This is a genomic window from Leisingera sp., assembly GCF_982940295.1.
The window spans coordinates 107,972-162,931 of record NZ_CEYXRG010000006.1 but is presented as its reverse complement, the minus strand read 5'-3'; the positions used below and the strand labels follow the sequence as shown (position 1 = coordinate 162,931).

At 64.3% G+C, this 54,960-nt stretch carries 54 protein-coding genes and 1 other RNA gene (2 of these 55 only partly in view); 38 read left to right on the top strand and 17 right to left on the bottom strand.

Annotation, left to right across the window (positions count from 1 at the left end; genetic code table 11):
• The 3 genes from rnpB to AC4HIX_RS08055 all read left to right on the top strand — a co-directional run.
• An RNA gene (gene rnpB / locus AC4HIX_RS08065) (RNase P RNA component class A) lies at positions 1 to 66 on the top strand (it extends 369 nt beyond the left edge of the window).
• Between the two features lie 119 nt (positions 67 to 185).
• Positions 186 to 353: a 50S ribosomal protein L33 gene (gene rpmG / locus AC4HIX_RS08060; RefSeq protein WP_008554190.1), complete on the top strand. Its 168-nt coding sequence runs from the start codon at positions 186 to 188 to the stop codon at positions 351 to 353.
• A gap of 211 nt (positions 354 to 564) precedes the next feature.
• Complete coding sequence (locus tag AC4HIX_RS08055; protein WP_490398593.1) at positions 565 to 996, top strand: hypothetical protein; 432 nt, start codon at positions 565 to 567, stop codon at positions 994 to 996.
• A gap of 28 nt (positions 997 to 1,024) precedes the next feature.
• Here the strand turns inward: AC4HIX_RS08055 and AC4HIX_RS08050 are convergent, their stop codons facing one another.
• The 3 genes from AC4HIX_RS08050 to AC4HIX_RS08040 form a co-directional block, all read right to left on the bottom strand.
• Complete coding sequence (locus AC4HIX_RS08050) at positions 1,025 to 1,498, bottom strand: GNAT family N-acetyltransferase (protein WP_490398592.1); 474 nt, start codon at positions 1,496 to 1,498, stop codon at positions 1,025 to 1,027.
• Between the two features lie 85 nt (positions 1,499 to 1,583).
• A complete protein-coding gene (locus AC4HIX_RS08045; RefSeq protein ID WP_027238195.1) occupies positions 1,584 to 2,360 on the bottom strand; it encodes a Bax inhibitor-1/YccA family protein in 777 nt (258 codons plus the stop codon).
• A gap of 196 nt (positions 2,361 to 2,556) precedes the next feature.
• Positions 2,557 to 2,778, bottom strand: coding sequence for a DUF1127 domain-containing protein (locus AC4HIX_RS08040; RefSeq protein WP_490398591.1), 222 nt, complete (start codon positions 2,776 to 2,778; stop codon positions 2,557 to 2,559).
• 125 nt (positions 2,779 to 2,903) lie between these two features.
• Between AC4HIX_RS08040 and AC4HIX_RS08035 the strand changes: the two genes are divergently transcribed.
• Positions 2,904 to 3,785, top strand: a complete 882-nt coding sequence (locus tag AC4HIX_RS08035; protein ID WP_475050966.1) for a LysR family transcriptional regulator — start codon at positions 2,904 to 2,906, stop codon at positions 3,783 to 3,785.
• Between the two features lie 232 nt (positions 3,786 to 4,017).
• Here the strand turns inward: AC4HIX_RS08035 and AC4HIX_RS08030 are convergent, their stop codons facing one another.
• Positions 4,018 to 4,986: an NADPH:quinone oxidoreductase family protein gene (locus AC4HIX_RS08030; RefSeq protein ID WP_490398590.1), complete on the bottom strand. Its 969-nt coding sequence runs from the start codon at positions 4,984 to 4,986 to the stop codon at positions 4,018 to 4,020.
• Positions 4,987 to 5,338: 352 nt separating this feature from the next.
• Here AC4HIX_RS08030 and AC4HIX_RS08025 point away from each other — a divergent pair, with 352 nt between their 5' ends.
• From AC4HIX_RS08025 to AC4HIX_RS08015, 3 genes are all read left to right on the top strand, one after another.
• Positions 5,339 to 5,710 carry a helix-turn-helix domain-containing protein gene (locus AC4HIX_RS08025; protein ID WP_039168241.1) on the top strand — a complete coding sequence of 124 codons (372 nt, stop codon included), beginning with the start codon at positions 5,339 to 5,341 and terminating at the stop codon, positions 5,708 to 5,710.
• A gap of 98 nt (positions 5,711 to 5,808) precedes the next feature.
• On the top strand, positions 5,809 to 6,600 hold the full coding sequence (hisN, locus tag AC4HIX_RS08020) for a histidinol-phosphatase (RefSeq protein WP_490398589.1): 792 nt from the start codon (positions 5,809 to 5,811) through the stop codon (positions 6,598 to 6,600).
• A gap of 118 nt (positions 6,601 to 6,718) precedes the next feature.
• Positions 6,719 to 8,053, top strand: a complete 1,335-nt coding sequence (locus tag AC4HIX_RS08015; RefSeq protein WP_490398588.1) for an 8-oxoguanine deaminase — start codon at positions 6,719 to 6,721, stop codon at positions 8,051 to 8,053.
• Between the two features lie 64 nt (positions 8,054 to 8,117).
• Here AC4HIX_RS08015 and guaD read toward each other — a convergent pair whose 3' ends face one another.
• A complete protein-coding gene (gene guaD, locus AC4HIX_RS08010) occupies positions 8,118 to 9,404 on the bottom strand; it encodes a guanine deaminase (RefSeq protein WP_490398587.1) in 1,287 nt (428 codons plus the stop codon).
• A gap of 145 nt (positions 9,405 to 9,549) precedes the next feature.
• On the opposite strand from guaD, the gene mgtE reads away from it, so the two are divergent.
• From mgtE to AC4HIX_RS07990, 4 genes are all read left to right on the top strand, one after another.
• Positions 9,550 to 10,938: a magnesium transporter gene (gene mgtE / locus AC4HIX_RS08005; protein ID WP_475050975.1), complete on the top strand. Its 1,389-nt coding sequence runs from the start codon at positions 9,550 to 9,552 to the stop codon at positions 10,936 to 10,938.
• 9 nt (positions 10,939 to 10,947) lie between these two features.
• A complete protein-coding gene (locus AC4HIX_RS08000; RefSeq protein WP_490398586.1) occupies positions 10,948 to 11,511 on the top strand; it encodes a 5-formyltetrahydrofolate cyclo-ligase in 564 nt (187 codons plus the stop codon).
• Positions 11,512 to 11,624: 113 nt separating this feature from the next.
• Positions 11,625 to 12,437, top strand: a complete 813-nt coding sequence (locus AC4HIX_RS07995) for a TIGR00282 family metallophosphoesterase (RefSeq protein WP_490398585.1) — start codon at positions 11,625 to 11,627, stop codon at positions 12,435 to 12,437.
• A 212-nt stretch (positions 12,438 to 12,649) separates the two neighbouring features.
• Positions 12,650 to 14,428, top strand: coding sequence for an SLC13 family permease (locus AC4HIX_RS07990; protein ID WP_475050979.1), 1,779 nt, complete (start codon positions 12,650 to 12,652; stop codon positions 14,426 to 14,428).
• Positions 14,429 to 14,715: 287 nt separating this feature from the next.
• Here the strand turns inward: AC4HIX_RS07990 and AC4HIX_RS07985 are convergent, their stop codons facing one another.
• Complete coding sequence (locus AC4HIX_RS07985; RefSeq protein ID WP_490398584.1) at positions 14,716 to 16,491, bottom strand: SLC13 family permease; 1,776 nt, start codon at positions 16,489 to 16,491, stop codon at positions 14,716 to 14,718.
• Positions 16,492 to 16,614: 123 nt separating this feature from the next.
• Between AC4HIX_RS07985 and AC4HIX_RS07980 the strand changes: the two genes are divergently transcribed.
• Positions 16,615 to 17,355 (top strand): YebC/PmpR family DNA-binding transcriptional regulator, encoded by a 741-nt coding sequence (locus tag AC4HIX_RS07980; protein ID WP_475050981.1) that lies wholly within the window; start codon positions 16,615 to 16,617, stop codon positions 17,353 to 17,355.
• A 136-nt stretch (positions 17,356 to 17,491) separates the two neighbouring features.
• Here the strand turns inward: AC4HIX_RS07980 and AC4HIX_RS07975 are convergent, their stop codons facing one another.
• From AC4HIX_RS07975 to AC4HIX_RS07965, 3 genes are all read right to left on the bottom strand, one after another.
• Positions 17,492 to 18,340 (bottom strand): COG3904 family protein, encoded by an 849-nt coding sequence (locus AC4HIX_RS07975; RefSeq protein WP_490398583.1) that lies wholly within the window; start codon positions 18,338 to 18,340, stop codon positions 17,492 to 17,494.
• Between the two features lie 85 nt (positions 18,341 to 18,425).
• Entirely contained in the window at positions 18,426 to 19,118 is a 693-nt protein-coding gene (locus tag AC4HIX_RS07970) for a nitroreductase family protein (protein WP_490398582.1), read from the bottom strand.
• Positions 19,119 to 19,135: 17 nt separating this feature from the next.
• A complete protein-coding gene (locus AC4HIX_RS07965) occupies positions 19,136 to 20,020 on the bottom strand; it encodes a LysR family transcriptional regulator ArgP (protein ID WP_490398581.1) in 885 nt (294 codons plus the stop codon).
• Between the two features lie 90 nt (positions 20,021 to 20,110).
• Between AC4HIX_RS07965 and AC4HIX_RS07960 the strand changes: the two genes are divergently transcribed.
• The 4 genes from AC4HIX_RS07960 to AC4HIX_RS07945 all read left to right on the top strand — a co-directional run bounded on the left by AC4HIX_RS07960 (position 20,111) and on the right by AC4HIX_RS07945 (position 23,815).
• Positions 20,111 to 20,713, top strand: coding sequence for a LysE/ArgO family amino acid transporter (locus AC4HIX_RS07960; protein ID WP_490398580.1), 603 nt, complete (start codon positions 20,111 to 20,113; stop codon positions 20,711 to 20,713).
• A gap of 84 nt (positions 20,714 to 20,797) precedes the next feature.
• Positions 20,798 to 21,730 (top strand): pirin family protein, encoded by a 933-nt coding sequence (locus AC4HIX_RS07955; RefSeq protein WP_490398579.1) that lies wholly within the window; start codon positions 20,798 to 20,800, stop codon positions 21,728 to 21,730.
• 93 nt (positions 21,731 to 21,823) lie between these two features.
• Positions 21,824 to 22,744, top strand: a complete 921-nt coding sequence (locus tag AC4HIX_RS07950; RefSeq protein WP_490398578.1) for a DMT family transporter — start codon at positions 21,824 to 21,826, stop codon at positions 22,742 to 22,744.
• A 66-nt stretch (positions 22,745 to 22,810) separates the two neighbouring features.
• Positions 22,811 to 23,815 carry a DUF1036 domain-containing protein gene (locus tag AC4HIX_RS07945; RefSeq protein ID WP_490398577.1) on the top strand — a complete coding sequence of 335 codons (1,005 nt, stop codon included), beginning with the start codon at positions 22,811 to 22,813 and terminating at the stop codon, positions 23,813 to 23,815.
• Positions 23,816 to 23,825: 10 nt separating this feature from the next.
• On the opposite strand, the gene betI is transcribed toward AC4HIX_RS07945, so the two are convergent.
• Positions 23,826 to 24,401 (bottom strand): choline-binding transcriptional repressor BetI, encoded by a 576-nt coding sequence (gene betI / locus AC4HIX_RS07940; protein WP_490398576.1) that lies wholly within the window; start codon positions 24,399 to 24,401, stop codon positions 23,826 to 23,828.
• Positions 24,402 to 24,560: 159 nt separating this feature from the next.
• Here betI and AC4HIX_RS07935 point away from each other — a divergent pair, with 159 nt between their 5' ends.
• The 5 genes from AC4HIX_RS07935 to AC4HIX_RS07915 all read left to right on the top strand — a co-directional run bounded on the left by AC4HIX_RS07935 (position 24,561) and on the right by AC4HIX_RS07915 (position 31,154).
• Complete coding sequence (locus tag AC4HIX_RS07935) at positions 24,561 to 25,769, top strand: BCCT family transporter (protein WP_490398575.1); 1,209 nt, start codon at positions 24,561 to 24,563, stop codon at positions 25,767 to 25,769.
• A 126-nt stretch (positions 25,770 to 25,895) separates the two neighbouring features.
• Complete coding sequence (gene betC / locus AC4HIX_RS07930; protein WP_490398574.1) at positions 25,896 to 27,404, top strand: choline-sulfatase; 1,509 nt, start codon at positions 25,896 to 25,898, stop codon at positions 27,402 to 27,404.
• Between the two features lie 56 nt (positions 27,405 to 27,460).
• Positions 27,461 to 28,918, top strand: coding sequence for a betaine-aldehyde dehydrogenase (gene betB / locus AC4HIX_RS07925; protein ID WP_490398573.1), 1,458 nt, complete (start codon positions 27,461 to 27,463; stop codon positions 28,916 to 28,918).
• Between the two features lie 166 nt (positions 28,919 to 29,084).
• The gene (gene betA, locus AC4HIX_RS07920; RefSeq protein ID WP_490398572.1) at positions 29,085 to 30,740 is read left to right on the top strand and encodes a choline dehydrogenase; all 1,656 of its coding nucleotides are present in this window, start codon (positions 29,085 to 29,087) and stop codon (positions 30,738 to 30,740) included.
• A 174-nt stretch (positions 30,741 to 30,914) separates the two neighbouring features.
• Positions 30,915 to 31,154: an HP1242/YdcH family protein gene (locus tag AC4HIX_RS07915; protein WP_475051005.1), complete on the top strand. Its 240-nt coding sequence runs from the start codon at positions 30,915 to 30,917 to the stop codon at positions 31,152 to 31,154.
• 87 nt (positions 31,155 to 31,241) lie between these two features.
• Here the strand turns inward: AC4HIX_RS07915 and AC4HIX_RS07910 are convergent, their stop codons facing one another.
• Entirely contained in the window at positions 31,242 to 31,721 is a 480-nt protein-coding gene (locus AC4HIX_RS07910) for a DUF1579 domain-containing protein (protein ID WP_490398571.1), read from the bottom strand.
• A gap of 549 nt (positions 31,722 to 32,270) precedes the next feature.
• Between AC4HIX_RS07910 and AC4HIX_RS07905 the strand changes: the two genes are divergently transcribed.
• Positions 32,271 to 32,531, top strand: coding sequence for a hypothetical protein (locus tag AC4HIX_RS07905; RefSeq protein WP_490398570.1), 261 nt, complete (start codon positions 32,271 to 32,273; stop codon positions 32,529 to 32,531).
• Positions 32,532 to 32,609: 78 nt separating this feature from the next.
• Here the strand turns inward: AC4HIX_RS07905 and AC4HIX_RS07900 are convergent, their stop codons facing one another.
• The 3 genes from AC4HIX_RS07900 to AC4HIX_RS07890 all read right to left on the bottom strand — a co-directional run bounded on the left by AC4HIX_RS07900 (position 32,610) and on the right by AC4HIX_RS07890 (position 36,157).
• Positions 32,610 to 33,437, bottom strand: a complete 828-nt coding sequence (locus AC4HIX_RS07900) for a patatin-like phospholipase family protein (RefSeq protein WP_490398569.1) — start codon at positions 33,435 to 33,437, stop codon at positions 32,610 to 32,612.
• A 44-nt stretch (positions 33,438 to 33,481) separates the two neighbouring features.
• Positions 33,482 to 34,870 carry a helix-turn-helix domain-containing protein gene (locus tag AC4HIX_RS07895; RefSeq protein WP_490398568.1) on the bottom strand — a complete coding sequence of 463 codons (1,389 nt, stop codon included), beginning with the start codon at positions 34,868 to 34,870 and terminating at the stop codon, positions 33,482 to 33,484.
• A gap of 75 nt (positions 34,871 to 34,945) precedes the next feature.
• Complete coding sequence (locus AC4HIX_RS07890; protein ID WP_490398567.1) at positions 34,946 to 36,157, bottom strand: multidrug effflux MFS transporter; 1,212 nt, start codon at positions 36,155 to 36,157, stop codon at positions 34,946 to 34,948.
• Between the two features lie 181 nt (positions 36,158 to 36,338).
• Here AC4HIX_RS07890 and AC4HIX_RS07885 point away from each other — a divergent pair, with 181 nt between their 5' ends.
• The 8 genes from AC4HIX_RS07885 (at position 36,339) to AC4HIX_RS07850 (ending at position 44,176) form a co-directional block, all read left to right on the top strand.
• Positions 36,339 to 39,113, top strand: a complete 2,775-nt coding sequence (locus tag AC4HIX_RS07885; RefSeq protein WP_490398566.1) for a hypothetical protein — start codon at positions 36,339 to 36,341, stop codon at positions 39,111 to 39,113.
• Positions 39,110 to 39,490 carry a hypothetical protein gene (locus AC4HIX_RS07880; protein WP_475051016.1) on the top strand — a complete coding sequence of 127 codons (381 nt, stop codon included), beginning with the start codon at positions 39,110 to 39,112 and terminating at the stop codon, positions 39,488 to 39,490. Before AC4HIX_RS07885 ends, AC4HIX_RS07880 begins: the two co-directional genes overlap by 4 nt.
• Positions 39,491 to 39,499: 9 nt before the next feature.
• A complete protein-coding gene (locus tag AC4HIX_RS07875; RefSeq protein ID WP_490398565.1) occupies positions 39,500 to 40,708 on the top strand; it encodes a hypothetical protein in 1,209 nt (402 codons plus the stop codon).
• Between the two features lie 167 nt (positions 40,709 to 40,875).
• Complete coding sequence (locus AC4HIX_RS07870; protein WP_475051019.1) at positions 40,876 to 42,408, top strand: acyl-CoA carboxylase subunit beta; 1,533 nt, start codon at positions 40,876 to 40,878, stop codon at positions 42,406 to 42,408.
• Positions 42,409 to 42,487: 79 nt separating this feature from the next.
• Positions 42,488 to 42,916 carry a hypothetical protein gene (locus AC4HIX_RS07865; protein WP_490398564.1) on the top strand — a complete coding sequence of 143 codons (429 nt, stop codon included), beginning with the start codon at positions 42,488 to 42,490 and terminating at the stop codon, positions 42,914 to 42,916.
• Positions 42,913 to 43,407 carry a DUF6497 family protein gene (locus AC4HIX_RS07860; protein WP_475051023.1) on the top strand — a complete coding sequence of 165 codons (495 nt, stop codon included), beginning with the start codon at positions 42,913 to 42,915 and terminating at the stop codon, positions 43,405 to 43,407. The genes AC4HIX_RS07865 and AC4HIX_RS07860 overlap by 4 nt, the downstream gene beginning before the upstream one ends.
• Before the next feature lie 214 nt (positions 43,408 to 43,621).
• Entirely contained in the window at positions 43,622 to 43,762 is a 141-nt protein-coding gene (locus tag AC4HIX_RS07855; protein WP_008556504.1) for a hypothetical protein, read from the top strand.
• A gap of 69 nt (positions 43,763 to 43,831) precedes the next feature.
• Positions 43,832 to 44,176, top strand: a complete 345-nt coding sequence (locus AC4HIX_RS07850; RefSeq protein ID WP_475051025.1) for a hypothetical protein — start codon at positions 43,832 to 43,834, stop codon at positions 44,174 to 44,176.
• Positions 44,177 to 44,262: 86 nt separating this feature from the next.
• Here the strand turns inward: AC4HIX_RS07850 and AC4HIX_RS07845 are convergent, their stop codons facing one another.
• Positions 44,263 to 45,405 carry a DcaP family trimeric outer membrane transporter gene (locus AC4HIX_RS07845; RefSeq protein ID WP_490398563.1) on the bottom strand — a complete coding sequence of 381 codons (1,143 nt, stop codon included), beginning with the start codon at positions 45,403 to 45,405 and terminating at the stop codon, positions 44,263 to 44,265.
• Between the two features lie 677 nt (positions 45,406 to 46,082).
• Here AC4HIX_RS07845 and AC4HIX_RS07840 point away from each other — a divergent pair.
• From AC4HIX_RS07840 to AC4HIX_RS07830, 3 genes are all read left to right on the top strand, one after another.
• A complete protein-coding gene (locus tag AC4HIX_RS07840) occupies positions 46,083 to 46,286 on the top strand; it encodes a hypothetical protein (RefSeq protein WP_008555836.1) in 204 nt (67 codons plus the stop codon).
• 128 nt (positions 46,287 to 46,414) lie between these two features.
• Positions 46,415 to 48,460, top strand: a complete 2,046-nt coding sequence (locus AC4HIX_RS07835; protein WP_490398562.1) for an acetyl-CoA carboxylase biotin carboxylase subunit — start codon at positions 46,415 to 46,417, stop codon at positions 48,458 to 48,460.
• A 147-nt stretch (positions 48,461 to 48,607) separates the two neighbouring features.
• Positions 48,608 to 49,111: a hypothetical protein gene (locus AC4HIX_RS07830; RefSeq protein ID WP_490398561.1), complete on the top strand. Its 504-nt coding sequence runs from the start codon at positions 48,608 to 48,610 to the stop codon at positions 49,109 to 49,111.
• 19 nt (positions 49,112 to 49,130) lie between these two features.
• Here the strand turns inward: AC4HIX_RS07830 and AC4HIX_RS07825 are convergent, their stop codons facing one another.
• Positions 49,131 to 49,565, bottom strand: coding sequence for a DUF4174 domain-containing protein (locus tag AC4HIX_RS07825; RefSeq protein WP_475051032.1), 435 nt, complete (start codon positions 49,563 to 49,565; stop codon positions 49,131 to 49,133).
• 177 nt (positions 49,566 to 49,742) lie between these two features.
• Here AC4HIX_RS07825 and AC4HIX_RS07820 point away from each other — a divergent pair, with 177 nt between their 5' ends.
• The 3 genes from AC4HIX_RS07820 (at position 49,743) to AC4HIX_RS07810 (ending at position 53,552) form a co-directional block, all read left to right on the top strand.
• Entirely contained in the window at positions 49,743 to 50,675 is a 933-nt protein-coding gene (locus AC4HIX_RS07820) for a hypothetical protein (protein WP_490398560.1), read from the top strand.
• Positions 50,641 to 52,770: a methylmalonyl-CoA mutase gene (scpA, locus tag AC4HIX_RS07815; RefSeq protein WP_490398559.1), complete on the top strand. Its 2,130-nt coding sequence runs from the start codon at positions 50,641 to 50,643 to the stop codon at positions 52,768 to 52,770. The genes AC4HIX_RS07820 and scpA overlap by 35 nt, the downstream gene beginning before the upstream one ends.
• Positions 52,771 to 53,063: 293 nt before the next feature.
• The gene (locus AC4HIX_RS07810; protein WP_490398558.1) at positions 53,064 to 53,552 is read left to right on the top strand and encodes an MAPEG family protein; all 489 of its coding nucleotides are present in this window, start codon (positions 53,064 to 53,066) and stop codon (positions 53,550 to 53,552) included.
• On the opposite strand, the gene AC4HIX_RS07805 is transcribed toward AC4HIX_RS07810, so the two are convergent.
• The gene (locus AC4HIX_RS07805; protein WP_490398557.1) at positions 53,549 to 54,145 is read right to left on the bottom strand and encodes a hypothetical protein; all 597 of its coding nucleotides are present in this window, start codon (positions 54,143 to 54,145) and stop codon (positions 53,549 to 53,551) included. The two genes, AC4HIX_RS07810 and AC4HIX_RS07805, sit on opposite strands and share 4 nt — an antisense overlap.
• A 172-nt stretch (positions 54,146 to 54,317) precedes the next feature.
• Between AC4HIX_RS07805 and AC4HIX_RS07800 the strand changes: the two genes are divergently transcribed.
• The gene (locus AC4HIX_RS07800; protein ID WP_490398556.1) at positions 54,318 to 54,926 is read left to right on the top strand and encodes a VOC family protein; all 609 of its coding nucleotides are present in this window, start codon (positions 54,318 to 54,320) and stop codon (positions 54,924 to 54,926) included.
• On the top strand, positions 54,923 to 54,960 hold the start of the coding sequence (locus AC4HIX_RS07795) for a GNAT family N-acetyltransferase (protein ID WP_490398555.1). Its footprint extends 484 nt past the window's final position; 38 of the gene's 522 nt are visible here — the first part of the coding sequence; it begins with the start codon at positions 54,923 to 54,925; the stop codon falls past the right edge of the window. The genes AC4HIX_RS07800 and AC4HIX_RS07795 overlap by 4 nt, the downstream gene beginning before the upstream one ends.

The following is a 54,960-nucleotide window of genomic DNA, read 5'->3' as shown; positions in this document are numbered from 1 at the left end:
ATGGCCGTCGAGCCCGGGATTTCGGTCACGGGGGGACAGGATCCGGCTTACAGGCCTTCTGTGCATAAATCCCTCGGGGAATAGGGGCGAATCCTATTGACTTGGGGGCTGGGGCAGGTAAAAGCCGGGCTTCAGATAGGAATTTACCGAGAGGCCCCTGCCTTTTCGGACGCAGGAGAAGCACCATGGCGAAGCCGACCACCATCAAGATCCGCCTGAACTCGAGCGCGGGCACCGGCCACTTCTATGTCACCAAGAAGAACGCACGCACCATGACCGAAAAAATGGTTGTGCGTAAGTATGACCCGGTTGTGCGCAAGCACGTCGAGTACAAGGAAGGCAAAATCAAGTAAGCCTTGCTTACGGGATGATTTCCGGAAACGGGTCGCGCCAGGCGCGGCCCGTTTTCTTTTGGAAGGGCCCCAGCGGTTTAAGGGCGTTGTCTAGAATTGCCGGAAAATGCCGCCTTGATTGTCCGCACCCGCTTGCCCCTGCGGCATTTTTCCGCCGCAATTGCGCACTAGGCTTGCCTTCGTGGGTAATGAGCAAACGGGTGGATGAGCTGTGAAAACTTTTGTGATTGCCGCGGCGCTGGGAGCGGCCGCGACGCCAGTTTCAAGTTCTTTCGAACCAATGGCGGCACTGCTGCCGCCGCCGGCGGTTGCGGCGCAAAGCTTGCCCCCCGGGCTGGCGGCCGCTGGTCCTGCTGCGGACCCTGCGGCCGCGGGCCGCGCGGTGGTAGACAGGATCGTGCAGATGGAGGGGCGGGAGCTGGCCTTGTGCCTGGTCCGCTCCGGCAGTGCAGGCATGGCTGTGCTAAGCGTTCCGGAGCATAGTGCGGTGCCCAGCCTGCCGGATATTGCCGACGCGGACTTCCGCGGCCTGGTGACGGATGCTTCCGGCTGCCGGCTGGATGGCGAGATCCGCGAAGTGTCGAGCACCCGCGGCACCATCGCCATCTCGGCTGGACTCGACTGCACCGGTACCGGGTCCTGACATCAGGCCTCTGAGCTAGCACCGGGCCTTAGGCGCGCCATTCTGCCAGGGTCAGCACCGGCTCCATTCCCATACCCTGCATCAGCGCCGCTGAGGCGGTATTGAAAGGCGCATAGGTGGCGGCAACAACGGTTGCGCCAGCCTCAAGCGCACGGGCCTTCATTGCCTCGACCAATGCCTTGCCAACGCCCATCCTGCGCCAGGCCTCGGTGACCGAGATGTGGAGCAGCATGGCGCGCGTTTCGGCGGCGCGGAGCGGCAGGGCAGGGCGTTCCTGCAACTCGTAGACCAGATAACCCAGCAGGGTTCCCTGCGGGCTCTCTGCGGCCAGTGCAAAGACGTTGTCCTCACTTAGCCAGTCCTGCAGCCATTCGGCCAGACCGCCGCTGCCCGGCGCCGGAATATGGTGCTCTGGCTGATGGGTGACGTGCAGCGCGTGCAAATCCTGCAGCATCGGCACCAGCCGCTCTGCCTCAGTGGCGGGAATCTCAATGATCTTCACGGGGTAAACCTTGTTATTGTTGTTGAAACGAGAAGGGGCGGATCTGTGCGATCCGCCCCTTGCTGTGCCTGGTATGGAAGTGCGCTTATTCGCGGTTGCCAAGCAGCTGGAGCAGCATCATGAACATGTTGATGAAGTCCAGGTACAGGCTCAGCGCGCCCATGATCGCGGACTTCGCCAGCCATTCCTGGTCGCCCGCGTGGGCCATCTGCAGGTAGTCGTTCTTGATGCGCTGAGTGTCATAGGCGGTGAGGCCCGCAAAGATCAGCACGCCGATCACCGAGATCGCAAACGCCATGGCCGACGACGCCAGGAAGATGTTCACGATCGACGCCACGATCAGGCCGATCAGGCCCATGATCAGGAAGGCGCCCATGCCGGACAGGTCCTTCTTGGTGGTGTAGCCCACCAGCGAAAGACCCGCAAAGGCGATGGAGGTGATCAGGAACACCTGCACGATGCTCTCGCCAGTGAAGACCAGGAAGATCGAGCTGATAGACAGGCCCATCACGGTGGCAAAGACGTAGAACAGCAGCTGCACGCCCGCTGCGGACATGCGGTTTGCTGCGGCGCCGATGCCGAACACAAAGGCCAGCGGGGCGAACATGATGACCCACTTCAGCGGCGAGGCATAAAGCGCATAGCCGACATTGGTCAGGTACTTGTCAGCACTCAGCTGCGCCACGGCGTTTGCCGGATCGGTGGTGACGGCCAGCCCGGCAATTGCCCAGGCGGCCAGGAAGGTGATGAACGTGCCTGCCGCCATGGTGGCGTAGACTTTGTTCATATGGGCGCGCAGGCCCTCATCAATCTGCGCGGCGCGGGCGCCGGCGGCAGACCGGATGGTGTCAAACTGTGCCATTCTCAATGGTCTCCGTAATCTACTCCCTTGCTGCCCGCGCGCGAATGGAGCCGCGGCCGGCAGCTTTCCCGGTAAATATCGGGCGAAGCGCGTTGCGGTTCAAGTATTTCGGACCAAGAAATGCATGAAAAAAGCGAGTAAACGGGCCGCTGTTCAGCGGCCCGCCGGTTAAGGGGCATACGGGTGGTACTGCCGCTTAGCGCAGCCAGTGCTCCGGCGCGCTCCAGAACCCGCGGCGGGCTTCGGCCTCGGCGTCTGCCCGGGTCAGCCCGATGTCCTTGAGCGCCCGGTCGTCCAGCGCTGCCAGCTGGTCCCGCTGGCGCCGGACGGACCAGAGCAGACGCAGGCGGCTGAGCAGTGAAAGCTGCGGTTTCCGGGGGCTGCGGCTGGCGGGGCGGGCGGCTGTTGCATGGGTCATGGCAAAGGTCCTTCAGTTAAGTTTGTGATGCTTCCCTTTTGGGTGATCAATTGTATTGATGAATATGGGCGCCTGTGGCATATTTTGAAAACGAATGTTTTTGATGGAATGCATCAGGTGTTGTGATGGTGAGAAATCTCGATATTACCACGCTCCGCTCTTTTGTGGCGGTGGCGGACAATGGCGGCGTGACCCGGGCGGCAGGTTTTCTGCATCTCACCCAGTCGGCCGTCTCCATGCAGCTGAAGCGGCTGGAGGAATTGCTGGGAGTGGACCTGCTGGACCGCTCCGGCCGCACCATCGCGCTGACGGCGGAGGGCGAGCAGATGCTGGGCTATGCCCGCAAGATGGTCGCGCTGAACGACGAGGTGATCGGCAGGCTGACCGATCAGGCCTATGAGGGCGAGGTTCTTCTCGGGGTGCCGCATGATGTGGTTCATCCGGTGATCCCGACGGTTCTGAAGCGGTTCAACCTCAGCTACCCGCGGGTGAATGTGAACCTCTGCACTTCCAACACCCGCGACCTCAAGACCGAGTTCGGTCGCGGCGCCTTTGATCTTATTCTGACCACCGAGACCGGAGCGGGCGAGGGCGGCGAGACGATTCACAGCATGCCGCTGCGCTGGGTCGGCGCGCCGGACGGATCGGTCTGGCGGCAGCGGCCCCTGCGGCTCGGCTTCTGCCGCAACTGCAGCTTCCGTCCGGTAGCCACGGCGGCGCTTGATGAGGCCGGGATCGAGTGGGAGATGGCGCTCGACAGCGACTCCGACCGCACGGTCGAAGCGACAGTCAGCGCCGATCTCGCCGTGGGGGTGCTGCTGGAAGGCACCCAGCCGGGCTATCAGGAGCTGATCGATCAGGGCTGCGGTCTGCCGGACCTGCCGATGCAGCACATCAACCTGTACGGGGCTGAACGTGTGCGCGCGCCTTACGTTGAGGAGCTGGCCAAATTCGTCCGTCAGGGGTTCCAGGGGTTGTGGTCGGCACCGCTGCGGGCCGCCAGTTGACCCGCAGAAGCATCGGCAGGGTGCTGCGCCCGTTTAGCAGGGCAAGGGCAGGCAGGGCTGGCTAGCAGGAGCTCCCGCGCCCGCAGGCCGCCCTGGCTTCGCCAGCGCATCCTTTGCGGCCTTGGGCCAGGCTCAGCGCCGCGGGCGCTGAGCCTGGCCCAAGGGGAGCGGTGCATTTCCAGATGCACCGGCGACGGGCGGGAGCTGCCCCGCAGTCAGCAGGTTATTTTCGTCAGCTGCTGGTGCCGGTGGTGATCACGACTTTGCCAGTGGATTTGCGGCTGCGCAGCAGCTCCAGCCCTTCGCCAGCCCGTTCCAGGGGCAGAATGTGGCTGATGTGCGGCTTGATGCGGCCCTCGCCATGCCAGGCAAACAGCGTCTCGAAGGAGCGCCGCACCGCCTCGGGGCGGAACTTCATGTAACCGCCCAGGTAAAAGCCGATGACCGTCAGGTTCTTCACCAGCAGGTGGTTGGCCGGGATCTGCGGCACTTCGCCGCCGGCAAAGCCCACCGGCAGCAGCCGCGCGCCGGGGTTCGCGGACCGGAAGGCGGCCTTCCACACATCGCCGCCCACAGCGTCATAGACCACATCGGCGCCGCCAAGCGCCTTGACCGCGCTGCGCAAGTCTTCGCTCGCGTCGATCAGATGATCCGCTCCGGCGGCTGCGGCCACCTCCAGCTTTTCCTGGCCACGGGCCTGGGCGATCACTGTCGCCCCCATCAGCTTGCCGATCTCAACTGCGGTCAGCCCCACACCGCCCGCAGCTCCCGTCACCAGCAGTGTTTCGCCAGGCTGCAACCGGGCGCAGTGATCCAGCGCCATATGGCTGGTGCCGTAGGCGATTTGCGTCGCCGCGGCATGTTCGAAACTCATCGTATCAGGAATGCGGATCAGCCGCGCGGCATCAAACACCCCCGCCTCCGCCAGTCCCCCGGAGCCGCCGAACACCGCCACCCGGTCGCCAATCGCAAAGCCGCCAGTCCCATCGCCAAGCGCCGTCACCACACCGGCGGCCTCCAGCCCCAAAGTGAAGGGCAGCTCCGGCGTGTCCTGATAACTGCCTTTCATCATTAGCAGATCGGCAAAGTTCAGGCCGCAGGCCCGCAGCGCGACCGCCGCCTCCCCGGGACCCGGCGGCGGGCATCCGGTTTCGGTCAGGGCCGCCTGCCGGTCAAAGCCGGAAACTTGGTAAGCCAGCATAGTTTCTCCTCACCTTTTGCGGGAACAGAAATGATTCGCAGGGCCACACTGCCGGGCCTCCGCACCCGGGCACACCTCGCTATTTCTGGGGAGGTACGCGATCGGCAGCCGCTTGGCAATAAAACGTTTAGAAAAATGATACGTGAAATCATGCGCTTGACCTCCTCAACCCCGCCGCGGGCGACGGCAGTCTTGCAATCAATCGCAAGGGTTGTACACTTTTGCATAGAGGTTGATCTCAGATCGCTCTGATGGGGAACCTGTTCAGGGGCAAGAATTGAAGGCGTCAGAACAGGTTATAGGAATGCAGCGGTCCGGGTTGCGGCCGGATTTTAGAGACTAGGAGAAACGCATGGCTCATCCCGTTGACGTGCATGTGGGAAAGCGCATCCGCCACCGCCGGTGGCTGATCGGCATGACGCAGCAGCAGCTTGCCGAACAGGTCGGCATCAAATTTCAGCAAATCCAGAAGTATGAGACCGGTGCCAACCGGGTCAGCGCGTCCCGCCTGTGGGATATTTCCGACGCCCTTGAGGTGCCGGTGAGCTTCTTCTTCGAGGGCCTCCAGGAAGAGGGCAAAGCCCCGGCCGAAAAGGCCGCTGTGCCGGAGGATCTGATGGGTGACAAGGAAGCACTCGATCTGGTGCGGTCCTACTACGCGATTCCGGAAAACCAGCGCCGCCGCCTGTTTGAACTGGCGCGGGTGCTGAGCGACGCCGCCTGAAACCTGGACGGGTCCTGAACGGCCATTGCTGCGCAAGTCCGGCCTGGTGCTGTGATTTGCGCTTGCAATGAAACCGGCCGGGTGGCACCCGTTCATGTATGACACAGGCCGCATATTCCGATCTCGACGTTGCACACAGGATGGCAGACGCAGCCCGCTCTGCCATCCTTCCGCATTTCCGCAGCACCTCCTTAAGCGCTGAAAACAAGCTGGCAGGCGGGTTCGATCCCGTCACCGTGGCTGATCGCGCGGCGGAGCAGGCGATGCGCGCTGTGCTGGCAGAGCTGCGGCCCGCGGACGGCATCCTGGGCGAGGAGTTCGGTGCTGAGCCCGGCAGCTCTGGCCGCACCTGGGTACTGGACCCGATCGACGGCACCCGCGGCTTCATCAGCGGGACTCCGACTTGGGGCGTGCTGATTGCGCTGGCGGATGAAAACGGCCCGTTCCTGGGGGTGATCGACCAGCCCTACACGGGCGAGCGGTTTTGCGGCGGCCCGGAAATTGCGGTGATGACCGGTCCGCTGGGCGAACGGCCTCTGCAGACCCGCGCCACCGCGGCACTTGAAGACGCTGTTCTCTTCACAACCTTTCCCGAAGTCGGTACTGCCGAGGAACGGGCTGGGTTCGAGCGGGTCGCAGCCCGCGCCAAGCTGACGCGCTATGGTACCGATTGCTATGCTTATGCCCTGGTAGCGGCCGGGCAGGTGGACTTGGTGATCGAGGCGGGCCTGAACGCCTATGACATTCAGGCGCCGATTGCACTGATCCAGGCGGCGGGCGGCATCGTCACCGACTGGCAGGGAAACCCTGCGCATGAGGGCGGCCGCGCCCTCGCTGCGGCCAATTCACAGATTCACGCCGCCGCGCTGGAGCTGCTGCGCCAGGCGTGACAGGGTTGAACCCGGCCGCGCTGGCTTGTACTCTGCGCATCAGGCCGGTTCTTTGCCCGTTTTCCATCGGCCAATCACACATTCCACTGAAGCGGGCTGCCAAAAGGAGTGTGTGACGATGGCAGAAATCCTGATTCAAAATGCCGATACCATCCTGACGATGGACGACGCGCGCCGTGTGCTGCATGGCGCTGATGTCCTGATCCGGGACGGCGGGATTGCCGCGGTAGGGCAGGGGCTGGAGACCAATGGCGAGACCGTCTCGGGCCGCGGCTGCGTGGTGACGCCCGGCCTGGTCAATACCCACCACCATCTCTACCAGAACCTCACCCGGGCGGTGCCGGGCGCGCAGGACGCGCTGCTGTTCGGCTGGCTGCAGCGGCTGTATCCGGTCTGGGCGCGGTTCACTCCGGACGAGATGTTCGTCTCTGCCCAGCTGGGCCTCGCGGAACTGGCGCTGTCGGGCTGCACCCTCAGCTCCGACCACCTGTATCTTTATCCCAATGGCTCCCGGCTGGAGGACACCATCCACGCCGCCCGCGACGTGGGCCTGCGCTTCCATCCGACCCGCGGCGCCATGAGCATTGGCGAAAGCGACGGCGGCCTGCCGCCCGACAGCCTGGTCGAAGATGAGCGCGCCATTCTCGATGACATGATCCGGGTGGTGGACGCCTTTCATGATCCGTCCGAAGGCTCCATGTGCCGTGTCGGCCTGGCGCCCTGTTCGCCCTTTTCCGTCAGCCGCGAGCTGATGCGCGATGCTGCGCTGCTGGCCCGGGACAAGGGGGTGATGCTGCACACTCACCTGGCCGAAAACTACGAGGACATCGCCTATTCCGAGGCGCAATTCGGCTGCCGTCCCGGCCAATATGCCGAGGAGCTCGGGTGGACCGGCGATGACGTCTGGCATGCGCATTGCGTCAAGCTCGACGTGCAAGAGATTGATCTTTTTGCCAGAACGCGCACGGGCGTGGCGCATTGCCCTTGTTCCAACTGCCGCCTTGGCAGCGGTATCGCCCCGGTGCGCGCGATGCGCGACGCAGGCGTGCCGGTCGGGCTGGGGGTGGACGGCTCCGCCAGCAACGACATGGCCAGCCTCAGCGCCGAGGCGCGCCAGGCCATGCTGCTGCAAAGGGTCGCCAATGGTGCGGACGCGATGAGCGCTTATGAAACCCTGGAGATCGCCACCCGCGGCGGCGCCGATGTGCTGGGCCGCCCCGATTGCGGCCGCCTGGAACCCGGCAAGCGGGCGGATATCGCGATCTGGGACACCACCGGCATCGCCTCCAGCGGCAGCTGGGACCCGGCGGCCTTGCTGCTGGCTGGTCCCACGCAGGTCAAACACCTGTTCGTGGAAGGCAAGCAGGTCATCCGCGGCGGCGAACTCACCACACTGGACCTGCCGCGCCTGATCGAGCGCCACGGCCAGCTCGCACAACGGCTGATGCAGTAGAGGATCCGTCCTTCATCTGGCTGAAAATATCCCCGCCGGAGGCAGAGGCGCGCCAGCGCCTCTCCTAAACCCGGCGGCCACCAATCCAGACTTCGGAAATGGCCCGGTCATCGCCCATCATGATGGTCGGGAACACTGCTTCCCAGACATCTTCAGCCCTCTCCGACCTCTGGGAGATAGCCGGGGTCGAGGCCAGGTCCAGCACCACCAGATCCGCTTCCATGCCTGTCTTGATATTGCCGATCTTACTGTCCATCCGCAGCGCCACGGCAGACCCTTGGGTCGCCAGCCACAACAGCTGAGCCGCGTGCAGGGGCGTACCGCGCAGCTGTCCGATTTCATAAGCCGCCGCCATCGTGCGCAGCATCGAAAAGCTCGATCCGCCGCCGGTGTCGGTCGCAAGCCCGATCCGCTGGCCCTCGGCCATCAGCCCGGCCATGTCGAACAGGCCCGATCCGATGAATGTGTTGGACGTCGGGCAATGGATCAGCGCAGCGCCATACTCGCGCAGCCGGTGCCGCTCGCGCTCCTCCAGATGGATGGCGTGGCCGTAGAGCCCCTTGGCGCCCAGCAGGCCGAATTCCTCATAGGTGTCCAGGTAATCCCGCGCCTGCGGAAACAGCTCCCGGACCCAGGCAATCTCATCGGTCTGCTCGCTCAGATGCGTCTGCATCAGGCATTCCGGATGCTTGCCCCAAAGCGCGCCCATCGCCTCCAGCTGCTCCGGCGTCGAGGTGGGGGAGAACCGCGGTGTGATGGCGTATTCCAATCGGTCCACCCCGTGCCAGCGCGCAATCAGCGCCTCGCTGTCGTCATAGGCCGACTGCGCCGTGTCCCGCAGCCCCTCCGGCGCGTTGCGGTCCATGCAGGTCTTGCCAGCCGCCACCCGCTGCCCGCGTGCCTGCGCCGCGGTAAAGAACGCGTCCACGCTCTCGGGATGGATGGTGCAATAGCTGCAGACCGTGGTGGTGCCATGCGATGCGGTCAGGTCCAGATAGCGCGCGGCGATTTCGTCAGCATAGGCCCGGTCTGCAAACCGCATCTCTTCCGGGAAGGTATAGCTGTTCAGCCAGTCGATCAGCCGCTTGCCCCAGCTGGCGATAATCGCGGTCTGCGGGTAATGCACATGGGCATCGACAAAGCCGGCCAGGATCAGATTCTGCCCGTGATCGCGCACCTCAGCCTCCGGCAGCAGCGCCTGCATCTCCGATAGCGTGCCGGTGCCAGTAATCACCCCGTTCTGCACCGCCACCGTCTCTTGCAGCCGGGCCGCATCTTCCGGGCTGCCGCCGGTAAAGGGGGAGCGGGTATAGGACAGCACCTGTCCTTTCAGGATGACTCCGGTGCCCATTCGTTCAACCCTTTCCTTGCAAATCAGCGCAACGCAGGATACCCGCGCATCAGCTCCGGACAGATTATGCCATTGTCATTGTTTTCCGGTAGCGGCTTCTTCTATTTTGCAGGCAAATACTCACAAAATATCCCGGGGGCATCACATGAGCAGCGGCGACAACATCTCCGGCGACCTGTCTCAGGACGACGCCTATGATCTGGACCGCAAGCTGGTCGCGCAGATCCTGGAAGCGGTGGAGCAGGGCGATCAGCAGACTCTGACCGAGCTGCTGGAAGACCTGCACGCCGCCGACATCGCCGACCTTCTGGAGCAGATCGATTCTGCTGAGCGGACCCGGCTGATCCATCTCTATGACCGGGAATTCGACGGCGAAATCCTCTCGGAGCTGGACGACAGCATCCGCGAGGAAGTGATCTCCATCCTCAAACCCGCGGTTCTGGCCGAGGCGGTGCGGGAGCTGGAAAGCGACGATGTAGTCGACCTCCTGGAAGACCTGGAGGAGCCGCAGCAGGAAGCCATCCTCGAGGTGCTGGAAGACGCCGACCGGGTCGCGGTTGAGCAGTCGCTGAGCTATCCGGAAAACTCCGCAGGCCGCCTGATGCAGCGCGAAGTGGTGATGGCGCCTGAACACTGGAACGTCGGTCAGGCCATTGATTACATGCGCGCATCCGACGATCTGCCGGAACAATTCTATCACGTGGTGGTGGTTGACCCGCGCGCGCATCCGGTCGGCAATGTGACCCTGGGACGGATCATGGCCTCCAAGCGCGAGGTGCCGCTGACCGATCTGCTGGAAGAGACCTTCCAGGTCATTCCGGCGGATCAGGACGAGGAAGACGTCGCCTATGCCTTCAACCAGTACCACTTGATTTCGGCCCCGGTGGTCGATGACGAGGGCCGCCTGGTCGGGGTGATCACCATTGACGACGCGATGATCGTGCTGGATGAGGAGCACGAGGAGGACATCCTGCGCCTGGCCGGTGTCGGCGAGGAAAGCTCGCTGGCTGACAAGGTGATCGAAACCACCAAGCGCCGCTTCCCGTGGCTGGCGGTCAACCTGGTGACGGCGGTGCTGGCCTCGCTGGTGATTGCGCTTTTCGAGGACACTATCGCCCAGTTCGTCGCCCTGGCGGTGCTTATGCCGATTGTCGCCTCCATGGGCGGCAATGCCGGCACCCAGTCGCTGACTGTGGCGGTGCGCGCGATTGCCACCCGCGACCTCACCGGCTCCAACGTCTGGCGGGTGATCCGGCGTGAGGTGCTGGTGGGGCTGGTCAACGGGGTGATCTTTGCGGTGGTGATGGCAGTTGTCGGCATCGCCTGGTTCGGCTCGCCGGTGCTGGGCGGAGTGATTGCGGTCGCTATGGTGATCAATCTGGTCGTGGCGGGGCTGGCAGGCACGGTGATCCCGGTTCTACTGGAGAAAGCCGGCATTGACCCGGCGCTGGCTTCAGGCGCCTTTGTGACCACGGTGACCGATGTGGTCGGCTTCTTTGCCTTCCTCGGCCTCGCCGCCGCCGTACTGCTGTAGGAGACCGCCATGACGGATCTGACTGAAATCAAGGCCGCCGCCCGCAAGGCTGCCTTCGCCCGCCGCAAGGAGGCGCACGCCCGCAACATCCCCGGTGCGGCAGGCCACCTGTCGGAGGTGCTGGCCGGCTACCGCGGCGTGCCGCTGTCGGGCTACATGCCGATCCGCACCGAAATCGACCCGCTGCCCGCGATGGCCGAGGCCGCCGCGCATGGGCCTGTCGGCGTGCCGGTGATCATGGCCGCGGGCCAGCCCCTGCAGTTCAGCCGCTGGCAGCCCGATGGGCCGCTGCGCGAAGGCCCGTTCGGCGCCATGGTGCCCGAGGCGGATGACTTCTTTGAGCCGGAAATCCTGATTGTGCCGCTGGTTGCCTTCGACGCCCGGGGCGGGCGGCTGGGCTACGGCGGCGGCTTTTATGACCGCACGCTGGAACTGCTGCGCGGCAAGCGGGCGACGCTGGCGATCGGCTTTGCCTTTGATGCCCAGGAGGCCGAGGACCTGCCGCTGGAGCCCACCGACCAGCCGCTCGACATGATCGTCACCGAAAGCCGTATCCTGCAGTTCAACCGCTGACATCGTGCATGGCAGCCAAGATTTTTCGAAAAATCTTGGCAAAACTTTTTGAAAAGTTTTGCGCGGCCAACGCGGCCCTTGTCCTGAGACCGGCAAGCGCGTACCACGCCGCAATGCGAATTCTGTTTCTAGGCGATGTGATGGGCCGCGCCGGGCGCCGCGCCGTCACCGAAAACCTGCCGCGGCTGCGTGACGAGTGGCGGCTCGATTTTGTTGTGGTGAACGGCGAAAATGCCTCCAATGGCATGGGGCTGAGCGGAGAGCACGCCAAACTGCTGCTGGATGCGGGTGTCGACTGCCTGACGCTCGGCGATCATGCCTTCGACCAGAAGGACATGCTGCAGTACATCGAGAAAGAGCCGCGCATCATCCGGCCGCTGAACTTTGCCAAGGGCGCGCCGGGCCGCGGCTACCGCCTGTTCAACGCGCCGGGCGGGCGCAAGGTGCTGGTGGTGCAGGTGCTGGGCCAGGTATTCATGAAACGCGCCTTCGATGATCCCTTCGGCGCGGTCGAGGGGGTGCTGAAAGCGCATCCGCGCGGCGGGCTGGCGCAGGCGGTGATCGTCGACATGCATTGCGAGGCCACATCCGAGAAGATGGCGATGGGCCATTTCTGCAATGGCCGCGCCTCGCTGGTCGCAGGCACCCATACCCATGTGCCGACCGCAGACGCACAGATCCTCTCCGAAGGCACCGGCTACCTGACCGACGCTGGCATGTGCGGCGATTACAATTCGGTCATCGGCATGGACAAGGCCGAACCGATGCGCCGTTTCCTGACCGGAATGCCGAAGACACGCTTTTCCCCGGCAAATGGCGAAGCCACCCTGTCCGGTGTCTTTGTCGAAACCGACGACCGGACCGGTGCGGCCAAAGAGATTCGCATGGTGCGCAACGGCGGGCTGCTGCAGGAAGCGCTGCCCTGAGCGGGATGAAACCCTCGCGAAGATGTTTGAAGGCGGAAGGATCGGCCGGAAAAGAAGGGATTTACTGCATATTCTCCTGAATGGCGCCGGAGGAGCCGCTGTAAATGCGGTAATCCTTGCTCCGCCAAAGGGTTTCGGGGAGACTGCGCGATGGCGGCGCGCCGCCCCGCGCGCTAAACCCGCGTTAATCAATATGGGCGTAGTCACGGCACATGCAGTTTATCCAACTTGGTGACACCGGCAGCGCGTTTCTGGCGCTTGCAATTGTCCTGGCCATGTTTGTGGCGTTCCTGCGGGAAACCTACCCGACTGAAGTGGTGGCGCTGACCGGCGTTGCGGCGATGCTGGCCACCGGCGTGCTGCCCTACAGCGCGGCGCTGCCGGTGCTGGCCAACCCGGCGCCGTGGACCATTGCCGCGATGTTCATCATCATGGGTGCCCTGGTGCGCACCGGCGCGCTCGATGCTTTCACCCAGGCAGCCAAGAAGCAGGCGGGGGTCAACCCGAAGCTTGCAGTGGGCCTGCTGATGGCCTTTGTGGTTTCCGCGTCGGCCGTGGTCTCCAATACCCCGGTGGTGGTGGTGATGATCCCGGTGTTCATCCAGATTGCCCGCACTCTCAATGTCTCGGCCTCCAAGATGCTGATCCCGCTCAGCTATGCGGCGATCCTTGGCGGCACGCTGACGCTGATCGGCACTTCGACCAACCTGCTGGTGGACGGTGTCGCCCGGGCGCAAGGCCTGAAACCCTTCACCATTTTTGAAGTTACCCCGCTGGGGCTGATCCTGGTTGCCTATGGCATGGTCTATTTGCGCTTCATCGCGCCGCGGCTGCTGCCGGCCCGCGACAGCATGGCCTCGCTGCTAAGCGACAAATCGAAGATGAAGTTCTTCACCGAGGCCGTGATCCCGCCTGAAAGCAACCTGATCGGCCGCGAAGTCACCGGCGTGCAGCTGTTCAAACGTCCGGGTGTGCGGCTGATCGACGTGATCCGCGGCGATGCCTCGCTGCGCCGCAATCTCGAAGGTGTGGAGCTGCAGGTCGGCGACCGTGTCGTGCTGCGCACCCGGATGACCGAGCTTTTGAGCCTGCAAAGCAACAAGGAGCTGAAGCGGGTCGATCAGGTCTCCGCGGTGGAGACCCAGACCGTAGAGGTGCTGATCACCCCGGGCTGCCGCATGGTCGGCCGCTCGCTTGGCGCCCTGCGCCTGCGCCGCCGCTATGGCGTTTATACGCTGGCAGTGCACCGGCGGAACCAGAATATCGGCGTGCAGCTCGACGACCTTGTGGTCCGGATCGGCGACACCCTGCTGCTGGAGGGTGCTCCCGCCGACATCCAGCGCCTGGCGTCGGATATGGATCTGGCGGATGTCTCTCAGCCGACCCAGCGCGCCTACCGCCGCAGCCACGCGCCGATTGCGGTTGTGGCGCTGTTCAGCATCGTGGTTCTGGCGGCCTTTGGGGTTGCGCCGATCCTGATGCTGTCGGTGCTGTCTGTGTCGCTGGTGTTCATTACCCGTTGCATCGACGCGGACGAGGCATTTTCCTTTGTCGACGGGCGGCTATTGGCGCTTATCTTCTCGATGCTGGCGATTGGTGCGGCACTGGAAAGCTCCGGCGCCGTAAGCCTGATCGTCAACGCCATTGCTCCGGCCCTGTCGATGCTGCCGCCGTTCCTGCTGGTCTGGGCGGTCTACCTGCTGACCTCGGTGCTGACCGAGCTGGTGTCCAACAACGCGGTCGCAGTGGTCGTCACACCGATCGCCATTGGCCTGGCGCAGGCCATGGGTGTCGATCCGCGGCCGCTGGTGGTGGCGGTGATGGTCGCGGCTTCGGCCTCCTTTGCGACTCCGATCGGATATCAGACCAATACGCTGGTCTACGGGCCCGGCGGCTATAAATTCACCGATTTCCTGCGCGTCGGCATTCCTCTGAACCTGACCGTCGGCATGCTGGCCTCGGTGATCATCCCCTTCATCTGGCCGCTCTGATCAAGGACAAAGTGACGCAAAAGCGGCGGTGTCCCGCCGTGCGTGCAAATATTTACGGGAAATTCACAGCGCTGCCCCCATATGAAACATGGTGAGTGTTTTATTGGGGGTAATCATGGCGACCAGGAAAGTTTTTCTTTTTGTTGTTTTGGCTGGATCGACAGCCATCGCGCTGGCATCGCATGCTTTGGCAGGTGCCGTGTAGGCAGCTCAGCCTGCAGAACCGGCCGCAAAATCCTTGCCAAGGATTTTGACAAAACTTTTGAGCAAAAGTTTTGCGCCGCTCGTCACAGCGGCCAGAAGATCAGAATGGACGGGATTGATACGGCGATGACCAGCACTTCCAGCGGCAGGCCCATCCGCCAGTAGTCGCCAAAGCGGTAGCCGCCGGGCCCCAGCACCAGCGTATTGTTCTTGTGCCCGATAGGGGTCAGGAAGGCCGCAGAAGCCGCCACCGCCACTGCCATCAGGAACGGATCGGGTGAGACGCCCAGGGTTTCCGCCATCTGGATCCCCACCGGGGCCGCGACAATCGCCGTGGCAGTGTTGTTCAGCACATCCGACAGCGTCATGGTCACCACCATCAGCACCGTCAGCACCGCCCAGGCCGGCAGCCCCTCTGTCAGCGTGATCAGCGCTCCGGCAATCAGCGCGGTGCCGCCCGAAGCGTCAAGGGCCGCGCCCAGCGGGATCATCGAGCCGAGCAGCACCACCACCGGCCACTCCACATGGTCATAGATTTCCGCCACCGGCAGGATCTTCAGCAGCACATATCCCACCGCAACCAGACCCAGCGCCACAGGCAGGTACAACAGTCCCACGGAGGCAGCGACCACTGCCGCGGCAAACAGCCCGATCGCGGCCCAGGTCTTGTCATTTGCCGTCACCGACAGGCCGCGGGCGGCCAGCGGCAGGCAGCCCAGCCAATCCGCGACATCGGCGCTGCGCCCCCGCGGGCACAAGAGCAGCAGGATATCCCCCGCTTCGATCTTGGTCTGGCGGATATGGTGGGTGATCCGGCGGCCTTGCCGGGAAATTCCCAGCAGCACCGCGCTTTGCCGCCAGGACAGGCCGATCGCCTGGGCGCTGCGGCCGCGGATGCGCGCGGTTTCGGGCACCACCAGCTCCAGCAGTTCCAGCCCTTCACCCGCCGCCGTCAGTTTCTCCTGCCGGGCGGCATCGGCAAAATCCAGCTTCAGCGCGCTGCGGAATTCATCCAGCGCTTCCGGTTCGGCTTCGATCACCAGCGCGTCGCCCTCCCGCAGAATGGCTGCGACGGACCGCCCGTAACGCCGTTTGCCATCACGGATAAGCCCGAGAATGGCGACATCCGCTTTCTCGGCCTCTTCATCCAGTTCCCCCAGCCGCTTGCCGATGAGATCGGACTCCTCGCCCACCGTCAGCTCGGCGATATAAGGCGCCAGCTGCGCCTCCGAGGCGCCGGCCGCATTCTCCCGCGCCGGGATCAGCCGCCAGCCGATCAGCGCCACAAACGCCAGCCCCGCCAGCGCCGCCGCGCCGCCTACGGGGGCGAAATCGAACATCCGGAACGGCTCGCCCAGCGTCTCCTCGCGGATCGCGGCAATGATGATATTGGGCGGTGTGCCGATCAGCGTCGCCATGCCGCCCAGGATGGTGGCAAAGGACAGGGGCATCAGGCTCAGCCCCGGCGCGCGGCCGGCCTTGCGCGCGGTCTGGATGTCCACCGGCATCAGCAGCGCCAGCGCCGCCACATTGTTCATGAAGGCCGACAGCACCGCGCCAACCCCGCCCATCAGCGCGATATGGGCGCCCAGGCCGCGGGCAGAATCCACCAGCGTCCGGGTGATCAGGAACACCGCGCCCGAACGCACCAGCCCGGCCGAGACGATCAGCACCAGCGCTACCACCAGCGTCGCAGGATGCCCAAAGCCGGCAAAGGCCTCGCCCGCGGGCACCACCCCCAGCACCACGCCCGCCATCAGCGCGGCAAAGGCCACCAGGTCATAGCGCCAGCGCCCCCACAGAAGCAGGCCAAAGACGGCACCAAAAAGGGCAAACAAAACAGCTTGATCGAATGTCATACCGCCACCTTAGCCCCTTAAAACAAGGGAACAAGGGCGAAGCCGGGGCAGGGGCGCTTGAAAGCAGGCGCCGGCACGGGCTATATGAGCGCCAATTCAGATATTCAGCAGCAAGGATGCACCATGGCAGGCCATTCAAAATGGGCTAACATTCAGCACCGCAAGGGTCGTCAGGACGCGGCGCGGTCAAAACTGTTTTCCAAGCTGGCCAAGGAGATCACCGTGGCCGCCAAGATGGGCGACCCCGATCCCGACAAGAACCCGCGCCTGCGCCTGGCCGTGAAGGAAGCCAAGAGCCAATCCGTCCCCAAGGACGTGATCGAGCGCGCGATCAAGAAGGCCGTGGGCGGCGACGCCGAAAACTATGACGAAATCCGCTACGAGGGCTACGGCCCCAATGGCGTTGCGGTGATCGTCGAAGCGATGACCGACAACAAGAACCGCACCGCCTCCAACGTGCGTTCCACCTTCTCCAAGAACGGCGGCAACCTGGGTGAGACCGGCTCGGTCGGCTTCATGTTCGACCGCAAGGGCGAAGTCACTTATCCGGCCTCCGTGGGCGACGCGGACACCGTGATGATGGCCGCGATCGAAGCGGGTGCCGAGGATGTCGAAAGCTCCGAGGACGGCCACATCATCTATTGCGCGGACAGCGACCTGAACGATGTGTCCAACGCGCTGGAAGCGGAGTTGGGTGAATCGGAGTCGACCAAGCTGGTCTGGAAGCCGACCACCACCACCGAGCTGGACCTGGAAGGCATGCAGAAGCTGATGAAGCTGGTCGATGCGCTGGAAGACGACGACGACGTGCAGCGCGTCACCACCAACTTCGAGGCCACCGACGAGGTCATGGCGCAGCTCTGAGCCGCTGCTTGCCACAATCCATTTAGGCCCGCCGAAACGGCGGGTCTTTTTCGTGCCGCAGACGCTCAAAACCGCTTCATCTGGCTGGAAATATCCCGGGGGTGAGGCCCAGGGGGGGCGAGGGGGCGGCGCCCCCTCAGAACGCCTCCCCGGTGAGCACCCCGGCCGCTCGCAGCTCGGAGCTTGACGGGACCCACAGTTCCCCATTGGCGACGGCGAAAACGTCTCGGGCAAACTCCGCGCGGATCCCCTGCTGCTGCAAAAAGGCCAGGTCCTTCTGCTGTTCCTTCAGCAGATCCACCTGCGGCAGCCCGCCTTCGAACATCAGCGCATAACCGTGAAATCCCAGCTTCCCGCCCTCTGCCAGGCGGCGGGAGCGTCCGGCAGCAAACATCAGCGTGCAGGCAGAGGCGCAAAGCGCAGCGGCCTCGGTGTCCAGCTGATACCGCCGGATCAGCTTTGCCGCGCCGCGGGCCTCATAGATCAGCCCGCCAGGGCCCGACAGCCGCACCCTGCGCACGTCCGTCGCACTTGCCAGCACCGCTTCCATCCGCCGGGTCAGCCCGTGGGTGATTTCGCCATCAAAAACCAGCACCAGCCCGTCTTCGGATACGCTCAGGCTGTATTTGGCCTCGCGCTCCAGCCGCCGCTGCTCGGCATAGGCGGGCTCCTCCACCGCCCGGGCAATCAGCAGCGCGTCCCACCACAGGATCAGCGCAGCAAAGCCTGCAAACAACAGCACCAGAAAGCCGCCCCAGACCGGCATCATCGCCCCGGTGCTGCGCACATGCGCATCGGCGCTCAGCTGGAACGCCCGGGCCTGCCACAGCAGAAACAGCCCGTCCGCCGCCATCAGCACAAATACCAGCGGCACCGGCAGACGGACCCATTGGTTCAGCGCGAGCCACCCCAGCACCAGACAGGCCCGCGGCAGCACCACCTGCAAGCCCAGGCTGCGCGGCAGGGAGACGGGCGCCCGCATCATTCGCACTGCCGGCCAGGTGCGGTGCAATTTTCTTGCAAGAAAATTGGCCGGAAAATTTGAATTTTCCGGCCCCCCGCAGCTGGTGTCACTCTACAAATACGGCGATCTCCTCCAGGGGTTTCTTCAGTTTGGCAACGGCCGGAACAGTGGCCTCTGCCGCCGGATGGCCCACGGCAATGATCATGGCAGGCTTTTCCGAGGCCGGGCGCCCCAGCGCTTCGTTCAGGAATTTCATTGGGTTTGGCGTATGGGTCAGCGTGCACAGGCCCGCCGTATGCAGCGCCGTGAGCAAGACGCCAGTAGCGATATTCACACTCTCCGGCACGTAGTAGTTCTTGTATCGTGTGCCATCCTCGAATTCTCCCCAGCGCTGGGCAAAGACCACGATCAGCCAGGGGGCGATAGTCAGATGCGGCTTGTCGGCGTCAGTGCCAATCGGCTCCAGCGCCTTGATCCATTCGTCGCCCGCGCCGCCAGCATAGAACTTCTTTTCCTCTTCCTCGGCCTCGGCCCGGATCCGCGCCTTCAGCTCCGGGCTGGAGACCGCGGCAAAGAACCAGGGCTGGTGATTGGCCCCCGACGGCGCGGTGCCGGCGGCGCGGATGCAGTCCTTGATCACCCCCCGCGGCACCGGCCGGTCCGAATAGTCCCGCACCGTGTGCCGCCGCCGCATGTGGGCCAGGAAGGCTGCCGCCCTTTCCTGCATTTCCGCATCCGAATACTCTGCCCGGTCGGGCAGGGGCAGCGGATCATAACTCAGGGCGTCTTTTGAGAACATGGGAGCAGCTTTCCGGATCAGCTTTGCGTCAGATACAGTCTAGCCGATTTCTGCACCGCGCGCGTCACCTCGGCAAGGGCAGGCGCCATTACCCGCGCCACTTGCCACGTCAGCGGCACCGGCAGCGTGCTGTCCGGGATCAGCGGCACCAGCCGGCCGGAGCGGATGTCAGCCTCCACCATCGCCAGCGGGTTCATGCCCCAGCCCAGACCCGCGGCGGCGGCATCAATGAACGCCTGGGTCGAGGGCAAGAAGTGCGCAGGCGGTGCCAGCCCGGGCGCCACATTGCGCTCCAGCCACAGCCGCTGCAGATTGTCCTTTGCATTGAAGATCATGCAGGGCGCTTTTGCAGCGGCCTCCGCAGTTACCCCGTCCGGAAACCAGCGCGCCATGAAGTCCGGGCTGGCAGTCGCCGCGTAGTCCAGCGTGCCGAGCGGAGTGGCCTCGAACCCGGTCACCGGCTTGGAGCTCGCAGTCACCGCCGCAGAGACCTCTCCCCGTTTCAGCCACTCCGCGCTGTGGTCCTGATCATCGACCAGCAGATCGAACAGCACGCCATCCACCGCGGCCATCGCATCTATAAACCAGCTCGCCAGGCTGTCGGCATTGACCGCAATCCGCAGCCGCACCGGCCCGTGGTCCGCCTCCAGCGCCAGCTCCCGCGCCAGCTGCGCCTCCAGCAGGCCGATATCCTCGGCGTGTTTGGCAATCCGAAGGCCCGCCGCGGTGCCGGTGCAAGGCGCCCCGCGCAGTACCAGCGCGGTGCCGATGCGATCCTCCAGCGCCTTGATCCGCTGCGACACGGCCGACGGCGTCACGGACAGGGCATGCGCCGCCGCCTCGAATGTGCCAAGGCGCAGCACCGCGCTCAGCGCTGCCAGCTGGCTGGGATCCATCTGCATTAGCAACTCTAATCTGACATAAATCTCTTTAACTGGATTAATCCCGGGCCGGGCATTAGTCAAACTCCAGCACACAAACGGAGACCTCTCATGCCCCCCAGCCTGCTTGCCGGCTTTGCCCTTGGCCTCAGCCTGATCATGGCGATCGGCGCCCAAAACGCCTTTGTCCTGCGTCAGGGATTGCGGCGCCAGCATGTGTTCTGGATCTGCCTTACCTGCGCCGGTTCCGACGCGGTGCTGATCACCGCGGGCGTCTTGGGCTTCGGCTCGCTGGCGCTGGCGCTGCCCTGGTTCGAACAGGCGATGCGCTGGGGCGGTGCGGCCTTCCTGATCTGGTACGGTGCCCGCGCCCTGCGCGCCGCCTGGCAGGGCGGGGAGACGCTGGAGGCAGCGGAGGAGGGCGCAGGTGCCGCGCTGTTGCCGGTGCTGGCCACCGTTCTGGCGCTCACCTGGCTGAACCCGCATGTGTACCTCGACACGGTGGTGCTCCTCGGCTCGATCTCTGCCCAGTACCCGCAGCCGCTGGTCTTTGCTGCCGGCGCCACCATCGCCAGCTTCACCTTCTTCTTCACGCTGGGCTATGGCGCCAGTCTGCTGGCCCCGGTCTTTGCCCGCCCGCGCGCCTGGCAGGTGCTGGACGCCATCGTCGGCCTCACCATGTGGGCGATTGCCGCCAAGCTCCTGCTGATGTGACGAACAGCCCCTGTGCGCGGGCTCCCCTAACGCCCGTGCAGAAACGCGCTACCTTTTCCTCATGACAGCAGACAGGAGGGAAGGATGAGCTGGAACCCGGCACTGGAACCGCAATGCCCCGAGGCGGGCGATCTCGACGCGATCGAAACGGTGATCATCCCGCGCGCCCGCGACATCGGCGGCTTCGAGGTCCGCCGCGCGCTGCCCGCGCCGCGCCGCCAGATGGTCGGGCCCTTCATCTTTTTCGATCAGGCCGGGCCTGCGGAATTCCTGACCGGCCAGGGCATCGACGTGCGCCCGCACCCGCATATCGGCCTCGGCACCGTCACCTATCTCTACGACGGCGAGTTCGAGCACCGCGACTCCCTAGGCACCCACCAGATGATCTATCCGGGCGAGGTGAACTGGATGGTGGCGGGCGAGGGCGTCACCCATTCCGAGCGCACCTCCGCCGCGACCCGTCAGGGCGCCAGCAGCCTGTTTGGCATCCAGACCTGGATCGCGCTGCCCGAAAGCCACGAGGATGCGCCCGCGACCTTCGAGCACCACGGCAAAGAGGCGCTGCCGCTTCTCGAAGGGGAGGGAAAGGCCGTCCGCCTGATCCTCGGTACTGCCTGGGGTGAAAAAGCGCCTGCGACCCTCCACTCCGAAACCTTTTACGCCGATGTGGTGCTGCAGGCCGGATCCAAGTTGCCATTGCCCTCCGACCACGAGGACCGGGGCCTCTATGTGACCCAGGGCTCGGTCGAAATAGCCGGCGAGACCTTTGAGGCCGGCCGTATGATGGTGTTCCGCCCAGGCGACGAAATCACCGTGACCGCGGGCCCCGAGGGCGCCCGGCTGATGGCGCTGGGCGGCGAGACGCTGAACGGGCCGCGCTATATCTGGTGGAACTTCGTTGACTCCTCCCGCGACCGGATCGAGGCGGCGAAGGAATCCTGGGCCGCCGGTGACTGGCAGCACGGGCGCTTTCAGCTGCCGCCGGGCGATGATCAGGAGTTCATCCCGCTGCCGTGACGCCGCAGCGTTCCGGGGCGGAAAGCGGCCCGCCCTGAATTAATTCACATGTGAAGTCTTGTGCCGCCGTCCGAACGGGTGTTCTCTCACCTCATGAGCCAGACCGCAGAAACCGCACCCGCCGCCCACAACCCGCTCAAAGGGGTGTTCTGGATGGTGGTGACCGGTCTGTGCTTTGTCGCGGTGACGGCGCTGGTCAAATACCTGGGCAGCCGCATCCCGCCCGCCGAAAGCGCCTTTCTGCGCTATCTGCTGGGGCTGGTCTTTCTGCTGCCGATGATCGGCGCCTTGCGCAAGGCACGGCTGACCCCGCGGCTGTGGGGGCTTTATGCGGGCCGCGGCGCGGTGCATTCCGCAGGCGTGATCCTGTGGTTCTACGCGATGACCCAGATCCCGCTGGCCGAGGTCACGGCGATGAATTACCTCTCACCGGTCTATGTCACTCTGGGCGCGGCGCTGTTCCTGGGCGAAAAGCTGGCGTTCCGCCGGATCACCGCCATTGCCGTCGCCTTGATCGGCGCGCTGATCATCCTGCGCCCGGGCTTCCGCGAGGTTTCGCCCGGCCACATCGCCATGCTGTTCACGGCGGTGTCCTTCGGCGCCTCCTATCTGATTGCCAAGTTCACCGTCGGCAGCAACAGCCCGGCGGTGGTGGTGGCGATGCTCTCGGTCTTTGTCACCCTTGGCCTTGCCCCCTTTGCGCTGGCGGTCTGGGTGACCCCGACGCTGGCAGAGATAGCGGTTCTGTTCGGCGTCGCCTGCTTTGCCACCGCGGGACATTACACCATGACGCTGGCCTTTGCCGCCGCACCGGTGACGGTGACCCAGCCGGTCACTTTCCTGCAGCTGGTCTGGGCCACCCTGCTGGGCGCCCTGGTTTTTGCCGAGCCGGTGGACATCTGGGTGGTTTCGGGCGGCGGGCTGATCCTCGCTGCGGTCAGTTTCATCTCCTGGCGTGAAGCCAGGATCAAAAAGAAAGCAGCTACACCTTCCGGTAACCCGGCTGGGCTTTGATCGTCTTATAGATGTTACATGTCCGGCGTAAAATCGCGCCCTTAACGGTGTCAGCGGGGGCTGTAAATGGCGGTATTACTTTGGCTGCCGGCGCTTCTGCTGGCGGCTTTGACAGATCTGCATGCCGCGAATGCCGGGACGGGTATCTGCAATGATACCGGTGCCGTGCACCAGCTTGCGGTGACAGTTCGCGGTACTGGCGGCTGGGTGACCCAGGGCTGGCACGCTCTGGCGCCGGGCGGCTGCAGCAATCCCCTGCCGGACGGGTACGAGGGCCGGTTTTTCTATTTCCGCGCCGAAAGCGCGGGATACACCTTCAGCGACGACAGCATCCGCTTCTGCACCAAGAACGGCCCTTTCCGGATCGAAGGCAGCGGCGATTGCGCCGCCCGCGGTTTTCTTGAGCAGGGGTTCGCCCGGGCCCGCACCAGTGACAGCGCTCAGAAAATCCTGCTCAGCTCCCGCTCGCAGCCAGCAGAACCGCCCGGGCGGCACGCCGCAGCTGAGGAGACGACCTATACGGCGGATGTGACCTTGCAGGGGTGCAGCCGGCAAGTGGAAGGCGCTGCGGTGGCTTGCCGCTTTGCCCGGGAAGGTGTTGAGATACGGGCCTTGAGCGGGAAGGCGGCAACTGCCCCCGTCTTTGCGCTGCTGATGGGGCTGGAGCAGGGCGCCCCCCTGACAATTGAGGGCAAGATGATCAGTTCCTATGGCGCTTACGGCGAGCTGGACCTGCACAGTGCCAAGCTGCGCGCGCCGACCCGCCATGACGAGATCCTGCAGCGGTTGCAAGGCGAGTGGGTTTCGGCAGCGGATCCCGGCGACAGGTTCACCATTTCCGGGGCGGTGCGCCAAGTCAGCTATATGGGCAGCGCAATGGCGCCGGAATTCATCGCGGTTCAGGACAGCTGCGATGGTGTGGACTTTACCGCCGATTTCCTGATGGCCCGCGACAGCGAAGGCGGCACCAGCCTGTGCTATCAGATCAAGTCGCTGAGCAGCGGCGAACTGACCCTGATCTATCTGCCGCGCGGCAACCGGCTGGTCTACCGCCGCCTGCCGGAAGGCTAGGGGAGGCCGGTCAGGGGATCACCAGATCCACCACCCGGTGCGCCGCGGCGCGCGCGCCCTCCGGTTCCAGCGGCTCTTCGGACTGCGCAGCCTGCAGCCAGACACCGTCCATGTAGCATTGCAGCGCCTGGCGCGCGGTCTCGACCTGCCCTGCCGGCAGCAGCGCCCGCAGCTCGGCCAGGAAATGGCTGCGCACCCGGGCCCGATTGATTCGGTGCAGGCGGCTGAGGCGCGGCGAATAAGGTGCGTTTGCCCAGAACTGCATCCAGATGCTGCACTGCGGGACGGTGAACAAATCGTCGGCAAAGTTCGCATCCATCACCGCATACAGCCGCTCTCTTGGCGTGCGCGCAGTGGCGTAACCCTCGCTCATCGCGCGCCTCAGCTTGCCTAGAAGATGCAGCATTGTGGCTTCCATCAGCCCTTCCTTGGAGCCGAAATAGTAGTTGATCGAGGCTGCCGAGGCCCCGGCCTCCCGCGCGATTTCCGCCATGGTTACAACGCCGTAACCGCGCTTGTGCACGGCGACGATGGTCGCTTCGATCAGCTCTTCGTTGCGGATGTCCCGGATGCGTTTCCTGCTCATGACAAAGTTGTGCGGCAATTGGGGCGCTGTTTCAACTGTTGTTCGCGCGAAATGAAATCTTGAACGGCCATTCAAAAAACCATTTGGCCGGTCAGCCGGCTGTGTTATGTACCCGATCCATGTCTAGGGGCGGATACCGCCCGGAAATGGGAGGGACATATGACCTACATAATCTCATTCGGGATTCTGCTGGCCTTTGCGCTGGTGGCGTTCTGCGTGATCAAGTGGTGGAACGTCCGCAACGTCGGCGTGACCCCCGTTCACCTTTTCACCTTCATCGCAATCCTGTTCACCTCCGGCCTGGACGTGGGCCTGATCATGTTCCCGCTGGCCTGGGACTTCCCGCTTTATGCGGACACCGCGGCGGAACCGGCCTATGCCTTCACCAACCCGCTGGCGCTGGAATTCGGCTTCTGGGGCTTCCTGATCTGGGGCTTCTACTTCCTGACCACCTTCTATTTCTGCGTCATCGAACCGCGGGTGAAGTTTTTCGAGATCCCGCTGGTGAAGTGGATCAACAACATCGTGATCATCGGCACCTGCGCCTTCACCGGCGCGCTGTTCCTGATCTACCTGCCGTATTACGCCACCTTCATGGGCGACGGCGAGACGGTGATCCCGGCCTTCTATGTCATCACCTTCCTGGTGATCCTGTTTGCCGCTTTCTCCTCCACCGACATCAAGTACGTGCGTATCCTGTCGGTCGGCTCCACCGTGCTGTTCATGGCGCTGATCCTGGGCATGTGGGCCTATGCCGGCATGGGCCTGGGCGCCTTTGCCGACACCGCTTCCAACATCGGCGGCTACTTCGCGAACATCCACAAGTTCATCCTGCCGCTCACCGACTATCATGAGTTCTACCTGTTCTGGTGGTTCGCATGGTCGATCATGATCGGCCAGTTCACTTCGCGCTTTGTCGGCGGCCTCAAGACCTGGCAGGTTCTGGCAGCTCTGCTGATCTTCCCGTCGATCCCGCTGGGTGTGTGGTTCTCGGTGCTGTACTACTATCACCTGAACAGCATTGAGACGACGCTGCTGATCAACGTCTCCATGGTCGCGGTGGGCATCATCTTCGTGGTCAACTCCTTCGACTCGCTGATCCGCCTGTATACCGACAACCTGAACCTGACGGCCAAGCGTTTCGGCACTATCCCTTACGTGCTCGGCAACGCGGTCGTGCTCTTCGGCCTGACCCTGGCCTTCCAGAGCCAGTGGCTGCAGATCCAGTGGATCGGCACCATCGTGATCGGCATCTATGTGGCCTGCCTGGCCTACATCATGATCGCCAAGCGCAGCGAAGTGATGAGCATCGACGCCTCGCCCGAGGAAAACGTGCTCGACTTCGAGAAGATCAAGACAGCCCACTAAGGGCGGTCTCCCGGCTGGCCCCCAAGTTTCCCCGAATGAGGGGACCAGCCTCCAACTGCCTGGCAGCGCCTTCGGGCCTGCCGGGCGCCTTTCGAAGAAACATCGCCAATACTTGGGAGGTCCGCGATGAGTGCCCCGAATATCCTGATACTGATGGTTGACCAGTTGAATGGGACGCTTTTCCCGGACGGCCCCGCCGAGTGGCTGCATGCTCCGAACCTGAAGAAACTGGCGGAACGCTCGACCCGCTTCAAAAACGCCTACACCGCGTCGCCGCTCTGCGCGCCGGGCCGGGCGTCTTTCATGTCCGGCCAGCTGCCCTCGCGCACCGGCGTCTATGACAACGCAGCGGAATTCCGCAGCGACATCCCCACCTACGCCCACCACCTGCGCCGCGCGGGCTACTACACCTGCCTCTCGGGCAAGATGCACTTTGTCGGCCCCGACCAGCTGCACGGGTTCGAGGACCGGCTGACCACCGACATCTACCCGGCCGATTTCGGCTGGACCCCGGATTACCGCAAGCCGGGTGAGCGGATCGACTGGTGGTACCACAACATGGGCTCCGTCACCGGGGCAGGGGTGGCGGAAACCTCCAACCAGATGGAATACGACGACGAGGTCGCCTACAACGCCACCGCCAAGCTTTATGAGCTTTCGCGCGGCCTGGACGACCGCCCTTGGTGCGTCACCGTCTCCTTCACCCATCCGCACGACCCCTATGTGGCGCGCCGCAAGTACTGGGATCTCTACGAGGACTGCGAGCACCTGCTGCCCGAAGTCCCCGCCATGGACTACGAGGACCACGACCCCCACGCCAAGCGGATCTTTGACGCCAACGACTGGCGCAGCTTCGACATCACCGAAGAAAACATCAAACGCTCCCGCCGCGCCTATTTCGCCAATATCTCCTATCTGGATGACAAGATCGGCGAGATCCTGAACGTCTTGGAAACCACCCGGCAGGAGGCGATCATCCTGTTCGTGTCCGACCACGGCGACATGCTGGGCGAGCGGGGCCTCTGGTTCAAGATGAGCTTCTACGAGGGCTCCTCCCGCGTGCCGCTGATGATCTCGTCGCCTGATCTGCCCGCCGGCCTCATTGAAACGCCTGTGTCCACCCTGGACGTGACCCCGACACTGGGCGCGCTGGCCGGTGTCGATATGGCTGAAATCGAACCCTGGACCGACGGCCAGAACCTGGTGCCGCTGGCCAACGGAACGGAACGCACCGAACCGGTCGCCGTGGAATACGCGGCGGAGGCGTCTTATGCGCCGCTGGTGTCGCTGCGCTATGGCAAGTGGAAGTACAACCGCTGCGCGCTGGACCCCGATCAGCTGTTCGACCTGGAGGCCGACCCGCACGAACTCACCAACCTGGCAGAGGACCCGGCCCATGCCGGCACCCTGCAAACCTTGCGCGCCAAATCTGAGGCCCGCTGGAACCTGGAAACCTTCGACGCAGAGGTCCGCGCCAGCCAGGCCCGGCGCTGGGTCGTCTACGAGGCCCTGCGCCAGGGCGGCTATTACCCCTGGGATTATCAGCCGCTGCAAAAGGCCTCAGAGCGCTACATGCGCAACCACATGAATCTCGACAACCTCGAGGAAAGCAAACGCTTTCCCCGCGGCGAATAACCTTAGCAACCGTTCAGCATCTCCCCTGCTGAAGACCCCCGCTGGAGACACACAACATGACACATCCCGCACAGCCCAAGGCCAGCCACTTCATCAACGGCGAATACGTCGAAGACACCGCAGGCACCCCGATCCCGGTGATCTACGCCGCGACGGGCGAGCAGATCGCCACCGTCTACGCCGCCACCCCGGCCATTGTGGAGCAGGCGCTGTCCACCGCCAAGGAAGCGCAAAAGGCATGGGCCAAGATGACCGGCACCGAGCGCGGCCGCATCCTGCGCCGCGCCGCCGACATCATGCGCGAGCGCAACCACGAACTGTCGGTGCTGGAAACCTACGACACCGGCAAACCGCTGCAGGAAACCCTGGTCGCCGACGCCACTTCCGGCGCTGACGCGCTGGAATACTTCGGCGGCCTGGCGGCTTCGCTGACCGGAGAGCATATCCCGCTGGGCGAGGACTGGGTTTATACCAAGCGCGAGGCGCTGGGCCTGTGCGTCGGCATTGGCGCCTGGAACTACCCGACCCAGATCGCTTGCTGGAAAGGCGCGCCTGCCTTGGCCTGCGGCAACTCGATGGTGTTCAAACCCTCCGAGACCACACCGCTCTGCGCCCTGAAAGTTGCCGAAATCCTGATCGAGGCCGGCGCCCCCGCTGGCATTTACAACGTCATCCAGGGCATGGGTGAGGTCGGCGGCGCGCTGGTCACCGACCCGCGCGTTGACAAGGTTTCACTGACCGGCTCGGTGCCGACCGGCAAGAAGGTCTATGCCGCCGCCGCCGAGGGCATGAAGCACGTCACCATGGAACTTGGCGGCAAGTCGCCGCTGATCATCTTTGACGACGCCGATGTGGAAAACGCTGTCGGCGGCGCCATCAACGGCAACTTCTACTCCTCCGGCCAGGTGTGTTCGAACGGCACCCGCGTGTTCGTTCAGAAAGGCATCAAGGAGAAATTCCTGGCCCGCCTGGCCGAGCGCACCGGCAACGCCATCATCGGCGACCCGATGGACGAAGCTACCAGCTTTGGCCCGATGGTGTCCGAGAACCAGATGAACATCGTGCTGGGCTACATCGAGAAAGGCAAGGAAGAGGGCGCCCGCCTGATCTGCGGCGGCAAGCGCGCGGACAAGGACGGCTTTTTCGTTGAACCCACCGTGTTCGCCGACGTGACCGACAGCATGACCATCGCGCGCGAGGAAATCTTCGGCCCGGTGATGTCCGTCCTCGACTTCGACACCGAGGAAGAGGTGATCGCCCGCGCCAATGACACCGAATTCGGCCTGTCCGCCGGCGTCTTCACCAACGACTTCAGCCGCGCCCACCGGGTGATCGGCCAGCTGGAAGCGGGCAGCTGCTTCATCAACTCCTACAACGACGCGCCGGTCGAGGCGCCGTTCGGCGGGGTGAAGGCATCCGGCGTTGGCCGCGAGAACTCGAAAGAGGCGATCAAACACTTCAGCCAGGTGAAGTCCGTCTACGTCCGCATGGGCGACGTCCAAGCGGCATTCTGATTGCCCTTTGGGCTGACGCCCGACCGCCCGCCCCGCCAGCCCAAAGGGCAATCAGGGCAGGGCGGCAGACTACCCGGAGCTGCCTGCCCAGGCGGGCAGCCCGAAGGCAAAGCAAGGCAGAGCCGGGCAGGCATGGCGCCACCGGTCTCAGCGATGGAGAGAAGCGATGAACGCGGATTATGTGATTGTCGGGGCCGGATCAGCCGGCTGTGCCATGGCCTACCGGCTCAGCGAGGCCGGCAAGAAGGTCCTGGTGATTGAACACGGCGGCACCGATGCCGGGCCGTTTATCCAGATGCCGGGCGCGCTCAGCTACCCGATGAACATGCCGCTCTATGACTGGGGCTACAAATCCCAGCCCGAGCCGCATCTGGGCGGCCGCGAACTGGTCTGCCCGCGCGGCAAGGTGATCGGCGGCTCCTCCTCGATCAACGGCATGGTCTATGTGCGCGGCCACGCAGGTGACTATAACCATTGGGCCGAAAGCGGCGCCGCAGGCTGGTCCTATGCCGACGTGCTGCCCTACTTCAAGCGCATGGAAACCTGGAACGACCGCGGCCATGGCGGCGACCCGGACTGGCGCGGCAAGGACGGCCCGCTGCACGTGACCCGCGGCCCCCGCGACAACCCGCTGCATGACGCCTTCGTCAAGGCGGGCGAGCAGGCCGGCTACCCGGTCACCTCCGACTACAACGGCGAGCAGCAGGAAGGCTTCGGCCCGATGGAGATGACGGTCTACAAGGGCCGCCGCTGGTCCGCCGCCAACGCCTACCTGAAGCCCGCGCTCAAGCGTGAAAACTGCGACCTGATCCGCGCCTTCGCCCGCAAGGTGGTGATCGAGGACGGCCGCGCCACCGGCGTCGAGATCGAGCGCGGCGGCAAGGTCGAGGTGATCCGTGCAAATGCCGAGGTGATCCTGGCCGCGTCCTCGTTGAACTCCCCCAAGATGCTGATGCTCTCCGGCATCGGCCCGGCCAAGCACCTGGCCGAGCATGGCATCGACGTGGTCGCCGACCGTCCCGGCGTCGGCCAGAACCTGCAGGACCACCTGGAATTCTACTTCCAGTTCGCCTGCAAGCAGCCGATCACCCTGTTCAAATACTGGAACCTGTTCGGCAAAGGCCTGGTCGGTGCCCAGTGGATGTTCACCAAGACCGGCCTGGGCGCCTCCAACCAGTTCGAAAGCGCCGCCTTCATCCGCTCCGATAAAGGTGTGGACTACCCGGACATCCAGTACCACTTCCTGCCGATCGCGGTCCGCTACGACGGCCAGGCGGCGGCAGAGGGCCATGGCTTCCAGGCCCACGTCGGCCCGATGCGCTCGCCCTCGCGCGGCGAGGTGACGCTGGCCTCCAGCGACCCCAAGGACGCGCCGAACATCCTGTTCAACTACATGTCGACCGAACAGGACTGGGTCGACTTCCGCAAATGCGTGCGCCTCACGCGGGAGATCTTTGCCCAGGACGCGATGAAGCCGTTCCTCAAGCACGAGATCCAGCCGGGTGCCGACCTGCAGACCGACGACGAGATCGACGGCTTCCTGCGCGAGCATGTGGAAAGCGCCTATCACCCCTGCGGCACCTGCAAGATGGGTGCGGCGGAGGATCCGATGTCGGTGGTCGATCCGGAATGCCGCGTCATCGGTGTCGACGGCCTGCGCGTTGCCGACAGCTCGATCTTCCCGCGGATCACCAACGGCAATCTCAACGGCCCCTCGATCATGACCGGCGAGAAGGCTTCCGACCACATCCTGGGCCGCCGCCTGCCGTCCTCCAACGCAGAGCCGTGGTTCAACCCGAACTGGCGCGAAGCGCAACGCTGATCCTGTTGCGCTGCCAGCAAGCCGCCCGCCACCTCCCCTTTGTGCGGGCGGCTTACTTTCCGCAAAATTCTTTCTGAAAATCAGCGCGCCGCGCACATCTTTTGATCCGCGTCAAAGTGGCGGGGCGGGGCCGGGCATATTCTGCATCCGACCCTAGGAAGAAGGAGCGAACAGGTGTCCCATACTCCCCATGAGCTGTCCGAGGAATTCCCGGAAAAGGCTGCGCTGATGAGCCAGCTGAAGCAGTCGGATGCGCATTTTGCCAAGCTGTCGGATGAGTATCACGAAGTGAACCGGGCTGTGCACCGGGCGGAAACCAACGTGGAGCCGGTGAGCGAACAAGCCGAAACCGATCTGCGCAAGCAGCGTGCCGCTCTGAAGGATGAGATCTGGGGGATCCTGTCCAAGGCATAAGGCCCGGACCACAGTCCAGCAAAGGGGAAGGAGCGCCGGTGGCGCTCCTTTTCAGTTACTAGGGCACGGCGCGGTCCGCGGCGCGCATCACGCGCGCGTGAAATCCATGGTCCAATTCGTTTCCCAGGTCTTGCCGCCGTCCTGCGACATGGCCTGTTCCCAGCGGGGGGTCTCAGTTCGGGTGTGCAGCCATAGAAACCTGACCGCCACGGGGGCACCCCGCAGGGTATCTTCTGCAAAGAAAGAGCCGGTACCGTCCTTGAACTTGCCGATCACTGGCACGTCCAGCTGATGCGGGTCGTTGGCCGACAGCCACCATATGGCCCAGGTCTGGCTGGCCGTATCAAAAGACCGCAGAGCGATTGCCCGGTAGGCCCCGCCAGGAAATTTGAGAAGATTGTCTTCGACATTACCATTCCCGCCCAGCACATGCAGGGTTTCCGAGGTGCCTGGGAACTCTTCCCATTCATCGCAGCCAGCCAGGCGCTCTTTCAGCCTGCGGTGGCGCACATTCCATCGGCCGATCTCAAAATCGAAATCCCGGGATATGCTGAGTTTCTCTTCCATAGGCTGTCCCCTTGCGGCTTGTAAACTTTACGTGTTCCTGCTTTGTTCTTGGTTGACCGCGAAGTCAAGGATGATGCCTCGCTGTGTCGTGCCTTGGCAAATTGAGGGGGTGATTTCCCCTTCTCTTCATATTGTCAGCTTTTGAATTCCCTCGTGATTTCTTCAGTCCGGGTCCGAGATCAAGGCTGTGCCGGGCAGCGGGCAAAGCGAAACAGGGTGCCGCAAACACCGCGCCGTGCCGAAGGGCGGGATCCGGGGCTCCGGTCCGCAGCATGCGGCTGAATAGAAGCATCCTGAGAAACGGGCGCCCGACGGAACTTTTTTACAGCCAAAGTTGCCATGCGATTCGCTGCGGTCGGTTTGAACTCGAATGGGAAACAATGCTGCACCATCCAGCCAATGTTGACAGAACCCTCCGCCAGATGAGGCAATTTTGGTAAATTTAAGGCAAATTCGTCAAAATTATGACCGGACGCGCTACGTATAGCCTGCAGCTCAGGTTTGGCCTTAGACCGGCTGCTGCGCAGCAGTGTGCGGGGGAGCAACCGTATGGGACACATCTATCAGCCGGGCCTTTGGCAGGAGATCGAAGGGACACCAGCCGAGGTTTCCGACGCGGAAATCCTTGCGGCGGTCCGAAGTGTGATCCGGGAAGACACGGCAGTGCGTACTGAGGAAGAGAAGCCTGCGCCGCGCCGTTTGCGCCATTGGCAGCCAGCCCCACAGGATCAACCCAAACAGCCGCCGGCAGCTGCCGTTCAGGCGGAACGCGCCCTGCTGGTCCGCCTGCTGGACCGCTTGCGCGGCTGACAATCCCGCCCGGATTTCCGTAGGCCTGCCGCAGCTCACCGCTGAAGGCGGCACAGTGCAGCGCAGCCGCCGCAGGCCTTACTCCGCCGCGGCCTTCCGAAGAAACGCTTCACCTGCCGCAAGCCCCGCATCCCAGGTCGCCTGGATCTTCTCCGGATCGGTAAAATCAATCTTGTCCGCGGGCACCTCGCCCTCAGGCCAGACGTACAGCCGCCCGGCGACGTCCGGCAGCCGCTTGTAGGGGCGCGTCAGCAGAACCAGCGTGCGCCCCTTGTCCGGTTCCGGCATCGGCGCCTGATCGGCCATGCCGCCGTCGATCACCGCCCGCCCGTTCCAGCGCGGCGGCTCGAACACCGGCGGGATGGTGGCGGCGAACCGCACCAGATCGGCCAGCCGGCCCTCCCGCGCCGCCGCATTTGCGTCCACCAGGCTGGAGGTCACGCCAAACCGCTCCGCCCAGTTGAAATGCGGCGAGCCAACCAGGTGCAGCTCCGCCTCATAGGCCATCGTCGCCAGGCTGCCGGTCAGCCGCGCCCAGCGGTCGGAGGGCGGGTGGCCGATCAGGATCTGCGCTTGGGGCCCGGCAGCCACCAGCGCCATGGCATCGCCGTCCAGCGACCGGGTGACCACGTCCTCATAGACCTGCTGATGCGGCGTCAGCCCGCCCTCGCCGGGCTGGTGCCAGTTGATGTTGCTGACGGTTTTCCGGAAGGCGTCCTTCATCTCCGCCAGCACCCGCTCGCCACGGCCCGCAAGGAACCCCGCCAGCGTCAGCGCGCCGCCGGACACCCCCGTCACCCTGGCAGGGCTCAGCGGCAGTTCATCCTGCACCACATGCAGAAAGCCGCCCTGCCAGAAACAGCGGCAGCCGCCGCCGGACAGGACCAGTTGTTCGAAATCCGCCATGACCCTAACCTAGGACGCGCAGCGCACGCAGGCCAGCCGCAGCCTCAGCTCACCTCATAGGGCAGCACGCCGCGCTGATCGGTGTTGATGGTCAGCCGCCGCTCCAGCGGCGGGACAGAGCGCTGATGGCAGTCCTTGCGCTCGCAGATGCGGCAGGAAATCCCGATCGGCTCATAGGCGCTGTCCTGGCTCACATCCAGCCCGTCGGCATAGACCAGCGCGTCCGCGTGGCGCACCTCGCACCCCAGCGCAATCGCATACCTCCTGACCGGCGCGCCGAAGGAGCCGCCGGGCTTGGACACATCCCGCGCCAGCGAGATGTAGCGTACCCCGTCCGGTGTCTCCGCCAGCTGACGCAGGAACCGGCCCGGGGTCTCAAACGCCCGGTGCACGTTCCACAGCGGGCAGGCGCCGCCGAAACGGGCAAACTGCAGCCGCGTGGCCGAGTGGCGCTTGGTAATGGTGCCCGCCTGATCGACGCGCACGAAAAAGAACGGCACCCCCTTGGCACCCGGCCGCTGCATGGTCGAAAGCCTGTGCGCGATCTGCTCGATCGAGGCGCCGAAACGGATCGCCAGCAGCTCCAGGTCGTGCCGGCAGGCCTGCGCCGCCTCCAGAAATCGCGTGTAGGGCATCAGCGCGGCCCCGGCAAAGTAGTTGGCCAGGCCGATCTTGGCGATGGCGCGGGCCTCTTCGCTCTGGAACTTTGCAAAATCCAGCGTCGCTTCCAGCAGCTGGTTCTGCCGCAGCAGGGCCACTTGCAACAGCATCTGGAACAACTGCGTCTGCGGGGCGGAGCGGTTGGACAGGTGCAGCACGCCCGCCTCTGCATCATAGTGGCGCAGCCCCTCCATCTCGGTCTGCTTCACGGTAACACCGCCGCGCTCCAGCTCTGCCACTGCGGCCGCGCGGATGTCGCTGGTGGCGGCAAAATGCTCTGCCGCGCGGTCGACCGCGTCGATGTAGTTGTCGCAATAGTGGAAGAAGTCCCGCACCTCTTCCCAAGGGCTGGCCTGGATACGCGCATCCTCCCGCCCCAGCGCCTCATCCAATGAGGCAAGGCGTTCGTGGGTCTGCCGGTAGGCCTGGTGCAGAGTCAGAAACGCCCGCGCCAGCGCCGGCGCGTTCGACGCCGTCAGCCGCAGATCCGCCAAGGGCGGCGCATCATCGGCAAACACCGGATCCGCCATCGCCTCGCGCATGTCGCTGACCAGGCGTTCGCTGTCGCCGGCGCTCAGCTCGGTCACATCCATGCCGAATTCCTGCGCCAGCGCCAGCACCACCGTGGTCGACACCGGGCGGTTGTTGTTCTCCATCTGGTTCAGGTAGGGCAGGGAAACCCCCAGCTTGGCGGCGAAATCCTTCTGCGTCAGCTCCAGCCGCTGCCGCATCTCGCGCAGCTTGGCGCCGGCGTAAAGTTTCTGGGTGGCCATGGGGCGTGCCTTTGCAAATCGAACTCCTGCGAACAGTATAATTGCAAAGAGATGCCTGCAAGGCTGCGGCGATTCCTATGCGCGGATCTGCCGCTCCCGCCAGACAACCAGCAGGATCGCAATCAGCCCGCAGGCGGCGGTGGCAAACATGATCGCCAGCAGCGGCACCGCCGTGGAACCCGGCACCAGCATCATCCCGGCAAAGGCGCTGAGCGCCGCGCCTGCGCCGATCATGATCGCGCCGCTGAGGCCGGAGGCCGTGCCTGCCAGATGCGGCCGCACTGAAATCGCGCCCGCGGTGGCATTGGGGATCGCCATGCCATTGCCAAGCCCGACAAAGCACATGAGGCCAAAGAAGGTCCACACAGTATCTGCGCCCGCCATCGCAATCAGCAGCGACAGCAGCACCCCGCCGCCATTGATCACGCAGCCCCACAGCACCATGCGGTTGACGCCCAGCCGCGTGGAGTAGCGGCCGGAGATGAAGTTGCCGGCAAAATACCCCACCGCAGGCGCAGAGAAGTAAACGCCCAGCTCCGCCGTGCTGAGGCCGTAGACCTCAGTGCCGACAAAGGGCGCGCCGCCGAGGTAGGCGAAGAACGCGCCCGAGGCCAAACCGGAAGACAGCGAATAGCCCCAGAACCGCGGCGAGCGCAGCAGCTCGGGATACTCGCGGAACTGCGCCATCAGCGTCTTGCCGCTCTTGTGCGCCGTCTCGCCAAAGTCGGTGAAGGTGATCATCAGCGTGGCCGCACCGACCAGGAACAGCATCCAGAAATTAGCCTTCCACCCCATCCACTGATCCAGGAAACCGCCGATCGCCGGGCCGATCATCGGCACGATTGCCATACCCATGGTGACATAGCCGATCATGCTGGCGGCCTCGTTGGTGTCATACATGTCGCGCACCGCGGCGCGGCTCAGCACCATGGTGGCCGCGACCGCCGTTTGCGCCACCCGGAACATCAGGAATATCTCTGCTGTGGGGGCATAAATACAGCCCAGCGTGGCCAGCAGGAACAGCACGATGCTGCCCAGGATCACCGGCCGCCGCCCCATCTGGTCGGAAATCGGCCCGACAAAGATCTGCACCACCGCATTGCCCGCCAGATACAGCGCCACCGACAGCTGCATCACCCGGTAGTCGACCGCGTAATACTCCGACATGCCCGCCAGCGACGGCAGATGCAGGTTCATGCCAAGCGCCGACAGGCCGGCGAGCAGGATCAGGGTGAAAATGCGCGGGGGCGTCCGCTGTCCGGACACGCGGGTATTATATGTGGACATACCATCGGGTTAGAGCAGTCCGGGGCGGTTGTCCATCAATCCTCTGCGCGGCTGCGCACAGGCTTGCCGCAGCGTCAGAATACCCTTGCATGAAAATCGCGGCGTCACCTATGGTTGCTTAGGCAGCGCATATTTTCGCGCATTTCCCCAAGGCCGCCCCTTTGTTGTGTTGAGGTGATACATGGCCAATACCCCGGATCCGCTTGCCAACAACCCTGCCATCCGCCAGTGGGCCGAACGGTTTTATGCCATCAAGGCCTGGACCATGCCGGATATGCCGGATCCCGGGGATGAGGAACTGGAAGCCCGGCGCAAGGCGGCGCTGGCGGAACTGGCCAAGATCACCATCCCCGCCACTCTCAGCTCCGGCGCCCGGCGCAGCCTGGCGGGCGGGCGCAAGGCGCTGAAAAAGGAAATCCTCAGCGCGGGCGGCGCGGATGCCTTCGATCAGATCGACAGTGATATCCAGGAACTGTCCAGCCAGCTCGCCGTGCAGAGTGCCACCGCCGCGGCCCGCGGCAAGGCGCAGGCCGCCCAGGCGGAGGCTGAGGCCAAGTTTGCCGCCGTGCGCGACACCCTCGATCAGGGCGCCTTCACCTATCTTGAGGGGCTGATCAAAGCCGCGCACAAGGCGATGGCCGCCGCCGTCGCAGCCACTGACTTCGAGGCGGTGGAGGCGCAGGCCAAGGACATGACCGCCAAGGCGGAGGCCGCCAATACCTATGGCCTCTACTTCGACAACTGGACCCGCAGCACGCTCTCGCTGATTGCCGCGATGAGCGGCGGCGCCAAGAACACGGCGGAGGCCGACCGCAGCGCCAGAATGAAAACCGCAGCCGGGCATTCCAAGACCGGCGATTTCGGCGCCGCCCAAACGGCGCTGGAGGGCTGGAAGGCCAACCTCGGCGACGAGGCGGACATGGCCAAGGCGCTCAGCTTTGACGCTCTGCTGGCGGATTACATGGCCAACACCCATGACCGCTGCGACTTCATCCTGTCCAGCATGGTCCCGGACGCCAAGGATTACCGCAACCACCTGAAGAACGCCAAGAAGAAGGCGTACAAGGAACAGAAATTCACCGAAGGCGAGGCGCTCTTGCAGGAGCTGATTGACTACAGTTCCCCGGAGCGCGGCGCGCTGGCCAAATACATGCGCACCTTCGATCCGTCTCTGAAGGCGGACAAGGGTTTCCGCGACGCCTTGGCGGCGGCTGATACCAAGCAGAAATTCAAGGGCACCAATGATCCTGCTGGCGCCATGGCGGATTTGAAGGTCTGGGAGGGGGCCAACAAGGTGCTGATGCGCCAGAGCCGGTCCAAGCAGATCGTCAAGGCGCTGGAGAAGAAATACCAGGCGCTCCGCCAGGTGCTGACCGAGCCGGAGCTGTCCGATCTGTCCGCCACCTGGGATGCCCATAAGGCGCTGGCGGATGCGGGCAATTTCGACAAGGACGCAGGCGCCCCGCAGTATCACGCCAAGCTCAATGAGGTGTTCAAGCTGGAGAAAGTGGTGGATGAGCGCCGCGAGATGGCGCTGATCCTGCAGCGCTATCCGGCGGCTGCGGGGTACGATTTCCAGGAACCGGTGACAGACGCCCTTGCCGGCAAAAAATACTCCGAAGCAGTGGCCGCGGTCCCCGGGGCGCTGGCGCTGCTGCGCGCGATGCCTGCCTATCTGGACGCCCGGCAGGCCGCAGAGGATCTGCTGGCAGTACTGCCCGGCGATGCGGATGAACTGACCGGCCCGCTCGATGCGGCGATCAAGGCGGCAGAGGCCACCGCCCGCGGCGGCGATCCGGCCAAGGCCGCCAGCGACCTGCAGGCGGTGCTGGATGGCACTGATTACATGGACCTCGTGCTGGCCATGGCGGACTACCGCGCCAAGCTGGCCAAAGTTCAGAAAGAGCACAACCGGACCAAAAAATACCTCGACCTTACACCGGCCAAAGACAAGCTCGACGAGTCACTGAAAACCGCCACGGACCGGGCGGACAATGACAAGGAATACGGCGACGCCTTCCTGATGCTGGACACCCACCAGAAACTGCTGCAGCAGGTCAAGCCTATGGCCACCGCGCGTTTTCAGGTGCAGGGCATCCTCAAGGCGCTGGACCGGGAGGGTAAGGGGGCGGACACGCTTGATCCGTTCAAGGATCGGATTTCCGCCGCCGATGACGAGGCGAAAGATGGGGAATTCGCAACGGCCAAATCCGCCTTTGACGGCATCCGCACCGACCTGCAGGCGCTCTGCAAGGAAGCTGCCGAGGACTGCGAGGCGAAGGATGGCGTGGACAGCAACGCGGGCCACTCGCTGGACCGCCACGGCCCGGACGTCAGCGACGACGACCTGATCCAGCGTCTCAAGACCGGCAAGCCGCCGAACGCCCATTCCGATGACGAGCGCTCCTACACCGGCGCCTCGTCCAAGTTCCACAGCCCGCAGGATTGGCTGGCAGGCCGTGAGCTGGCAGCGCAAGCGGCAAAGGACCAGGACATCGACATCGACGAGACCGAAATGACCTATACCGGCGACCCCTTGACCGACCCCGAGGAAAACTTCGACTGCACCGTCGAGCACGGCCGCCCGATCGACAAGGCCTTTGTCGGCCACAAGAAACACGTGCGCCTCGACGACAATGGTGAACCGATCCCCGACAAGACCTATGAGACCTTTGAGGAGATCGAGGGCCTGACCCGCGCCTATGTGAACTTCATCTGGGAGCCGGACAAGCTGCCCGCCGAAACCACCGACCACCCAGCTCCGGGAACGGACCACCCTGAGGTGAAACCGCAGGACAACGCCGACTACGTCGAGAAATACAAGGAGCGGCACGGCACCGCCACGACCAAAATCCCGGGCCGCTGGGTGATGATGCAGCAATATCCGGTCGCCGACGGCTGGGACAATGAGACCAAGACTTACACCAACGCCAATCCGGGGAACATGATCCCATGAAAATCCGCAAGGAACTGATCGCGGGCTACACGCGTCTGCTGACCATGGGCCGGGCCGTCAACGCGCCTGATCCGATGGCCGATCTGGCCCAGTTCGACGCCGACATCCGCGCCATGCACAGGCGTGCCCACAAGGACGGCAACCTCGACTGGCTGCGGCTGGCGCTGGACTCGCTGATCGCCAATCCGCGCGGCCGCATCGGCCAGTTCGCGGGCCAGCAGTACCCCTTCGACGACGCCGAACTGCAGGCGCTGTTCCGCCGCGCCTATGAGACGATCTGGCCGGATCAGCCGCTGTCAGAGCCTGGCGACGAGGCGGATCTGGAGTTCGTGGATATGAGCGCAGAGGACTGGGCCGCCGCCACCGGCGCCAGCTAGGAGTACACCATGGCAGACCAGGCTTTTGATTCCGACGCCGTCCTGAAGCTCCTGAAAAAGTCCAAGGCTTCCGGCAAGGAGCTGCCGTTTGCCTTCGGCCTGGCGGGCAAGCCGGAAAACTGCGGCCTGATGATCGACCTGCGCAAGCCCGGCAAGGTTCTGCGCGGCGACTTGAAGAAGATGCCGGGGATCAAGAAAACCTGCTTCGGCACCCTGCGGGTGGAGGAAAACGAGGTTTTCCTGCAGCCGGAAAAGCCGCTCAAGGGCATCGTCAAGCAGCTGAAGAAGAAGTTCAAAACCGAAGGCATGGTCAAGTTCAAGCCGGTGCTGGTCGGCCCCGACGGCAGCATCATCGACGAGGACAGCCTGCCAGATGACGAAGCCGAGGCGCTGGAAGCCAGCACGCCGGAACAGGCGGACGATGGCGCTGCGGCAGCGTTGAAACAGCGCATCGCCGCCGCCGCGGAAACGGTCAAGGCGCTGGGTAATCCGGAGCTGGCGGGCAAGCTCGCACCGGAGATCAAGGCCAGCGCCAAGCTGCTGGGGCAGGGCGACCATGACGGCTGTGCCGCCCGGCTCGACCGGCTGGAGGCGGCGCTTGCCAAGCTTCAGGCGCAGGCCAAACTGGCCCCGGCGCAGTCCGAACAGGCGGCCAAGCTCAGCAAGCTGCTGGCGGCGCAGGCAGCCCGGATCAAGACCTTTCCGCCGGAGCAGGCCGCACCGCTGGCAGAGCAGGCCCGCGCCATTGCCGCCAGCCTCAAATCCGGCGCCCTGCCGGAGGCCGCGGAGGGGCTGAAGGCGCTGATCGCTGCCCTGGACGCCCCGGCAGAGGCGGAGCAGACCCAGGCCGACCCGATGGAAATCTGGCAGGCCGCCAAGGAGGAGGTCGACCGCGGCGTCTCCAGCCTGCAGGACGCGCTCAAGGCGCAGAACCACCCGGTGCTGGCTCAGATTGCCGATGCCGGGCTGGCCGGCGCCACCGACGGCAATCAGACCGCCCTGATGAAAGCGCTGTTCGAGATGAAATCCGCCACCGGCGACGCCCGCAAGGCAGCGGCGCAGGCGCTGCTGGCCCAGATCGCCGCGTACCTCAAGTTCCTCAAGGATGATCCGGTGATCACAATGGTCGAGGACAACCCCTTTGGCGTTTCCGTTCCGGTCAAGGCGCCGCTGACGGCAGCGTTGCGGCAAATGGCGGATATCGCAAAAGCCGCCTGACCCTGCTGTCCGGCCCGCCCCGCGCAGCGGAAAAGAGTGCTCGGACTTTGCTGATTTTCAAGTTTGCTAACATCGTATGCAAACGGTTTGCAAATTTGCGAAAATTACCTTTGGCTTGCTGCGCGCGCAATATATGGTCCCGGTGAAATCTACAGGGGACATGTGCCATGAAAGACATTCTTTCCGAGCTGGAAGACCGCCGCCAGGACGCGCGGCTGGGCGGCGGCCAGCGCCGCATCGACGCACAGCACGGGCGCGGTAAGCTGACAGCCCGCGAACGGATCGAGCTGTTGCTGGACGAGGGCAGCTTCGAAGAATTCGACATGTTCGTCAGCCACCGCTGCGCCGATTTCGGCATGGAAGACAACAAGCCGGCGGGTGACGGCGTGGTGACCGGCTGGGGCACCATCAACGGCCGCCAGGTCTATGTCTTCTCCCAGGACTTCACCGTTCTGGGCGGCTCTGTCTCCGCGACCCACGCGCAAAAGATCTGCAAGATCATGGACATGGCGGTGCAGAACGGCGCGCCGGTGATCGGCATCAACGACTCCGGCGGCGCCCGCATCCAGGAAGGCGTCGACGCGCTGGCAGGCTACGCCGAGATCTTCCAGCGCAACATCATGGCGTCCGGCGTGATCCCGCAGATCTCTGTCATCATGGGCCCCTGCGCCGGCGGCGCAGTCTACAGCCCGGCGATGACCGACTTCATCTTCATGGTCAAGGACACCTCCTACATGTTCGTGACCGGCCCGGACGTGGTGAAAACCGTGACCAACGAAGTGGTTACGGCTGAGGAGCTGGGCGGCGCCTCCACCCACACCCGTAAATCCTCGGTCGCCGATGGCGCCTTTGAAAACGACGTGGAAGCGCTGGCCGAGGTTCGCCGCCTGGTCGACTTCCTGCCGCTCAACAACCGCGAAAAGCCGCCGGTGCGCCCGTTTTTCGATGAGCCCGGCCGCATCGAGACCAGCCTCGACACCCTGATCCCGGAAAACCCCAACAGCCCCTACGACATGAAGGAGCTGATCACCAAGGTTGCGGACGAGGGCGACTTTTACGAGATCCAGGAGGATTTCGCCAAGAACATCATCACCGGCTTCATCCGCCTCGAAGGCCAGACCGTGGGCGTCGTCGCCAACCAGCCGATGGTGCTGGCGGGCTGCCTCGACATCGACTCCAGCCGCAAGGCGGCGCGCTTCGTACGGTTCTGCGACTGTTTCGAAATCCCGATCCTGACCTTCGTCGACGTGCCGGGCTTCCTGCCGGGCACCTCCCAGGAATACGGCGGCGTCATCAAGCACGGCGCCAAGCTGCTGTTTGCCTATGGCGAAGCCACCGTTCCCAAGGTCACCGTGATCACCCGCAAGGCCTATGGCGGCGCCTATGACGTGATGGCTTCCAAGCACCTGCGCGGCGACTTCAACTATGCCTGGCCGACCGCCGAGATCGCGGTGATGGGGGCCAAGGGCGCCACCGAGATCATCCACCGCGCCGATCTGAACGATCCCGAAAAGATCGCTCAGAAAACTGCGGAGTATGAAGACCGCTTCGCCAACCCCTTCGTGGCGGCCGAGCGCGGCTTCATCGACGAGGTGATCATGCCCCAGTCCACCCGCCGCCGGGTCAGCCGCGCCTTTGCTTCCCTGCGGGGCAAGCAGCTGAAGAACCCGTGGAAAAAGCACGACAACATCCCGCTGTAACAGCGGATGTGTCAGCGGGGGCTGTCTGCCCCCGCACCTCCGAGGATATTTAAAGCCAGATGAAGAGGGATCCGGTAGCTTGACCCGCAGCCGTTGGCATATCACCCGCACAGACAGCAGCCTGACGCTGTCGCGCCGCCTGCCTGCGCGCTTTGACGTCGCGGCGGAAACGGTGCTGCCCGCCGGCGACCCGCTGCGGCTGGCGCATCAGATCCGGCAGGATATGTGGCGGCGCCTGCAATCCCTGCGCGGCTTCTCCCCGGTGGTGGAAATCGCCGCTGAAGGGCAGGGGTTCAAGGTGCGCGCTGGCGGCCAAGTGACGGGCCGGGTGCCTTCAAATGCCGCCGGGCAGATCGCTGAGGTTCTGGAAAACCCCGCCAGCCGCGCCCGCTGGATCCGCCATGCCGGCCGTGGGCAGGGGAATGCACTGCGTGATTCCCGGGCAGCTGCGAGGGAATCGCACAGATTCGCAGCAAAAATTGACATGAAGAGCGAATCAGCGTCATGATCCGCTCCAGCCGATATCAGACAGCGCGCGCGACTTGCGCAGCGCCTGCAGCTCCGGCCGGAGGAGCCCGGGTAACCGGGGGCCGGGGCTGCGGATATCTGGCGGCCATCCCCTTTGCGCTCTTTGCCCAGGCCGCGCTGGCCGCGGACGCCATCGCCGTGCCTTCGGGCCAGCTGGTGACCCTGGCCGAAGTGCTGCTGGACGAAGCACCCGGCCAGCCGGACCAGACTTGGGCCAGGTTCCGCTTTTTGGCGCCGCAGATCGCCCGCGGCACCGGCACCGTCAGCTATGACACCGCGGCCCCCGACATGGATCACCTGTGCGGCACCCTTGCGCTGCCCTATCTGGCCGAACACGGAATGACGGCCGCGCGGGTGGTGATCTCGCTGTCCGACCGGGAGGTGCCTTTTGGCGCGCAGGATCCGGAAGCGACCCAGTTCTTTGAAGCCTACCGCCCCGACGGCACGGCCTGCATGTGGGAGGCTTTCTGATGCGTCCACAATATCTTGCGGGGCAAAGCTCAGATCGGCGGAAACTTGCGGCATTGCAGCCACAGCGCTGCCAATTGCCGCGATTTGCATGTGACTCGGATGTAAACCCGGCTATCCTCGGCACGGGCAGTTGGTTGACTGCCTTCGCATTGAGGTTGAGGCAGGCGGCGGGCACAGCCCCCGCAGGTTTCACAAATTTTATCAGGAGACAGAAATGTCCAAGAGCATCAAGCTTATCGCCCTCGCCGGCCTGCTGGCCGCTGTTACCGCCTGCGCCCAGCAGGAAGAAGAATTCGTCGTGGTTGAGCCGCAGCCGGTCTCGCAAGAGCCGGAATTCACCGGCAAGTACAACTAATCCCTACAGGGGTCCGGCCCTGCGGCCGGCCCCCGCCGCCCCGTGGGGTGCCGGACCGGAGGCACCCAAATGCTGAAACACCGCGGGTTCCCGGGCCGTATGCCCGGCACTGATTTCCAATTCACCATCCGCCGCCCCAACCCCAAGGGGGCCACGCCGCTGATCCGGCGCGAGCGCTTCCGCGACCGCAAGAACGTCGACAAACGCGTCGACCAGACGTTCATGCAGGCGCTGTGGGAGCAATTCGGCGACCAGCCGTTCGAACGCGGCAACCTTGATGCCGGCCGTCTTAGCTGGCTGTTCGGCCGCGAGGTGATCCCGGCCGAAGAACCCTTCGATCCCGAAAGCTATGAGGCACTGCTGGTCATTGACGAAGCTGTGGCCCGCGCCTCTTTCCCGGAGGCGTTCAGCTGATGCGGGCGCCCCGCACGCATAGCACCCCGGGAATCCCGCAAGTTTCCTTGCGGGGCAGGGGGCGCTGCTGCGGGGCGGGCCGCCGCTCAGAAGTCCAGCTGCACCGCCAGCTGGACCCGGTCGCCGTCAAAGGTGCTGCCGGAGACGGTGTCGTTGCGCTCGCCAAAGATGTACTCGGCGCTCAGCGTCAGGTTGTCGGTCGGGCTGAAGAACGCATTGACGTGAAGGGTCTCCAGCTCGGTAAAGGACAGCGCGCCGGTCGAGGTCGGCAGGTCGTAGTCCTCGCGCCCGTAGCCGATGCCGACATTCCATTTCTCGCCGATGTCCTGGCGGAACTCGAGGGTGTAACCCTCGACGTCATTGGCCAGACCGCCAACAATGGCATCGCCAGCCCCGATCAGCAGCGGCCCAAGGGCTTCACCGTCGACGTAAGTGGCCTGAAACAGTCCGCCTTCCCAGGGGGTGACCGCGCCGGACAGGGTGACGCCGGTCTGATCCGCTTCGACGCCGCCGCTCTCGATAGTGCCGGTCAGCCCGGCAATCCGCGCGGTGAACAGGTCGTTGCTGTATTGCGCGGCCGCGGTGAACACCGGATCGCTGGACGTGGAGCTGTTTTCCTCCAGCGACAGGCTGTAATTGAAGCCGCCGCCAAAGCTGTTGCTGTAGCGGATCTGCGGCACGCGGGCAAAGGCGATGCCGACAGGGCCGTTGAACTCCACGCTGGCAGGGTACTGGCCCAACGGCATGAAGTTGGTCCAGGTCTGGCCAAAGGTCCATTGATCGCCGATCTGGATATTGGCGTGGCGCAGCCGCAGTTCGGAACGGCCGCCCGAGGCGAACAGGTCGAATTCCAGCTGCCCGCGCAGGGTGCCGATATCGCTTTCGGTGGTGGTGCGGATGCCCAGGCGCGACTGGCGCACGGTGGCGCCGAACTCGCCGCCGGTGGCGTTTGCCGGCTCACCGATATTGTTCACAAAGGCAGTATCGCCCTGAGTGAAATCAAAGTCGTAATAGAAATCTGCCTTGGCATAGCCGTAGATGTCGACCTCGGTATTGCCCAGCCGGAAATCGCCGGGGGCGCCGGTCACCTGCTGGATTCCGGCCTCCAGGGCCTCGACGCGGTTGCGCAGCTCCTGCAGCTCGGACTGCGTGTCCGCCTGCGCCAGCCCGGCGCTGCCGGCAAGCGCTGCGGCAGCCAGGGCGAAACGCCCCTTTTGCACCTTGATCATGGGGTTATCCCTCCTCCTTGCGTGGTGTCGGGCCACGCTTTCACGGGGTGCAAACAAGGGGAAATGACATCCAAGGGAGTGACCGTGACCGCGGGCGCCGGGAAAAGTGACCAATTCCCACGACGCGGTCCCGCAGATGTGACCGCATCCGCCAAACCTTTGGCTGCACGGCAAAACCTGGCGCTGCAATCCCCCCGCCGGTCACGCGGGCGCAGCAGCGGCGGCCGGGCTGGCTCTGATCCGCGCCGCCTCCGTAACGGTTATGTGACAGCGCCGCTGCGCAGCCGCGCCAGCAGCCGCCGGGCCAACCGTTATGTCGGCGTGAATCTGCACACGGCCCGCGGGATTCAGCAGGAATCTGCCCAAATCAACGGCCCCGCATTTCCTGTGCTTACAGCGGCCTCCGCGGCGTGCATCGTGAGTCAAGCAGCGCAGCCACGCTGCTGTGCCGAGCATCTGTTCCGGCCCCTTCGCCTGAACGGGCAGGTACGCGACCCCATCCGCGGCCTGCCCGTCTTTTATCCCCTTCAGGCAGCGGCGGAAGCTTGCCATTCGCCCCCCCCGATGCGGCAAGCCTCCGCCCATGTGAAGGGGCGTGTCTCTCTGCCGTTGCACCTGACCGTTCTGCCTGCAAATTCCGCAGGGACACTGACGTCCCCGGAAGAAGGAACATGGACATGCGGGCAAAATCTCTTATCGCAGCGCTCTCGCTTTGCGGCTTGGCAGCGGCGTGCGGCGACACCACTGGCGAGCGGGTCGTTTACGGCGCAGGCGCCGGCGCAGCAGGCGCTGCGCTGCTGGACGCCAACCTGGTCACCGGCGCCGCGGTCGGCGTTGCCGCAAACCTCGTTTACTGCGAACAAAACCCCCGCAAATGCTGAGGCTGCCGCCGCAGCTCTGAAAAGCGGCCCCGCCGGGGCTGCACATCCTATCGCGCTTACGCCGTGCCTGGGCTTGCCCCGGGCGCGGCGTTTTGCATTCCGGAATACCAAGAAACAAGGGACTGCCTATGTTTGATAAGATCCTGATCGCCAACCGGGGCGAGATCGCCTGCCGCGTGATCAAAACCGCGCGGAAAATGGGCATCAAGACCGTTGCCATCTACTCCGACGCCGACAAGCAGGCCCTGCACGTGCAGATGGCCGACGAGGCTGTCCACATCGGCCCGCCGCCGGCCAACCAGTCCTATATCGTGATCGACAAGGTGATGGACGCGATCCGCCAGACCGGCGCCCAGGCGGTGCATCCGGGCTATGGCTTCCTGTCCGAGAACTCCAAGTTCGCCGAGGCGCTTGAGGCCGAGGGCGTCGCCTTTGTCGGCCCCCCGAAGGGCGCGATTGAGGCAATGGGCGACAAGATCACCTCCAAGAAGATTGCCCAGGAGGCAGGCGTCTCCACAGTACCCGGCTACATGGGCTTGATTGCCGATGCTGACGAGGCGGTAAAGATTTCGAATGAGATCGGCTACCCGGTGATGATCAAGGCCTCCGCCGGCGGCGGCGGCAAGGGCATGCGGATCGCCTGGAACGACGACGAGGCCCGCGAAGGCTTCCAGTCCTCCAAGAACGAGGCCGCGAACTCCTTTGGCGATGACCGGATCTTCATCGAGAAATTCGTCACCCAGCCGCGCCACATCGAAATCCAGGTGCTCTGCGACAAGCACGGCAACGGGATCTACCTGGGCGAGCGCGAATGCTCGATCCAGCGCCGCAACCAGAAAGTCGTGGAAGAAGCCCCGTCGCCGTTCCTGGATGAAGAAACCCGCAAAGCCATGGGCGAACAGGCCGTCGCGCTGGCCAAGGCGGTGGGCTATTCCTCCGCAGGCACCGTGGAATTCATCGTCGACGGCGACAAGAATTTCTACTTCCTGGAAATGAACACCCGCCTGCAGGTGGAGCACCCGGTGACGGAACTGATCACCGGCGTCGACCTGGTGGAGCAGATGATCCGCGTCGCCGACGGAGCGGAACTGCCGCTGCGCCAGGAGGACGTGAAACTCACCGGCTGGGCGATTGAAAACCGCCTTTATGCCGAGGACCCCTACCGCGGCTTCCTGCCGTCCATCGGCCGCCTGACCCGCTACCGCCCGCCGCAGGAAACCGCCGCAGGCCCGATGCTGGAAAACGGCAAGTGGCAGGGCGATGCGCCGGCAGGCGAAGCCGCCGTGCGCAACGACACCGGCGTCTATGAGGGCGGCGAGATCTCGATGTACTACGACCCGATGATCGCCAAGCTCTGCACCTGGGCGCCGACCCGCGAGGACGCCATCGGCGCCATGCGCACCGCACTCGACAGCTTCGAGGTAGAGGGCATCGGCCACAACCTGCCGTTCCTGTCGGCGGTGATGGACCACCCGATCTTCATCGAGGGCTCGATGACCACCGCCTTCATCGAGGAGCAGTACCCCGAGGGCTTCGAGGGGGTCGAACTGCACAGCGACGACCTGCGCAAGATCGCGGCGTCCTGCGCCGCAATGCACCGGGTTGCCGAAATCCGCCGCACCCGCGTGTCCGGCCGGATGGACAACCACGAGCGCAAGGTCGGCACTGATTGGGTCGTCACCCTGCAGGACCAGTCCTTTAACGTGGTGATCGACGCCGACCGCGAGGGTGCAACCGTCAATTTCGAGGGCGGCGGCAGCTACCGTGTGACCTCGGACTGGACGCCGGGCGACCAGCTGGCCACCCTGCAGGTGAATGGCGAGACTCTGGTGCTGAAGACCGGCAAGGTGACGCAGGGCTTCCGCATCCGCTCCCGCGGCGCCGACCTCAAGGTGCATGTGCGCACCCCGCGCCAGGCCGAGCTGGCCCAGCTGATGCCGGAGAAGGTGGCACCGGACACTTCCAAGATGCTGCTCTGCCCGATGCCCGGCCTGATCGTGAAGGTCGATGTCGAAGTGGGGCAGGAGGTCCAGGAGGGCCAGGCGCTCTGCACCGTTGAGGCGATGAAGATGGAAAACATCCTGCGCGCCGAGCGCAAGGGCGTGGTGTCCAAGATCAACGCCGCCGCGGGCGACAGCCTGGCGGTCGACGATGTGATCATGGAATTCGAATAATGCACCGCGGGGCAGGCATATATGCAGCCGGGCAGGCGGGTTTTCCTGCCGCCGCTGCCGTGCCTGCCCCGCACCGCATGGTGCCATGCACCGAATCTTCAGGAATTTCCGCGACACTCAGGGCGTTTGACGACCTCAAGGTGCCGTATGATCCGTCTTCTGACCTGCCTTTTGACCGCTCTGGCGCTCCTGTCGGCTTGTGCCCTGGACGAGGAGGAGGCGCTGCGCGCCCGGCTCTCCGGCTGGGTGGAGCTGGGGGAGACGTTCTTTTTCCAAAGCTCGATGAGCTGCACCGCTGCGGTGTTTCACACGGCGGAACATCCGCGCATCACCTCGCTGGTGGACCGCGCGCGCTCCCTCAACACCGGCATGAAGATGCTGGAGGCGGGCAAACCGGTGATGTTTGCGGTCTCCGGAAAATCCCCCAACGCGGTAACAGAGGACATCATGTCCCGCGACCTGCCGCAGGGGCTGGGGGTGCTGAATTCGGGGCTGGCAGGGGTCAGCTGCATGACCGATCTGGTCAAGTCAGTCTATTACCAGGCGATCCGCAATCCGGCCTCCAGCCTTGTCTTCGTGCCGGAAACCGGCGCGATGGTGGTGCTGGACAAGCAGGCAATGGCGCTGATCTACGTCCGCGGCAACGGGTAGACGTTCAGCGCAGCCAGGCTCACCCGCCGCGCCGTTCTTCCACTTCGCGCAAGCGTTCCGGGAATTTGTCGATGGTGCGCGACAGCTCGCGTACCGTCCATGGATGCGGCTTTCGCAGCTTTACGCCGCCGTCCTTGCCCACCAGCACCAGCATGAACCCCCGCGGCCGCAGCTTCTTGCGCAAGGCAGAACGCGCCGCCGGGTCGGTATCGGTCAGAACCACCACATCGCGCTCTCGCAGGGCTTCGGCGCCCTGCATCAGCCGTTCGATCTGCTCATGGTACCGGGGGTCTTCCGGGCTGTCGGCAAACACCACCACCGGGCGGTGCGTCCACTGGAATTCCTCCAGGTCCCCATCGTACCCGGGCTGGATCAGTTCAGGCGCGCTGCCATCGGCCGCGACGGCCGCCAGCGGAAGAAAACCTGCCAAAACAACGGATAGGATTGCTTTCATGATCTCTCCTGTTCCGTTGAATATATGTGCGGCGGCGGCAAATGCGACGGAGAAAACCCGCACACGGGCAAAAAATATCATCGTTAACGGGATAATGAGGGGTTGCCGGCCATGATTGTGCAATTCCCCTTGACCGGGCTGCGGCCTGCGGCCCTCCAGCAGAGGTCCCGTAACACGATGAAAGTCATCCTTCATACCGGCGCGCACCGCTGCGCGACAACATCCTTTCAGGAATATCTGCGCCAGAACGCCCAGGGGCTGAACAAGCAGGGCGTCAGCTTCTGGGGCCCGTACCGCACGCGCAACGGCCTGTTTCACGGCATTCAGCCGGGCCCGGTGCCGGTGACGGGCCGCGATCCGGTGCAACGCGCTCAGGGGCGGCTGCAGATGCGGATGGCCGGCTGCCGCGACAGGGGCATCCGCCACCTGCTGGTGAGCGAGGAAAACATGATCGGCGCGGTGCGCCAGAACCTGCGCCTCGGCGACCTCTACAGCGGCGCCGGGGAACGCATGGCGCGGTTCGCCCAGGCTTTCGGCGGCGCGGTGACCGATGTGGCGCTGAGCATCCGCAGCCTCGACAGCTACTGGACCTCGGCGCTGGCTTATGCGGTGGCGCGCGGCCACAAGATGCCGACGGCGAACAGCCTGGACCGGCTGGCCTATTCGCCCCGCAGCTGGCGCGACGTGATCACCGATATTGCCTGCGCGATGCCCGGCGTGCGCCTGCGGGTGCTGCCGTTTGAAACCTTCGGCGCCCGGCCGGAGGCGGCGCTGGAGACCCTCACCGGCATTGAGGCGCCGCGCACCCACGCGCGAGTGCGCCTGAACGCCTCGCTCTGCCTGCAGGACCTGCGCGCCAGCCTGCCGTCCTCCGCAGCAGCCCAGCTGCCGGAAGGGACAGGCCGCTGGCGCCCCTTCGACGACGCGCAGACCGCATATCTGCGCGAGGCTTATGCCGACGACATGATGTGGCTTGCGGGCGGGGCGGACGGCCTCGCTGCGCTGGCACAGGACCCGGATAAACAGGCGGCGGGCACGAACCCGCCCCGTATCGCACTGACAAGAGGAAGACCTGATGACAAACAAAGACGAATGGCGGGCTCTGGCTGAGAAAGAGCTGCGCGGACGGGCGGTCGATGACCTCAACTGGCAGACGCTGGAAGGCATTGAGGTCAAGCCGCTTTATACCGAAGAAGACACCAGGGATCTGCCCCACATGGGCACGCTCCCCGGTTTCGGCCCCTTCACCCGCGGGGTGAAGGCCACCATGTACGCAGGCCGCCCCTGGACCATCCGCCAGTATGCGGGCTTCTCCACGGCGGAAGAATCCAACGCCTTCTACCGCCGCAACCTTGCCGCGGGCCAGCAAGGCGTCTCGGTCGCCTTCGACCTCGCCACCCACCGCGGTTATGACAGCGACCACCCGCGCGTGGTCGGCGATGTCGGCAAGGCCGGCGTGGCGATCGACTCGGTCGAGGACATGAAAATCCTGTTCGACGGCATCCCGCTCGACAAGGTCTCGGTCTCGATGACCATGAACGGCGCGGTGATCCCGGTGCTGGCCTCCTTCATCGTCGCAGGCGAGGAGCAGGGCCACGACAAATCCCTGCTTGCGGGCACCATCCAGAACGACATCCTCAAGGAGTTCATGGTCCGCAACACCTATATCTATCCGCCGAAGCCCTCGATGCGGATCATCTCGGACATTATTGAGTACACCTCGAACGAGATGCCCAAGTTCAACTCCATCTCGATCTCCGGCTACCACATGCAGGAGGCCGGCGCGAACCTGGTGCAGGAGCTGGCCTATACCATCGCGGACGGCCGCGAATACGTGCGCGCCGCGCTGGATGCGGGCATGGATGTGGACAAATTCGCAGGCCGCCTGAGCTTCTTCTTTGCGATCGGCATGAACTTCTTCATGGAAATCGCCAAGCTGCGCGCCGCCCGCACCCTGTGGCACCGGGTGATGACCGAATTCGGCGCCAAGTCCGAACGCTCCAAGATGCTGCGCACCCACTGCCAGACCTCCGGCGTCAGCTTGCAGGAGCAGGACCCCTACAACAACGTGATCCGCACCGCGTATGAGGCGATGTCGGCGGTCCTCGGCGGCACCCAAAGCTTGCACACCAACGCGCTGGACGAGGCCATCGCGCTGCCCACCGACTTCTCCGCCCGCATCGCCCGCAACACCCAGCTGGTCCTGCAGGAGGAAACCGGCGTCACCAACGTGGTCGACCCGCTGGCCGGCTCTTACTACATCGAAAGCCTCACCAACGAACTGGTCGAAAAGGCCTGGGCGCTGATGGAAGAGGTCGAGGAGATGGGCGGCATGACCAAGGCCGTCGAGAGCGGCATGCCCAAGCTGCGCATCGAAGAGAGCGCCGCCCGCCGCCAGGCGATGATCGACCGCGGCGAAGAGGTCGTGGTGGGCGTCAACAAGTACCGCAAGGACAAGGAAGACCCGATCGACATTCTGGATGTCGACAACCACGCGGTGCGCGAGGCGCAGATTGCACGTCTCCAAAAGATGCGCGAGACCCGCGACGAGGCCGCCTGCCAGGCCGCCCTCGACGAACTCACCCGCCGCGCCGCATCAGGCGAGGGCAACCTTCTGGAAGCTGCAGTCGAAGCCGCCCGCGCGCGGGCCTCAGTCGGAGAGATCTCCATGGCAATGGAAAAGGAATTCGGCCGCCACCGCGCGGAAGTCAAAACCCTGGCCGGCGTCTATGGCGCGGCTTATGAGGGCGACGAGGGCTTTGCCGCGATCCAAAAGTCGATCGAGGATTTTGCCGAAGAAGAAGGCCGCCGCCCGCGCCTTCTGGTGGTCAAGATGGGCCAGGACGGCCACGACCGCGGCGCCAAGGTGATTGCGACCGCCTTTGCCGACATCGGTTTCGACGTTGACGTGGGCCCGCTGTTTCAGACCCCGGCAGAGGCCGCCCAGGACGCCATCGACAACGACGTCCACGTGATCGGCATCTCGTCCCAGGCCGCGGGCCACAAGACCCTCGCGCCGCAGCTGGTCGAAGCGCTGAAGGCGGAAGGCGCAGAGGACATCATCGTGATCTGCGGCGGTGTGATCCCGCAGCAGGATTACGAGTTCCTGTACAGCAAAGGCGTCAAGGCGATCTTCGGCCCCGGCACCAACATCCCGGAAGCGGCCCAGGACATCCTGCGCCTGATCCGCGAAGCCCGCGCTTAAGCAAACGGCACCTGCGGGACAGGGGAGGCTCTCCCGCACCCGCAGGTGCCTGCCCTTCGGGCAAACCCCTTGGCGGCTTTGGGCATGGCAGCCAGCCTTTCAGGCTGGCTGCCGGCATCGCGCGCCGCAAGGCGCGCGATGCCACGCCCAACCGGCGCGGATGTGCCCTTGGCACAGCCAGCGGCGGGCGGGAGCGCCTGGTTCCCCGTATCTGATTCCGCTGGCCGCAGCTTTCCGCCGCAGCGGCCGTGCTGCGCCTTGGCAAACCGCCAAACCGGTGGTTGAGTGGCGCCATGCAGCACTCCAAACGCCCTCAAATCCTCACCGGCATGGCCCTGGGCGCGCTCTGGGGCGTGCTGGTCACCGGCCTCCCGCAATGGCTGGGCCTGCCGTATATCCCGGCGCCCATCGCCTTGCCCGGCGCCTTCCTTCCGCCCGGTCTGGTCCTTGCGCTGATCATTGGCCGCCTGGCGCAGCGGCGGTTCTTCGACGATGCCATCATCGACGGAGAGCCCTTCGCCCCCGGCTCCCCGGCCGAGATCGACCAGCGGGTGCTGACCAACAGCATCGAGCAGCTGGTGCTGGCGCTCGCCGTCTGGCCCTTCGTTGCCGTCACCCTGGGCGGCGCCGTGGCGATTGCCCTTGGCCTGTCCTTTGCCGTCATGCGGGTGCTGTTCTGGGCCGGCTACAACCTGTCGCCGCCCTTGCGGGGGCTGGGGTTTGCCGGGACGTTTTACCCGACGGTGATTTCAGGGATTTGGGCACTGGCGGTCTGGGTTTAAGCCGAACCTCTTTTAAAGAGATCAACTAGTCTGGCGATTATTGACCGCTGAACAAATTCACCCGCAGCCAGGCGCGCCTTCAGCTTGTGGTCAAAACCAACAACCCTTTTGTTGATCTTCTTCCACGTTGAGCCGGCATTTAGTGGGAAACCGCCTTTGTACATCGGGTATGGCCCCCAACCGCTCCAAGCCATGAGGTCGCAAAACAACCGTGTCATTTCTTCCTGTTCCTGCCAGCTCCTGAATTTACGCGCAGACGGAATGGTGTGGATACGCTCATCCCCTTCACCGGTGTGCTCAATCCATTTTGCATCTCTGCCGATCCATCTGATGGCATAATCAACATCCGGGTTTTCTTCCCGCATTCTGTCATGAACATCGCAATGCCTGTGGAGTGAAGGAGCGGGATTGGAGAAGACCATTGATGTACCATAGTAACGCATCAAATAGGCGTCATCGTGGTCGGCAGTTGCCGGAACGAATATGATGCTGATTTCCGGGTCTCTCGTACGAATAGCAGGGGCCACCAGCGGGCAGCCGGATTCCTCGTAATCCATCCAGAATTCCAGCCCGCCGCTGGTCTTATAGATCACAGCGTCCTGGGGTGGGGTCGGCCTGCTCATTTCAACATCCGCTTAGTGATAGGCTGCACACTAGGCCGTGACCTTGGCCAATTGGAAGCCGCAGCCATCGCGGCCAGCAAAAATTCCCGCCTTGCGCCCCGCCGCAGCGCCGCTAGTCTCTCGCGCAAAAGGGAGGGCGTGCATGATACTTGATCACTTGGCGGTGGCCGGCGAAACGCTGGAAGACGCCGTCGCGCATGTGGAGCAAGCCCTGGGCATCACCCTCGGCCCCGGCGGCTCTCATGCCCGCTATGGCACCCATAACCGGCTGATCGGGCTGGAGGACGGGCTCTATCTGGAGGCCATTGCCATCGACCCGGATACCCAGCCGCAGGAACGGCCGCGCTGGTTCAACCTCGACCGCCTCAACGGCCCCGCACGGCTCAGCAACTGGATCCTGCGCGCCGAAGACCTCGAAGCAGAGAAATCGCTGCTGCCGCCCCATGCGCAGCGCCACGTGGCGATGCAGCGCGGAGACTTGCGCTGGCTGATGACGGTGCCCGTGGACGGCCTGCTGCCCTATGACAACCTGTTTCCTGCGGCCCTGCAATGGCAGGCCGACCCGCCCGCCGCCAAGCTGCCGCAATCGGGCTGCCGCCTGACCAGGCTCATCCTCAGCCACCCGGAGGCCGCAGATTTGCAGGCGGCGCTGAACCGGATCCTTGACGACCCGCGCATCAAGGTGGAGCAGGGGGCGCCCGCAATGATGGCGGAGTTCGAGACCCCGCATGGAAAGAGGCAGCTCAGATGATCATCCGCCCCGCAACTCCCGCGGATGCCGAAGC

Excerpts from the sequence above, each read along its gene's own strand:
- mgtE (WP_475050975.1), top strand. The coding sequence starts at position 9,550 with ATGAGCAGCGGCGACAACATCTCCGGCGACCTGTCTCAGGACGACGCC.
- AC4HIX_RS08045 (WP_027238195.1), bottom strand. The coding sequence starts at position 2,360 with ATGGCACAGTTTGACACCATCCGGTCTGCCGCCGGCGCCCGCGCCGCG.
- AC4HIX_RS07840 (WP_008555836.1), top strand. The coding sequence starts at position 46,083 with ATGCGGGCAAAATCTCTTATCGCAGCGCTCTCGCTTTGCGGCTTGGCA.
- AC4HIX_RS07850 (WP_475051025.1), top strand. The coding sequence starts at position 43,832 with ATGCTGAAACACCGCGGGTTCCCGGGCCGTATGCCCGGCACTGATTTC.
- scpA (WP_490398559.1), top strand. The coding sequence starts at position 50,641 with ATGACAAACAAAGACGAATGGCGGGCTCTGGCTGAGAAAGAGCTGCGC.
- AC4HIX_RS07830 (WP_490398561.1), top strand. The coding sequence starts at position 48,608 with ATGATCCGTCTTCTGACCTGCCTTTTGACCGCTCTGGCGCTCCTGTCG.
- guaD (WP_490398587.1), bottom strand. The coding sequence starts at position 9,404 with ATGGGCACCGGAGTCATCCTGAAAGGACAGGTGCTGTCCTATACCCGC.
- AC4HIX_RS07990 (WP_475050979.1), top strand. The coding sequence starts at position 12,650 with ATGCAGTTTATCCAACTTGGTGACACCGGCAGCGCGTTTCTGGCGCTT.
- betI (WP_490398576.1), bottom strand. The coding sequence starts at position 24,401 with ATGAGCAGGAAACGCATCCGGGACATCCGCAACGAAGAGCTGATCGAA.
- AC4HIX_RS07835 (WP_490398562.1), top strand. The coding sequence starts at position 46,415 with ATGTTTGATAAGATCCTGATCGCCAACCGGGGCGAGATCGCCTGCCGC.
- betC (WP_490398574.1), top strand. The coding sequence starts at position 25,896 with ATGAGTGCCCCGAATATCCTGATACTGATGGTTGACCAGTTGAATGGG.
- AC4HIX_RS08040 (WP_490398591.1), bottom strand. The coding sequence starts at position 2,778 with ATGACCCATGCAACAGCCGCCCGCCCCGCCAGCCGCAGCCCCCGGAAA.
- AC4HIX_RS07820 (WP_490398560.1), top strand. The coding sequence starts at position 49,743 with ATGAAAGTCATCCTTCATACCGGCGCGCACCGCTGCGCGACAACATCC.
- AC4HIX_RS07910 (WP_490398571.1), bottom strand. The coding sequence starts at position 31,721 with ATGGAAGAGAAACTCAGCATATCCCGGGATTTCGATTTTGAGATCGGC.
- AC4HIX_RS07855 (WP_008556504.1), top strand. The coding sequence starts at position 43,622 with ATGTCCAAGAGCATCAAGCTTATCGCCCTCGCCGGCCTGCTGGCCGCT.
- AC4HIX_RS07985 (WP_490398584.1), bottom strand. The coding sequence starts at position 16,491 with ATGACATTCGATCAAGCTGTTTTGTTTGCCCTTTTTGGTGCCGTCTTT.
- rpmG (WP_008554190.1), top strand. The coding sequence starts at position 186 with ATGGCGAAGCCGACCACCATCAAGATCCGCCTGAACTCGAGCGCGGGC.
- AC4HIX_RS07905 (WP_490398570.1), top strand. The coding sequence starts at position 32,271 with ATGGGACACATCTATCAGCCGGGCCTTTGGCAGGAGATCGAAGGGACA.
- AC4HIX_RS07860 (WP_475051023.1), top strand. The coding sequence starts at position 42,913 with ATGATCCGCTCCAGCCGATATCAGACAGCGCGCGCGACTTGCGCAGCG.
- AC4HIX_RS07885 (WP_490398566.1), top strand. The coding sequence starts at position 36,339 with ATGGCCAATACCCCGGATCCGCTTGCCAACAACCCTGCCATCCGCCAG.
- AC4HIX_RS07970 (WP_490398582.1), bottom strand. The coding sequence starts at position 19,118 with ATGTTCTCAAAAGACGCCCTGAGTTATGATCCGCTGCCCCTGCCCGAC.
- hisN (WP_490398589.1), top strand. The coding sequence starts at position 5,809 with ATGACACAGGCCGCATATTCCGATCTCGACGTTGCACACAGGATGGCA.
- AC4HIX_RS07825 (WP_475051032.1), bottom strand. The coding sequence starts at position 49,565 with ATGAAAGCAATCCTATCCGTTGTTTTGGCAGGTTTTCTTCCGCTGGCG.
- betB (WP_490398573.1), top strand. The coding sequence starts at position 27,461 with ATGACACATCCCGCACAGCCCAAGGCCAGCCACTTCATCAACGGCGAA.
- AC4HIX_RS07950 (WP_490398578.1), top strand. The coding sequence starts at position 21,824 with ATGAGCCAGACCGCAGAAACCGCACCCGCCGCCCACAACCCGCTCAAA.
- AC4HIX_RS07935 (WP_490398575.1), top strand. The coding sequence starts at position 24,561 with ATGACCTACATAATCTCATTCGGGATTCTGCTGGCCTTTGCGCTGGTG.
- AC4HIX_RS07870 (WP_475051019.1), top strand. The coding sequence starts at position 40,876 with ATGAAAGACATTCTTTCCGAGCTGGAAGACCGCCGCCAGGACGCGCGG.
- AC4HIX_RS08000 (WP_490398586.1), top strand. The coding sequence starts at position 10,948 with ATGACGGATCTGACTGAAATCAAGGCCGCCGCCCGCAAGGCTGCCTTC.
- AC4HIX_RS07880 (WP_475051016.1), top strand. The coding sequence starts at position 39,110 with ATGAAAATCCGCAAGGAACTGATCGCGGGCTACACGCGTCTGCTGACC.
- AC4HIX_RS08025 (WP_039168241.1), top strand. The coding sequence starts at position 5,339 with ATGGCTCATCCCGTTGACGTGCATGTGGGAAAGCGCATCCGCCACCGC.
- AC4HIX_RS07900 (WP_490398569.1), bottom strand. The coding sequence starts at position 33,437 with ATGGCGGATTTCGAACAACTGGTCCTGTCCGGCGGCGGCTGCCGCTGT.
- AC4HIX_RS08035 (WP_475050966.1), top strand. The coding sequence starts at position 2,904 with ATGGTGAGAAATCTCGATATTACCACGCTCCGCTCTTTTGTGGCGGTG.
- AC4HIX_RS07960 (WP_490398580.1), top strand. The coding sequence starts at position 20,111 with ATGCCCCCCAGCCTGCTTGCCGGCTTTGCCCTTGGCCTCAGCCTGATC.
- AC4HIX_RS07965 (WP_490398581.1), bottom strand. The coding sequence starts at position 20,020 with ATGCAGATGGATCCCAGCCAGCTGGCAGCGCTGAGCGCGGTGCTGCGC.
- AC4HIX_RS08015 (WP_490398588.1), top strand. The coding sequence starts at position 6,719 with ATGGCAGAAATCCTGATTCAAAATGCCGATACCATCCTGACGATGGAC.
- AC4HIX_RS07895 (WP_490398568.1), bottom strand. The coding sequence starts at position 34,870 with ATGGCCACCCAGAAACTTTACGCCGGCGCCAAGCTGCGCGAGATGCGG.
- AC4HIX_RS07980 (WP_475050981.1), top strand. The coding sequence starts at position 16,615 with ATGGCAGGCCATTCAAAATGGGCTAACATTCAGCACCGCAAGGGTCGT.
- AC4HIX_RS08030 (WP_490398590.1), bottom strand. The coding sequence starts at position 4,986 with ATGCTGGCTTACCAAGTTTCCGGCTTTGACCGGCAGGCGGCCCTGACC.
- AC4HIX_RS07975 (WP_490398583.1), bottom strand. The coding sequence starts at position 18,340 with ATGATGCGGGCGCCCGTCTCCCTGCCGCGCAGCCTGGGCTTGCAGGTG.
- AC4HIX_RS07810 (WP_490398558.1), top strand. The coding sequence starts at position 53,064 with ATGCAGCACTCCAAACGCCCTCAAATCCTCACCGGCATGGCCCTGGGC.
- betA (WP_490398572.1), top strand. The coding sequence starts at position 29,085 with ATGAACGCGGATTATGTGATTGTCGGGGCCGGATCAGCCGGCTGTGCC.
- AC4HIX_RS07890 (WP_490398567.1), bottom strand. The coding sequence starts at position 36,157 with ATGTCCACATATAATACCCGCGTGTCCGGACAGCGGACGCCCCCGCGC.
- AC4HIX_RS07945 (WP_490398577.1), top strand. The coding sequence starts at position 22,811 with ATGGCGGTATTACTTTGGCTGCCGGCGCTTCTGCTGGCGGCTTTGACA.
- AC4HIX_RS07875 (WP_490398565.1), top strand. The coding sequence starts at position 39,500 with ATGGCAGACCAGGCTTTTGATTCCGACGCCGTCCTGAAGCTCCTGAAA.
- AC4HIX_RS07995 (WP_490398585.1), top strand. The coding sequence starts at position 11,625 with ATGCGAATTCTGTTTCTAGGCGATGTGATGGGCCGCGCCGGGCGCCGC.
- AC4HIX_RS07955 (WP_490398579.1), top strand. The coding sequence starts at position 20,798 with ATGAGCTGGAACCCGGCACTGGAACCGCAATGCCCCGAGGCGGGCGAT.
- AC4HIX_RS07800 (WP_490398556.1), top strand. The coding sequence starts at position 54,318 with ATGATACTTGATCACTTGGCGGTGGCCGGCGAAACGCTGGAAGACGCC.
- AC4HIX_RS07845 (WP_490398563.1), bottom strand. The coding sequence starts at position 45,405 with ATGATCAAGGTGCAAAAGGGGCGTTTCGCCCTGGCTGCCGCAGCGCTT.